General features: G+C 60.1%; 27 protein-coding genes. All 27 read left to right on the top strand.

Going from position 1 to position 42,940, the window contains the following annotated elements:
- Nucleotides 1–1,525, top strand: a 1,525-nt coding sequence (asnB, locus tag GXP39_11910) for an asparagine synthase (glutamine-hydrolyzing) (protein NOZ28740.1), incomplete at its 5' end; no start/stop codon positions are given.
- Nucleotides 1,526–1,595: 70 nt separating this feature from the next.
- Nucleotides 1,596–2,600, top strand: a complete 1,005-nt coding sequence (gene nadE, locus GXP39_11905; GenBank protein NOZ28739.1) for an NAD(+) synthase — start codon at nt 1,596–1,598, stop codon at nt 2,598–2,600.
- Nucleotides 2,601–2,667: 67 nt separating this feature from the next.
- A complete protein-coding gene (locus GXP39_11900) occupies nt 2,668–4,143 on the top strand; it encodes a DUF362 domain-containing protein (GenBank protein ID NOZ28738.1) in 1,476 nt (491 codons plus the stop codon).
- Between the two features lie 16 nt (nt 4,144–4,159).
- Nucleotides 4,160–5,269, top strand: coding sequence for an acyltransferase (locus tag GXP39_11895; GenBank protein NOZ28737.1), 1,110 nt, complete (start codon nt 4,160–4,162; stop codon nt 5,267–5,269).
- 224 nt (nt 5,270–5,493) lie between these two features.
- Entirely contained in the window at nt 5,494–6,519 is a 1,026-nt protein-coding gene (locus GXP39_11890) for a DUF4915 domain-containing protein (GenBank protein NOZ28736.1), read from the top strand.
- A 30-nt stretch (nt 6,520–6,549) separates the two neighbouring features.
- Nucleotides 6,550–7,968 carry a hypothetical protein gene (locus tag GXP39_11885; protein NOZ28735.1) on the top strand — a complete coding sequence of 473 codons (1,419 nt, stop codon included), beginning with the start codon at nt 6,550–6,552 and terminating at the stop codon, nt 7,966–7,968.
- A gap of 11 nt (nt 7,969–7,979) precedes the next feature.
- Entirely contained in the window at nt 7,980–8,762 is a 783-nt protein-coding gene (locus GXP39_11880) for an ABC transporter permease (protein NOZ28734.1), read from the top strand.
- 5 nt (nt 8,763–8,767) lie between these two features.
- A complete protein-coding gene (locus GXP39_11875) occupies nt 8,768–10,045 on the top strand; it encodes an ABC transporter ATP-binding protein (GenBank protein ID NOZ28733.1) in 1,278 nt (425 codons plus the stop codon).
- A 45-nt stretch (nt 10,046–10,090) separates the two neighbouring features.
- On the top strand, nt 10,091–11,752 hold the full coding sequence (locus tag GXP39_11870) for a hypothetical protein (protein NOZ28732.1): 1,662 nt from the start codon (nt 10,091–10,093) through the stop codon (nt 11,750–11,752).
- Nucleotides 11,753–11,754: 2 nt separating this feature from the next.
- Entirely contained in the window at nt 11,755–13,002 is a 1,248-nt protein-coding gene (locus GXP39_11865; GenBank protein ID NOZ28731.1) for a glycosyltransferase, read from the top strand.
- Nucleotides 12,989–14,212, top strand: a complete 1,224-nt coding sequence (locus GXP39_11860; protein ID NOZ28730.1) for a glycosyltransferase — start codon at nt 12,989–12,991, stop codon at nt 14,210–14,212. Before GXP39_11865 ends, GXP39_11860 begins: the two co-directional genes overlap by 14 nt.
- Nucleotides 14,209–15,585: a glycosyltransferase family 4 protein gene (locus GXP39_11855; protein NOZ28729.1), complete on the top strand. Its 1,377-nt coding sequence runs from the start codon at nt 14,209–14,211 to the stop codon at nt 15,583–15,585. Before GXP39_11860 ends, GXP39_11855 begins: the two co-directional genes overlap by 4 nt.
- Nucleotides 15,569–16,483 (top strand): glycosyltransferase family 2 protein, encoded by a 915-nt coding sequence (locus GXP39_11850; GenBank protein NOZ28728.1) that lies wholly within the window; start codon nt 15,569–15,571, stop codon nt 16,481–16,483. The genes GXP39_11855 and GXP39_11850 overlap by 17 nt, the downstream gene beginning before the upstream one ends.
- A gap of 52 nt (nt 16,484–16,535) precedes the next feature.
- Nucleotides 16,536–17,477, top strand: a complete 942-nt coding sequence (locus tag GXP39_11845) for a glycosyltransferase (GenBank protein ID NOZ28727.1) — start codon at nt 16,536–16,538, stop codon at nt 17,475–17,477.
- Nucleotides 17,478–17,534: 57 nt separating this feature from the next.
- The gene (locus GXP39_11840) at nt 17,535–18,938 is read left to right on the top strand and encodes a hypothetical protein (GenBank protein NOZ28726.1); all 1,404 of its coding nucleotides are present in this window, start codon (nt 17,535–17,537) and stop codon (nt 18,936–18,938) included.
- 52 nt (nt 18,939–18,990) lie between these two features.
- Complete coding sequence (locus GXP39_11835) at nt 18,991–19,902, top strand: glycosyltransferase family 2 protein (GenBank protein NOZ28725.1); 912 nt, start codon at nt 18,991–18,993, stop codon at nt 19,900–19,902.
- 233 nt (nt 19,903–20,135) lie between these two features.
- Entirely contained in the window at nt 20,136–21,311 is a 1,176-nt protein-coding gene (locus tag GXP39_11830) for a glycosyltransferase family 4 protein (protein NOZ28724.1), read from the top strand.
- A 101-nt stretch (nt 21,312–21,412) separates the two neighbouring features.
- The gene (locus GXP39_11825) at nt 21,413–22,882 is read left to right on the top strand and encodes a sugar transferase (GenBank protein NOZ28723.1); all 1,470 of its coding nucleotides are present in this window, start codon (nt 21,413–21,415) and stop codon (nt 22,880–22,882) included.
- A gap of 5 nt (nt 22,883–22,887) precedes the next feature.
- Entirely contained in the window at nt 22,888–24,126 is a 1,239-nt protein-coding gene (locus tag GXP39_11820) for a glycosyltransferase (protein NOZ28722.1), read from the top strand.
- An 86-nt stretch (nt 24,127–24,212) separates the two neighbouring features.
- The gene (locus GXP39_11815) at nt 24,213–25,538 is read left to right on the top strand and encodes a glycosyltransferase family 39 protein (protein ID NOZ28721.1); all 1,326 of its coding nucleotides are present in this window, start codon (nt 24,213–24,215) and stop codon (nt 25,536–25,538) included.
- Nucleotides 25,539–26,464: 926 nt separating this feature from the next.
- Nucleotides 26,465–27,967 carry a PQQ-like beta-propeller repeat protein gene (locus GXP39_11810; protein NOZ28720.1) on the top strand — a complete coding sequence of 501 codons (1,503 nt, stop codon included), beginning with the start codon at nt 26,465–26,467 and terminating at the stop codon, nt 27,965–27,967.
- An 8-nt stretch (nt 27,968–27,975) separates the two neighbouring features.
- On the top strand, nt 27,976–32,061 hold the full coding sequence (locus GXP39_11805) for a hypothetical protein (GenBank protein ID NOZ28719.1): 4,086 nt from the start codon (nt 27,976–27,978) through the stop codon (nt 32,059–32,061).
- 61 nt (nt 32,062–32,122) lie between these two features.
- Complete coding sequence (locus GXP39_11800) at nt 32,123–36,121, top strand: hypothetical protein (protein ID NOZ28718.1); 3,999 nt, start codon at nt 32,123–32,125, stop codon at nt 36,119–36,121.
- Nucleotides 36,122–37,047: 926 nt separating this feature from the next.
- Complete coding sequence (locus GXP39_11795; protein ID NOZ28717.1) at nt 37,048–39,399, top strand: hypothetical protein; 2,352 nt, start codon at nt 37,048–37,050, stop codon at nt 39,397–39,399.
- A 543-nt stretch (nt 39,400–39,942) separates the two neighbouring features.
- Nucleotides 39,943–41,511 (top strand): polysaccharide biosynthesis tyrosine autokinase, encoded by a 1,569-nt coding sequence (locus GXP39_11790; protein ID NOZ28716.1) that lies wholly within the window; start codon nt 39,943–39,945, stop codon nt 41,509–41,511.
- A gap of 115 nt (nt 41,512–41,626) precedes the next feature.
- On the top strand, nt 41,627–41,923 hold the full coding sequence (locus GXP39_11785) for a lasso peptide biosynthesis PqqD family chaperone (GenBank protein NOZ28715.1): 297 nt from the start codon (nt 41,627–41,629) through the stop codon (nt 41,921–41,923).
- A gap of 26 nt (nt 41,924–41,949) precedes the next feature.
- Complete coding sequence (locus GXP39_11780; GenBank protein NOZ28714.1) at nt 41,950–42,837, top strand: serine kinase; 888 nt, start codon at nt 41,950–41,952, stop codon at nt 42,835–42,837.
- Nucleotides 42,838–42,940 lie beyond the last annotated feature (103 nt).

The raw sequence follows: 42,940 nt of genomic DNA, 5'->3' as shown, positions 1-42,940 counted from the left end.
CTCCGAGATCAAGGCGCTGTTGGCCCATCCGGACACGAGCGCCGAGATCGCCCCCTCCTCTCTGGAGCAGGTGTTCACCTTCTGGAGCACGCTGTCCCCGTATACGGTGTTTCGGGATATCTATGAGGTCCCACCCGCCCATTACCTGCAGGTGCGAGACGGGCAATTTACCCTCCACCCATACTGGGAGCTCGATTTCGCGCCAGGGAACGCCCCCCAGCGCACCGATCAGGAGTACCTGGATGAATTCGAAGACCTGCTCATCGACGCCACCCGGATCCGACTGCGGGCTGATGTGCCCGTCGGCGCCTATCTGAGCGGCGGTTTGGACTCGTCGGTGACGGCGGCGCTGATCCGGAATTACACGGATAACCGGCTGGATACGTTCTCCATCGCCTTCGATGATCCGGCGTTTGACGAGAGCCCATATCAAGAGGCGATGGCCCGGTTCCTGGGCACTCACCACCGGATCACCCGCTGCTCGTATGCGGACATCGCGCGCGTATTTCCCGACGTGATCTGGCACACGGAAACCCCGATCCTCCGAACGTCGCCAGCCCCGATGTTCCTCCTCTCGCAGCTCGTGCGCGAACACGGGCTGAAGGTCGTGCTCACCGGGGAGGGCGCCGACGAATTCCTGGCGGGATACAACATCTTCAAGGAGATGAAGGTCCGTCGCTTCTGGGCCAAAGCTCCCGACTCCCGCATGCGCCCGCTGTTGCTGGATCGCCTCTATCCTTACGTGCCCGATCTCCACCGCGGGGGCCGCGCCTATCGGGCCGCCTTCTTCAGGAAGGGGCTGACAGATACCGACTCACCCTTCTACTCGCATGCCATCCGCTGGATGAACATGAGACGTGCGCGTCGATTTCTCTTACAACACCGACGGGACGCACACGCGGGCGACGGGGGCACATATCCCATCCCCCTTCCTCCATCTTTTTCATCCTGGTCTCACCTGGGGCAAGCGCAATACCTGGAGATCGTCACCTTCCTCTCCCCATATCTGCTCTCCTCACAGGGAGACCGAATGGCGATGGCCCACTCGGTCGAGGGACGCTTCCCCTTCCTCGATCATCGGGTGGTCGAATTCTGCAGCCGGTTGCCGCCCCGGCTGAAGCTGCGAGGGCTGACGGAGAAATGGCTATTAAAGCAGCTGGGGAGAAAGCTTCTGCCCGACGACATCTGGAAACGTCCCAAACAACCCTACCGGGCCCCTATCCACCCGAGCTTCTTCGCCCCTTCCACGCCCGAGTACGTGCGTGAGCTGCTCTCGGACCGGTCGTTGAAGGAGAGCCACCTCTTCCATCCCGCCGCAGTGGCTCAGCTGGTACGCAAGGCCGAACAAGGCCGGCCGCTCAGCGAGATCGAGGACATGGCCCTGGTGGGGATCCTATCGACCCAGCTGGTGTACGAACAGTTCGTCAAGAGATTCCGTCCGGCGAATTTCAACGATTGGGATCGGCTCAAGGTCGTCGATCACACGCAGCCCATCGCGGCGGCAAGCGAGCGCGCCGCCGGGTGATCCACAACGGCATCCCCGTCGAGATCGCCGGCGGGATCGCCCGCACTATCTGCCTCAACAGAGTGAAAAAATGAACGGTCACAGTCATAGCGCCCATCAGCCCATTGCAAACTTCGACAAAAGCGCTCTCGATCTGGATGTCGCAGCGGAGACGGAACGCATCACGACCTGGCTTCGGCAGGCCGTACATCAGAGGCTCCGCCGCAAAGGAGCCGTGGTAGGCATCAGCGGCGGGGTGGATTCCTCCGTGGTGCTGGCCCTATGTGTCAAAGCCTTCGGGACCGACCGCGTCGTCGGCATACTCCTCCCGGAGAGGGAGTCCAGCCCGGATAGCACCCAACTGGCGTTGAAGGTCGCGCAACACTACGGTGTGCAGACGGTCACGGAGGACATCACGGCGGCGCTGGAGGGATTCGGCTGCTACCGCCGTCGAGACGAGGCGATCCGGCGCGTGTTTCCCGAATACGGCCCCGGCTGGAAGGCCAGGATCGTCCTGCCGGGGAACCTGCTGGAACAGGAGACACTGAACTTTTTCCTATTGAAGGTGACCAGCCCAGACGGGCAGGAATACAGCAAGCGGCTCCCCCCGCGTGAATACTACGAGATCGTCGCCGCGTCCAACTTCAAGCAGCGCACCCGCATGGCGATGCTCTACTACCATGCGGAATTACGCAATTACGCCGTCGTCGGCACGGCCAACCGAGACGAACACGATCTGGGATTTTTCGTCAAACACGGCGACGGCGGCGTGGACGTCAGCCCGATCGCGCACTTGTTCAAGACACAGGTCTACCAGCTGGCACAGCACCTGGGCGTGCCGGAGGAGATCCGGGCACGAAAGCCCACCACGGATACGTACAGCGCCGGCGGGACCCAGGAGGAGTTCTTCTTCCGGGTGCCGTTTGAGGTGCTGGATGTGGTCTGGGCGGGACGCGAGGCAGGCGTCCCTATGGAAGTCATCGCCCAGGCGCTGGAGCTTACGCCAGAGCAAGTCGCTCGTATCGCCACCGATATCGGACGGAAACAGCGCACCACAGCGTATCTTCGTATGCCGGTCATGCGTCTCTCCAAATAGTACAGTGGCGATTCCTGGCCACTCCCGCATGGCCGACTCAAGGACCGAGGGCAAAAGGACGACATTCATGGATATGAACGCCCGGATCTCACGCAGGCGATTGCTAAAGCTGTTAGCTGGCGCCGCCGGGGTGGTCGGCATCCCCGGAACGATCGCCCGCGTGTTGTCCTTCCGTGCGGAGGAGACCCGGTATTTTCCAGACATCTGGCACCATACGGACGCATCCGTCACGCCCTCCATGACGCCTCTCCGTCCGACGGCCACGAGCACCCCTTCGGCCACATCCACCCCATCAGCGACACCTACGGCGACGGACACGCCCGCTCCGACCGATACGCCGACAGCCACGGATACACCTGCCGCGACGGACACGCCCACGGCAACCGACACACCGACGCCGACCGACACGCCCGCAGCCACGGACACGCCAACACCGACGGATACGCCCACGCCGACCGAGACGCCCACGGCTACGGACACGCCAACACCAACCGACACACCCAGCCCGACAGCCACATCGGCCGCACCGCCGACGACGGGCACGGTCGTCCATGTCCACAGCAACGACGCCACGTACTGGGATAGAACGGACAGCCAATACTGGAATTACGTGGATCAGGACGTCGTCGATGCGATGGTTGACCAAGGGCTTATGGCGTTGACCGGGACGTCTACCGTCGCCGACGCGTGGGCCGCCCTGCTGCCCTCCTACCGCCCAGGTCAGGGGATCGCCATCAAGGTGAATTTCAACAATGCCCAACGTGTGTGTGACAACACCAGCGGTAAGATCGACGCCTTGATCCAGCCCGTAAACGCCGTTATCCGGGGCTTAAAGAAGCGAGGCGTGGCGGAGTCCGATATCTGGGTCTACGACGCTATCCGGTGGATGCCCGATCGATTTGTGAACGGATGTCTATACAACGGCGTGCGATTCTTCGATGCCCACTGCCGGGAGACCGCGGGATTTAGCAGCAGCGACCCGGCGGCCTACATCACGTTCTCACCGCCCGCCGGAACGCCAGCTCCGCCGCCAACGAGGATCACAGACGTCCTGATTCGCGCCACCTACGTGATCAACATGCCCATCCTAAAGCGCCACAGCCTTGCCGGGATCTCTCTGGGCTTTAAGAATCACCTTGGGAGCGTGAACAAGCCCGGGAATTTTCACGCGTATATCGATCCGAAAGGGGACTACTTCTCATCCACCTACAACCCATTGGTTGATCTATTCCAGAACCCTCATATCCAAAACAAGACCATCCTAACCATCGGGGATGGACTGTTTGGAGCCAAGGAGTTCAATATCCCCCCCTCGCCGTGGTCGACGTTTGGGGGACAGATGCCCAACAGCCTGTTCTTCGCTGTTGACCCGGTAGCGATCGATTGCGTCATGTGCGATTTCCTGGCAGCCGAGATGTCGATCCCCTCGGAAGCCGATGACTACCTCCACCTGGCTTACCAGGCTGGGATCGGGATCTTTGAGCGTGGTGATCCATGGGGCAGTGGATATGACCAGATAAACTACCAGATCATCCAACTGTAACAATGAGGATCTCGTAGTGAAGAACCGGCTGTTGTTTCTCAATGGGCTGGCCATCCTGGCCGTCGTCATCAACCACGCGGCATCATGGGGATATACAGCCATGTTCTGGTGGGTGGATCGCTACCGGCATGTGCCTCCTCCCAACTTCGATCAGGTTGGCAGCCTGCCTTACTATGGATTACTAGCAGCCAAACAACTGACCGTGTTTAGCGTGCCCGCTTTCCTTTTTGTATCGGGTTTTTTTATTGCCTACGCCGCGCGCGGGACGCAGAATATGCTCAACTGGAGGATGATCAGGCGCCGAGTCTCCAACCTGCTGATTCCTTACTTTCTTTGGTCCATCGTCATATTCATAGGAGACGCGATCCAGGGGCAAACGTATCCCTTCACCGAATATCTCGTTCGCCTGATTCAGGGGCAAGCCACATCAGCGTATTTTTATGTCCCCCTGCTTTGCCAATTCTACCTCTTGTCCCCTTTCGTCGTACGCACCGTAAAAGCCCGATGGCAGCTTGCTCTGATCGGGGCGGCCATAGTCCAGATAGCCGTCATAGCCCTCAAGTATCTTCTCTTATTTTCGGATAAGATCTCTCACGCCACCCTTATCAGGCATATCACATCACCATGGCTGTTTCCCGGATGGATCTTCTTCTTCGTCTTCGGGGTCGTTTTCAGCTTCCATCGTGAACGCATCCTTCCACTGGTGCTTCCATCTAAAAGGAAGGCCCTGGCCCTCCTCGCCGTCCTTACGCTGCTCGTCATTGTAGAGCCCGAGTTTATCTACCGACTTACAGGACGCGATTGGCGGGGAACCCCCCTCGCCATCTCCGGGGGCTTATACGCCCTCTACTTTATCCTGTGCTTCGCAACGATGGGAAACGTCCTCGCCCCCTTTTCCAACCTGTTTCACCAGCTCGGGCGTAAATCCTTCGGCATATATCTCCTCCATCCCAAAGTGCTGGAGTTCTTCGCCCGGGTAATTCGGCAGGTTGCTCCCTGGTTGCTCGGACACCAGATCCTTTATCAGCCGATACTGATCATCCTGGGCGTGAGTGTTCCGTCGCTGTTCATGACGGCCGTTACCAAATCATCCCTGCGCCGTTTCTACCACCTTCTGTTCGGGTAGGAGATCTCTCCCCCACCTCCTTGTTTGTCCGGGCTCGGTCCAGGTGAGATCCGGGGCGAGCCCGGACAAACAAGCGGCAGCGAGGAAAGGAACCTTCTGGGGGATTCAACGCTCCCGATCCTCTCAAAGAGTGGATTGGGGCGGCAACAGAGCTCCTTTCCATTCTGCCCCGTGGACGTTACAGAATCGCTTCACGACCATCACAGAAGGAGAACCTTTCCAAAGTGAGATTGGTCATCTCATTCTGCAACCAGCCACCTCACACCACAGAATCGAATCTCGTAGTGTTGGACACAACGAACGGACAACAATCGTGGATACCCAGCCTCATCAGAAACAGGGGGTTTACAGGGATCACACAAGATGACGAGCATATATACGCAGCGAATCAACCGGAAGATGATCGTCAAGAGAAGCCGGCTATAACCGTGATCCGAAAGGACACAATGGAGCCTATATGGGTCGCCAGGCTGCCGGAAGCAAGCGATGTCCACTCCATATTTCTAGATGGACGCAACAACCTGTACGTCGCCTCCACAGGGACGGAGCAGATCATTCTGTATCACGTAGACACAAAATCCCGGAAGATCACTTTTGTAAAAAGCATATGGCAACCATATTCATATAAAGATAAGGCTGGGGTAATCATCACGACAACAGGAAGGCTCCTAGCACACAAAAGACCCAAAATACGAACCCTCATGCGCATGATCCTGGATCGTTCGATCTGCAGCCCTGTCGCCTGTAGAAACACAACCAGCAGCCATCACATCAATTCAATTGCCATACACAAAGGAGACATTTACATATCCGCATTCGGGCCACAAAAGGGCAAGCTCAAAAGCACGGCAACAAACGGATACGTCTATAACATTACGAAAGGGACAAAGATATTAAACGGAATATACCATCCACACTCGTTGATCGTGTCAGATCACGGGGTTTTCTACTGCGAGTCGGCTAGAAGAAAAATCAAAAACCACCAAACAGACGTGATTATCCTGAACAGCGGATATACGCGCGGCTTGTGCGTAGAGAATGGACACATTATAGTCGGGTCGAGTACGGGCAGGAGAAAGTCTAGGAGCACCCACATCGTGAATAACATAGCGGACCCAGGACTCCTGGAGCCCGTTTGCAAGGTCTCCATCTTTCAACATTCCAAGGAGACGGAAACGTACGAACTGGTCAAAGAATATGACTTCCTGCCTCATCGCACAGAGATCTACGACATCATGGTATTGAGATAAAACCTTCCATCGATGATGAGATACTTTCTCGTGCTGCTGTTGTGGGGAACCGCCTATATGCTCCAGGTCGCACCGAGGCCGTCACAAGCCCAACAAAGCACCTGGCGTACTCCCACCCGATTATATAGCTCCGATGGAGAGGTGGGATTGCGCCCGCTTCTGCTAAGCGACAGGATGGGACGCCTGCACCTGTTCTGGAACGAGATCGAGTCGGAGGACGCAGACCAGAGCCGTCCCGCCATCTTCTACATGGTCAAGGACGGAGACCAGTGGTCCAAGCCGATCGATGTGCTCACCCAACCTCAGGGTCGGATGGACTTTCCCCGAGGGGTCATCGATCCATACGGGCGCATTCACATCCTGTACGGCGGGCTCAGTGAATTTCTCACCTACAGTCACAGCCGAAGCACCGACCCTCGATCCGCCCAGGATTGGACGCCCCCCCTATCTCTGGCACAACCACCACAGGTGGGTGGCGATATCACATTAGGGGTGGAGGACGAGCTTCACGTCGCGTACGGTATGCCCTCCGGCTTGATCTACCATCTGACCTCCACCGACTGGGGGCGAACCTGGAGCGCTCCTGATCTGGCCATCTCATCCTCCTTTCCGGATGCGACGATCGCCCCCGGCGGGGTCTTCCTGAGGAGCTCCCCAGACGGCACCTTACACCTGGTCTGGAACGTGGTGGCGCAGCCGGGTGGATATCCTCCGCTCGGAGCCTTCTACGCGCGATCCACGGACGACGGCCAGAGCTGGTCGGAGCCCGTGGAGATCGCCCCTCCCGACCACATGGTTACCGCCATCCTGACCGACGGAAACGGACAGGTACATATCCTGTATACCGGGCGCGTTGGAGTGGGCGGTAGATACCATCGCTGGTCCTCAGATGCCGGGCGAACCTGGTCCAGCCCTCTGCCACTCTCATCCCCCGCGGAAGGATCCGGATTAAGCGGCGGTGACCTGGCGATGGATTCATCCGGCAGGGTGCACGCCGTCTTTGGATTGGGGACGAACCGCATCATCGCCTACAGCCAATGGGACGGCGGTCCCTGGAGCCGATGGCGGAACATCGCCCAGGGGGTTCCTGGCGGCCTGGAGGGGATGACCCTGGAGATCACGCGAGGAGCCGAGTTACACGCGGTATGGGAGGCCGATCATCGTGACATCTGGTATGCGGAGGGACAAACCTCCGCCCCGATGATCCCTGTACAAACGTTCGTCCCCCTTCCGACAATGAAACCCACACCCACTCCCATAATCATGCCGACGGAGGTCGCCCCAACGCCCGTTCAACCGACCATCACACCTGCCGGCTCTTGGGAGACCACCCGGCCACAAGCGAACGAGATCCCCCCCTCGCTCACACTGCTCATCGGGGCGACATCCAGCCTGTTAGTCATCGGATGTGCAGTCATATGGCAACTATCAAGGCGGAAAAGGGGTTAGTTTCCTTCACAATGAGGCAACACCTGACCACGCTATGGACACACCGCGAGTTGCTCTGGTTCTGGATTCAACGCGAGGTACGAGTGCGTTACAAGCAATCCATCCTCGGCATCGCCTGGGCCATCCTGCAGCCGGCCGCGCTGGCCGCTATATTTTCGTTGGTATTTTCCGTCCTCGTTCGGGTTCCCTCCGACGGGATCCCATACCCGTTATTCGCTTACGCGGCTTTAGTCCCCTGGAGCTTCTTTGCCACATCGCTCAACCAGGGAATTCCCAGCCTGGTGAATCAGATGAACCTGATCACGAAGGCGGCCTTTCCCAAGGAAATTCTCCCCTTGGGGGCGATCGGGGCCAGTCTGGTGGATTTCTGCTTCGCCTTCGGGGTTTTCATCGGCATGCTATTGGTCTATCGCTACCCTTTGAGCGCCACTATGCTCTGGCTCCCCCTCCTCGTCCTGTTGCAAACGGGACTGGCCGTCGGGGTCACGCTCATCGGATCCGCCTTGAACGTGTTCTTCCGGGACATCCGGTTCGTCATCCCGCTGGCGGTCCAGATCTGGATGTACGCGACCCCCATCGTATACCCCTCCAGCCTGGTGCCCGCACACCTGCGCACGCTCTACGCGTTGAACCCAATGGTGGGGATCATCGAATCTTATCGCAATATCTTTCTACACGGACGCCCCCCCGATTGGACCCTGCTGGCCACGGGGGCGCTCTCGACCACGATCCTGCTTCTCGCCGGTTACGCGTTCTTTAAACGCGTTGAACCGATCTTTGCCGATATTATCTGAGGACCATGAGCCACGCAATCCGATTTCACCATGTCCACAAACGTTACCGTCTGGGCGTCTACACAGGTTCCCTACGATCCACGTTAGCAAGCTTGCTTTCGCGAAACAGAGAGGAGGGAACCACCAACATCTGGGCGCTCAAGGACGTATCCTTTGAGATCGCTCCGGGAGAGTCCGTGGGCCTGGTGGGCCCCAACGGAGCCGGCAAATCCACCACGCTCAGGCTGATTGCGGGGATCACTCGGCCCACCTCTGGCGAGATCTCCGTGAACGGGCGCGTATCCACGCTGCTCGAGCTGGGCGCTGGATTCCATCCGGAGCTGACAGGTCGAGAGAATATCTTCCTGTACGGGTCGATCCTAGGGCTCAGCCGTCGGGAGGTCCAAAAGGCCTTCGATAGCATTGTGGCTTTCTCGGAGCTCGAGCGCTTCCTGGACACGCCGCTGAAACGGTACTCCTCCGGGATGTACGTGCGCTTAGCGTTCGCCGTGGCCGCCCATGTGTATCCCGACATCCTGCTGGTCGATGAGGTCCTGGCCGTGGGCGACGCGGGCTTCCGCCAAAAATGCATGGATCGGATGGCCGAGCTGCTCCAGGCGGGGACGACCCTGCTGTTCGTCTCCCACAGCTCGCACATGGTGCAGACCGTGTGCCAAAGGGCCATCTATCTGCGCGGGGGAAAACTGATTAAGGATGGAGAATCCAGCGCCGTATTGCGCATGTATGAGCACGATCTTCGCCGAGCCCGGACGATCGCTGCCCAGACGACGCATGAGGCAGATGACGTCTCATCGGAAGCCTTAGAGATCACGGACATCTCCGTTCTCGACCTACAAGGACGCCATCGAGAGGCCTTTGAATACTTCGATGGCGCCAAAATCCAGGTGCGCTATCGGGCGCATACCCCTGTCGAAAGGCCTATACTCCACATACGCCTCTTTCGCGATGATGGGGTAGCATGTTTTACGGTTCGATCGAATCAGCCTAACGCACAGCTCACCGACATCACGCTCGCAGGAGAGGGGGAGTTCGCCTTGCGGATCGAACCACTGCAGCTATACGGTGGGGCATACCGGGCACAGGTGGCCATCACCGATCGATCGAATGCCTCCGTAATGGCGAGAGGACATTCCCCCTGGTTTCAGGTGGATGGCCCTGGGAACATCGACATCGCCAACGAGCGGCTTGGAATCTACGTCCCTTATACCGCATGGGAGGTGAACGGCCGCATTTGGGAGCCCCCATCCCCGATGCCTACCCCCCTCGCGAGCAGGCATAAGTGAAGTCGTCATCCCGGGAAGTGAAGAGAGCGTTGAGAGGTGGATGAGATGAGTTTCGGTCAAGCGAGAGCTTTGGTGATTGGATTGGATGCGGCGACGTTCGACGTGATCACCCCCTTGTTGCAGGCGGGGCAATTGCCCACGCTCGCGCGGCTGATGGAAGAGGGCTCGCATGGGGTGCTGCAATCGACCATCCCGCCCCTGTCGCCGGCCGCGTGGGTATCGGCGATCACGGGCAAGAATCCAGGAAAGCACGGCATCTTCGATTTTCGCCATCTCGACCTGAACGCCCCTCACGGACGCAAGGAAACGCTGGCCAGCGCGACGGAATACGCGGGGATGACGATCTTCGACTATCTGGGGAAGCGAGGGATGCGAGTGGGAGCCTTCCATATCCCGTTGACCTACCCCGCCTGGCCGATCAACGGCATCATGATATCCGGCCCCGTCACCCCCGATCATCGACGCGCCTACACGTACCCGCCGGATCTATCCGAGGAGATCGGCCCCCTCGCACGTCACCAAGGCCCGGAACAATTGGAGGGCTTTGACGACGAGGCATATTTAGAGGAGCTGATCTGGAATACGGAGACCCATTTCCGTATCGGGGCGCGGCTCCTGGAGCAGAAAGGGCCGTTCGACCTGTTTTGGTTCCATCTGCACAGCCTGGACAGCGTTCAACATCGCTTTTGGCGCTACGCGGAGGCGACGACGCAAGGCGCAAAAGATAAGCCAACGTGGCTCGCCGACGCGATCAATCATTTATATCGCTTGGCGGATGAAGGAGTCCGGTTGTTGCTAGACCGGGTAGGGCCAGACACCCTGGTATACGTAATCTCAGATCACGGCGCCATGCCACGACCATCCACGGAACTGTGCGTGAACGTGTGGCTCCAGATGCGAGGATACCAGACCACGTGGGGGCAATCCGACGGCGAAGGCCTGCTCCGCACCATGTATCGTCGCGCCAAGTCCCTTCTTCCCTCTCCGCTGCGCCAGAGGCTCATCGGTGAGCTACCTACCCAGGCCCGACAGACGATCGCCCAGTTCTCCTCTGGAGGCATCAAGTGGTCCCACACGATCGCCTCCTTTTTTCCCTTGGCCGACCCAATCGGCGGCATCGTCATCAATCTGACGGGACGGAACCCCAAGGGAATCGTGAGGCCAGAGGAGTATGAGGCGGTGCGCCAGCAGATCATCCACGATCTGAGCACGCTGGTGGACCCCACCACGGGGCAGGCGGTCGTAGAGCAGATATGGCGTCGCGAGGAGATCTACACGGGTCCTCACATGGAATCAGCCCCCGACATCCTGTTCCGGGTGGCAAGGCGATACCATCTGTCCAACGCTTTGGAGGGATCCATCATCTATCCCACCCTGCCGATCGACACCAAAAGCTGGAGCGGGATACATACCATGGAGGGGATCCTCATCGCCAAGGCCCCCTTTATCCGATCGAGATATCGGGTTGAGTCAGCCCGCCTCATCGACATCGCCCCCACGCTCCTGTACGCGCTCGGCCTTCCCATCCCCGCGGATCTGGACGGGCGGGTCCTTACCGAGATCTTCCTTCCTGAATTCGTGGAAGATCATCCTATCCTGAACGAGGAGCCGATCAGCAGCCCTGATCCGCACGATCCCCACGCCCTCTCAAAAGAGGAAGCCGCCGCCATGGTCGATCGGCTCCGCATGCTGGGGTATATCGAGTGATCATGTCGCACACACCTTCCGCCCCTCTGGTCAGCGTCGTGATTCCCGTGTACAATCGGATCGCCTATCTCGACGATACGATCCAGAGCGTCTTGGGCCAGACGTACCCCCATTGGGAGATCACGATCGTTGACGATGGATCGGAGGAGGAAACCTCCCAAGCATTGCAGCGCTACGCCAGCGAGCGAATCACGATCATCCGGCAGCCCAACCAAGGAAATGCGGTAGCTCGAAACACGGGGATCCGGGAGGCCAGAGGGCGATACATCATCTGCCTGGACTCGGACGACCTCTGGCATCCGGACATGCTACGGGAGTGCGTGGCCGTTCTGGAATCACACCCGGACGCCGATGTGGTGTACACGCAATTCCGGATTATGGATGCGGAGGGACAGGTGGTCCCCATCCCGCCCGCCCCCGAGCCCAAGGAAGGGGATCTCCTGGAATCACTGCTTATGGGGTTCCCGATCCTTCCCTCCTCCGCCCTGATCCGACGCAGGTGCTTTGAGCGATGGGGGATGTTCACGCCAGGGTTGGACGATTGGGAGATGTGGCTGCGATGGGCGGCCCACGGATGCCGGTTCAAGTGCATCGCGCGCCCTCGCGTCCTCTACCGGATCCACGATCGGAACTTTCACCTGGATTGGGCCAAGAGACGAAAGATCCACTTCGCCACGTTGGACACGTTCTATCGCCAGCCGAACCTCCCAGCTACGGCGATCCGGAGGCGCGACGAAGCCTACGCCAACCAACACTTCTACTTCGCCGTGCTTGCCTGGCGCGTGAACCGTCCCGATGACGCGCTGGCGGAGTTCGTGCGCGCGATCCGGGCAAATCCGAGATATCTGCGGGATCTGGACTTCTACACCCGGATCGCCTGTGCACATCAGAGCCGGATAGACGAGGGAAGCGCCCGGAATCTGAACCTCGACGTGGCCGAGCGGACGGTCATCCGATCCCTGGATGCTCTGTTCTCGGCCGGGGATCTCCCGGTCGCTGTACGGGATCAGCGAGCCAGCGCCTATGGATGGGCCTACCTGGCCCTCGCCCGATTGGCTTACTCCGTGCTCCAGGACATGGCGTCCACACGTCGATTCCTGCTGAGCGGCCTCGCCGCGTGGCCCCCTGTCCTGTGGCACACGGACTGGGTCCTGTGGCTTGTGCGCGCCATCCTGGGACGCAGACATATCCAACGGCTGAAGCGACTGGCACGCATTTATCCGACCGAGACGCGATATGCCGAAAGTTAGCGTGATCATCCCCACATACAACCACGCCCGCTACCTGGGGGAGGCCATTCAAAGCGCCCTGGATCAGACCTACCAGGATCTCGAAATCATCGTGATCGATGACGGGTCGACGGATTCCACCCCCCAGGTTGTGAGCACCTTCGGGGATCGGGTGCGCTACGTCTGGCAGGAGAACCGTGGGCTCTCCGCGGCGCGCAATACAGGTATCCGCATCGCCGAGGGCGAGATCATCGCCCTGCTGGATGCCGATGATAAGTGGGCGCCTGAATACCTGGCCACGATGGTCCCGGCCCTGCAAAGCGACGAATCGATCGGAGCCGCCTATTGCGGATGGCGCTACGTGGACGCCCACGGGAAGGAACTCCCCCAGATCGCCATCAAGACCGTGCCGCCGGATCAACTGTATGCCACACTCGCCTATTCGAACTTTCTGAACGTTTGCGGCGTGATCGTGCGCCGGGCTTGCTTCGACCATGTCGGGCTCTTCGATGAAAGCCTGCGTGCCTGCGAGGACTGGGATATGTGGCTGCGGATCCTGCCCCGATACCAGATGGTCGGCGTGCCCCAGGCATTGGTTCGATATCGGATCCACGGGCGCAACATGACGGCGGACCTGGAGCGTATGGCGACGGCCAGGCGCGCCGTGGTCCAAAAGCACTTCGGCCCAGAAGAGGGGGATCCCGCCACCTGGCCTCCAATTCGGCGCCGCGCTTACGGGGGACTCTATCTGAACATGGCGTTGGCCCACCTGCAACAGGGACACAGGCTTCAGGCACAGGAATACCTGAGGCGAGCCTTCACCGTATATCCACAGCTCGCGAGCAAGCTGGATGCTTTCTATGAGATCGGCTGCGCCCATCAACCGCCCGGATTCCACGGGGTCTTCAGCCATCTGGACCTGAATCGAAGCGTCCAAGACATGCTGGGAAGCCTGCAGGCGGTGTTCGAGGACGACGTTCTGCCTACAGAGCTTCAGAGGATACGCTCCGAGGCCTACGGACATGCCTATCTGGCCCTGGGGCTTCTGGCCTATGGATGTCGGCACATGGGGCAAACCCGAGGCTTCCTGTTACGGGCCATCATGGCCTATCCTCCCGTGGCGCTCCGGCATCGACAGGTCGTCTCCAAGTTCCTCAAATCACTCCTGGGGCGTCGCCTTCTGGATGCCTTAAAGGAGCAGCGCGCTGCATTGAGACTGAAACACTCATGAAAATCCTCTTCATATCGAATTTCTTCCCGCCCACACACACGGCGGGAACCGAGAATTACACGTATGGCATTGCACACGCCCTTCTGCAAGCGGGACACGCCGTTCGCGTCCTGTGTGCCGGACAGTGGGACGAGGGTCCACAACATTGGAACGGGTACAGCGAGGACATGTACAACGATGTCCCCATACGCAGGTTACATCTGAACTGGACCAAGGCCCCCGACCCGAACCGATACCTCTACGACAATCCAGTCGTCGCGCAACACCTGCGCGACTACCTGAAGCGATTCCGGCCGCACATCGTACACATCACATCGTGTTACACGCTTTCCGCGAGCGCCATACATGTTGTAAAAGAAGCGAATATCCCGCTGGTTATCACGCTGACGGACTTCTGGTTTCTCTGTCCCCGCCTGAATCTATTGCGAAGCGATGGCGAGTTATGCGATGGGCGCACGACGGATCAGGAGTGCCTGCGCTGCATGCTGCGAAATGCCAAGGTGTACTCCTTCCCCTCGAAGGTGTTGCCACAGCCAGTGGTGACCCGCTTTCTATCCATGCTCAGCCGCTATCCCAGCCTGACGCGATGGCGAGGGCTGCGCGGTATGGGGATCAACATAACGCACCGGAAAGCCTTCTTGCGCTCCACATTGGCGCTGGCCGACCACGTGATCGCTCCCTCTTCCTTCTTGAAAGACATCTTCCACCTGAATGGGTTCTCCTTCCCCATCCAGGTTCTTCCATATGGCCATGATCTGTCATGGCTCCAGGGTTATCCGGGAAAGACGCCCTCAGGGAAGATCCGGTTCGGGTATATTGGGCAGATCTCGTTCATCAAAGGGGTTCACGTTCTCGTTCAGGCGTTCAGGGAGGCGGTCTCAGGTGAGGAGGCCAGCTTGAGCATCTTCGGTGCCCTGGGGAAATCGCCCGCTTACTCCCTTCAGCTCCAGGAGATGGCCGCCCATCATCCGGGTATCCAATTCATGGGAGCATTTGACCATGACCGGCTGGGGGAGGTCCTGTCTCAGATCGACGTACTGGTCGTGCCGTCACTCTGGTATGAAAACAACCCCTTGGTTATCCAGGAAGCTTTTGCCACCCAAACCCCGGTCATCGCGACGAATCTGGGCGGGATGAGCGAATTCGTTCGTCACGAGGTCAACGGATTGCTCTTTGAGCGCGCCAGTGTGCCAGACCTGGCCCGCCAAATCCGCAGGATCCTGCAAACTCCCGCTTTGCTAGACAGGCTACGGGAGGGCATCCCACCGGTCAGGCGGATCGAGGAGGAGGTACGCGAGCTAACGGCCATCTATGAACAGCTCATCACTCCCCGGGTCCCGGTCGGGGAAATCGCCTATGAGCAGCCCCGATAGGCTCCCCCCGGTCTGCGTCGTCATCCTGAACTGGAACAACGCCGCTTATACCTTAAGGTGCCTGCGCTCAGTGACGGAGGCGCAGTATCCGGACCTCACGATCATCGTCGTGGACAATGGATCCACAGACAGCTCGGTGGCGGCCATCCGGGAACGATATCCGCAAGTCCATCTGCTGGCGCTGGAGAGGAATCTGGGATACGCAGGAGGCAACAACGCGGGTATCCAACATGCGCTGGGCCTGTCTCCTCGGTACATCTTCTTGCTCAACAACGACGTGACCATCGCGCCGGACGCGCTGCGACATCTCGTCACCGCCGCAGAGCAACACCCGGAAGCAGCCTTTCTGGGCCCCAAGATCTATCATTTGGACCATCCCGACCGAATTCAGTCGGCTGGCGCCACCCTCGACCTTTTATGGCGCTCTCACCAACGGGGCCTGGACGAGCCGGACGAGGGACAGTTCGACAAGCTAGAGGAGGTCGACTACGTGATCGGGGCCGCGGTGCTGATCCGAGCCGCGGCGCTGAGCCAGGTTGGGCTTCTGGATGATCGATTCTTCCTATACCGCGAGGACGTCGATTGGTGTCTCCGGGCGAGACGCCTGGGATATAAGATCCTCTACGTTCCGCAAGCTCGCGTATGGCACCGCAGTCATCACGTTCGCGCCGACGAATTGCCCCGCACGACGTATTACATGACCCGGAACTCGCTGATGCTCATCGCCAAGCACCGCGGCGGGATCGCGCGCCTCAGCGCGGTCCTGCTACGTCATCTACTGACCGCATTGACCTGGACGCTGAGGCCGAAATGGCGAGGGAAAAAGGCGGAGCGAGATGCCCTGATTCGAGGCATCATCGACTTTTTCCGCGGGAGAACGGGACAAGGATATGAGTAGGGCACCGTCACCTCGGCCGACCAGGGGCGATCGGCGCCCAGAGGAGAGCCCCTTGCCCCCCCTGGTTAGCGTCGTCACATTGACTTACAATCGCTGCCAGAGCGTATTGGAGCTCCTGGAGGCGCTTTCCGCTCAGGATTACGCTCATTATGAAGTCATTCTGGTGGACAACAACTCCGCGGATAACACCGTAGAGATCGTCCGCTCCAGATACCCGGATGTCAAAGTGCTCCGATGCCCCCAGAACTTCGGCATGGTGTCCTACAACTTCGGCCTGGCGAACGCCAATGGAGAGTACGTGATCGTCATCGACGACGATGGTTTGCCCGCCAGCCCGGACTGGATCTCGCAGATCGTCGATCGGTTCGAGTCCGATCCATCCCTGGGGGCCGTGGCATGCACCATCCGCATGAAGGACACCGGGCGCATCGCGTACGATAGCCCCCAATTCATTCCGGAGGGGGATCCGGCCAGAGGATTTCCTACCGCCGCATATAACGGGACCGGGGCCGGCCTCCGGATGGAGGCCCTACGTCAGGTGGGATACTACCCGTTTCACTTCTTCCGCTCCTGGCTAGAGCTTCATCTATGCACGCGCCTGATCGAGGCCGGATGGCAGGTCCGATACTTCCCCTCGTTGGAGGTATGGCATTGCCGTCCCACGGGATCCGTCTACCGCCCGGTCACTTATTATGGCTTGCGTAACTACCTCTGGTATGTATGGACGTTCTATCCCTGGCCGTATTGGATTCAGGAGACACTGCATTTCCTCGGCAGCCGGCTCAAGCTCACGTGGAGGCGCCCGGCCTCACTGCGGTTGCTGGCCAAAGCCACGATCGACGCCTTCCTCGGCTGGCCGCGATTCGCTTCCACGCGCCAGCCCATTTCGTCACAGACATTGAACTACCTGAGGCGTATCCGGCGGCATCGAAATGACTATGGCCTCGTGCCCGAATACCGGCGCTTTCCTGCTCCCTCCCCCAGCAACGCGTGAAACACGCAAGCAAGCGTCCAGACGTCCCACAAGTATTCGAGAGGTGATTGGATAACAGTGAGAGCGATCGCGGAGCGTCCCGTCGCTATCCGGCGGCTCAAGATCTGGGGAACCCTCCTCACCCTCTTGGGAGCCTTCTACATCGGCGCGCATCCCTCCCCCTTCGTGTTCATCTTACTCGTCGGGGCTCTCGGTGCTCTCGTCCTGCTGCGGCATCCTGTCGTCGGCCTCGCCGCCGTGATCCCCAGCGCCCTGCTCGCCCGCTACGCCCTGGGAACCGGCACCGATGTGGTCCTGAACCCGACCGTTTTATTGGTGCCAGCGCTGCTGGGCGTGTGGCTGCTCAGGATGATCCGCGAGCGGACATTGCATCTGTTCCCATCGCGCACGACCAAACCCCTGGCTCTCTTTCTGGCAACCGGGTTGCTCTCGCTAGGAATAGGCGTCGCGCTGTGGGATCCCCTAGTGCCCTACTCCTTTCACTTCACTATCGTGCAGTTGGCACAATGGGCCCTCTTCGCGTTCTCAGCCGGGATCTTCTGGCTGACGGGGAACTGGGTACGTGATGAGGCGACGTTGCGACGCTTGACCTTCACCTTCCTGGCCATTGGAGGCATGCTAGCCATTCTGCGGGTCATCCCGGAAGGGGCTCGAATTGTGCACCGGACCACCACGATCGCCCTGACCCGAGCCCCCTTCTGGATGCTATTGAGCGCTCTGGCTGGCGGACAGCTCCTCTTCAATCGGAACCTTTCCCTGGGATGGCGGCTCTTCCTGATCGCAACGCTGGCATCCGTGCTGGTGTACTCCTTCCAGCTCCAGCGCGAGACGATCTCCAACTGGGCGGGGGTGACGGCGGCGCTCTGTGTCCTGGCCTGGCTGCGCTGGACACGCTGGCGGTGGCTCCTGGTGGGACTCGCGCTGATCCTTCTGGTCATCTTCTTTCCAGCGATCTACAACTTCGCGGGGGGAAGCGCGGAGTGGGAAGAGAGTGGGGGCTCTCGCCTGGCCCTGATCAGCCGGGTCGTCCAGGTCACCTTGCGTAATCCGATCACCGGGCTGGGCCCCGCCGCGTACCGCCGATACGCCCGGATGGAGCCGCTGGCATACGGGGGTGCCTACTGGCTGGAGCCGAACGTCTCCTCCCACAACAACTACGTGGACCTCTTCTCACACGTCGGGCTGCTGGGATTGGGGTTGTTCCTCTGGTTCGCCGTCGAGGTCATCCGGCTGGCATTACATCTGCGCTCTCAGGCCACCAGCGGGTTTATCCAGGGATTCACGAACGGGATGCTGGCCGCCTGGGCGGGAGCACTGACTTTGATGATGTTCGCCGACTGGATCCTTCCCTTCGTATACAACATCGGCTTCCCAGGCTTTCAGGCCAGCGTGCTGGTATGGCTGTTCCTCGGGGGCCTCGTGTCGATCGAACAGATGGTATCTCGCGGGCAGAAGATATGACCCTCGCCTCTGTATAGCCAGGCGCGCCTATTCCCCCTTCGTGATGCCGCTTATGCCACCCGTAGATCTATCCATCATCATCGTCAACTGGAACACTCGTGATCTGCTGGCGAAGTGCCTGGAGTCCATAGCTGCCCATCCACCCGAGAGCGCCTTCGAGGTGCTCGTGGTGGATAATGCCTCAGACGACGGCAGCGCTCAGATGGTCCGAGAACGCTTCGCCTGGGTTCATCTCATCGAGAACCAGGAGAATGTGGGCTTCGCCCGCGCCAATAACCAGGCCATCCGACAATGCCAGGGACAGTACATCCTCCTCTTGAACAGCGACACGGAAGTGCTCCCTGGAGCCCTGGAGGAACTGGTGGCCTTTATGGAGTCCCATCCAAGGGCCGGGGCGGCTGGGGCTCGGCTGTTGAACTCTGATGGGAGTCTGCAGCCCTCCTGCCACCCGATGTTAACCCCCGGCCGTGAGCTGTGGCGGCTGTTATTCCTGGAGCGTGTTCGGGCGAGGGCGACCTATCCCATGCACCGGTGGGACGACACGACCCCCAGGCGGGTCGAGGTCATCAAGGGCGCCTGCTTACTACTCAGACGGGAAGCGCTGAATCAGATTGGGTTGCTCGATGAGTCCTATTTCATGTACACGGAGGAAGTGGATCTGTGCTACCGTCTGGCCCGGGCAGGATGGGAGCTATGGTGGGTGCCGACAGCAGTGGTGATTCATCACGGAGAGGCCAGCTCCTCTCAGATTGCCCAAGCCATGTATATCCAGCTATACCGCAGCAAGATCCAATTCTATCGTAAATTTGGCGGGGATCGCCGGGCCAGCCGATTCAAGTGGTTCCTACGGCTGGCCTACTGGCCACGATGGTTGGCGGCCACCATAGGCTCCGCGTTCTCCCCGAAGCTGGCCACTCGAGCCCAAACGTACCGGGCTCTACTGAAAGCACTCCCCGACATGTGACACACTGCCGGCCAAAAGCCCACTCGCTCGCGCCGTGCATTGTAAGCCACCCGTAAGCCATCACCCATTGACAGAGCGCACACAATACAATACCTTATACTCAGCCACACAAAATAGCTTGCCTTTATCGCGTCGACGTCGAAACATGACACGGGGTTCATTTGTGTCAGGGAACTCTGCTCTCCCCAGGATTCCATAAAGATAGAACACAAACTATCGTTACGGACGAAACTATGCGCATCTGTTACATCTTGCTATCTCCAACATTTGGAATGCACCAATATACGGCTGATTTGGCCAATCGGGCGGCCGACGCGGGTCACGAGGTCCACCTCGTGACCACAAAGCGCGTGCCGCGCGATCGCTATGCCCCTCAGGTGATCATTCACACGCCTGTGCTGACAACGAACACAGGACTCTCCCGAGAGGGGTTAAATGGCCGTGGATTGACGGCCGTCCATCGCACGGTCCGCCATATCCACCCAGATCTGGTACACTTCACCGGGCCCCATCTGTGGAATACCCTGTTGGCCCGCGCGTTGACCGACCAGAACATCCCTACGATCCACACGTTACACGATCTAGATCCACACTCCGGCACCTCTTACGCGCGCTACGGATTCCTGCTCAAGTTCTGGAACTGGCTGACCATCCGGGCCGTCGACCACGTTCTCGTACATAATCGGAGTTATCGGAACCGGCTGCTGGATTGGGGGGTGCCCTGGTCTCGCATCACGTTCACACCGCTTTTGCACCTCTTCCTCAGCCACACACACCTCACCGCCTTATCCCATCAGGCCGACGCGGTGAGATACGAGCCGTGGGCTCTCTTCTTCGGACGCCTGGAGCGATATAAAGGCATAGACGATCTACTCACCGCCTGCGAGATGATGGAAAATATCTCCCCGAATGGCCCTAAGGTCGTCCTGGCCGGGCCGGGGAATATCTCAAACCTGTGGGCCGGGCCATTGCCGGAACAACTCGAGGTCCGGAACCGTCTCATCGATGATGAGGAGGCAATCGACCTGTTCCGCCGGTGTGGGCTTGTGGTGCTCCCTTACACGGACGCCACTCAGTCCGCTTTGATCTCGGCAGCCTACTATTTCCACAAGCCCGTTCTCGTTACCCGCGTGGGGGCTCTGCCGGAATACGTAGAGGACAGGGTGACAGGGCAGATCGTGGAGCCGAGACATCCGGCCATGCTGGCCCGGTCATTGGAGGAAATGCTGCGAGACCCCGATCGTCTGAAGGCGATGGGGGAAGCTGGACGGGCCTGGTACGACACGCGCCGGATCGTCGAGACCCGGATGCTCTTCCAGATGTACGACTTCGTGGCTACAACGAATATTCATCACACCCCTTCTTCGTTCACGGTCGCGCCGGGAGCATACCGAACTCACGCTTCGTGAGCTAGAGTCCATATAAGGATTAAGGATGATATCTCACATAGAGCGATCAGCTCATCTCCCAGGTGTGGGTCGGGGAAGCGAGATGTAGGAGGAGCGATAACATGGAATTAGTTTCCCCAGCAATCCGTCGCCAGAGGCTGTGGCGAATCAAACTGGGATTACGGCTAACCGTCGCAGAACGCAGGCTCCTGTTGATCTTCATGGATTTGCTTCTCATCAACGGGGCACTGATCGCCGCGGTGACGCTCTGGAGCGGGTTCCCGCTATCCATCCCTGTGGTATGGGCTCACATCAAATGGTTTGCCACGCTATCTAGCTTGTGGTTCGGCTTCGGACTGGTCCTCGACATTTACAATCTGGCGCGCGCGGCCAGCACGACCACGATCCTGGCCAGCGCAGGGACCACCACGCTGCTTACGTGGTTTACGTATCTGTCTATCCCATGGCTGACCCCGCCCATTTCCACCCGCAGCTATGCGTTTGGGTTCCTGTTGCTCAGCATGGGGGCCGTCTTGAGCTGGCGCGTTTTCTACGCCCGGGCGCTCAACCAGCCGGCCTTCCGAGAACGCGCCATCATCTTGGGCGCATCGGAATCGGCGCGAGCGCTCATACCGGCCCTCTACCAGGCCAGCCGTGCCGACAACGCGAACCCCTTCCGCGGGACCGGATACCAGATCGTGGGGCTGGTCACGGCGGAATCTACGCCGCAGGGCCTCGATGATAACCAGATCCCCATCCTGGGTGAGGTCCAGAAACTCGTGCAGCTGGCCCGCCAGCATGACGCGAACGAGATCATCGTAGCCCTGGATGGGGCGCAAAAGCTGCCCCCACATGTGTATGAAGCCCTGCTGGACTGCCGAGAGGTCGGCCTACGGGTTCGCACGCTAGAGGACATATACGAACGACTCACGGCCCGTCTGCCGGTGGAATACGCCCGCCGGGACTTGCAGATCTTGCTGGGGCCGCTCGACGGGCCATCAACACGATTGTACTTTGCCGTCAAACGATTCATGGACCTGGTCATCGCGCTGGCAGCGTTGCCCACTCTGGCCTTGGTCGCTGCCATCGTGGCTGTGTGCAACGCGATCTGGTCACCGGGCCCCCTGTTTTATCGACAGCAGCGAGTGGGGCAGGGAGGCAAGCCCTTCGTGCTCATCAAGTTCCGATCCATGGTTCCGAGCGCTGAGCAGGATACCGGCCCCGTGTGGAGCGGAGAGGACGACGATCGCGTGACACCCGTGGGGCGATGGCTGCGCAAGACACGGCTGGACGAACTGCCGCAGATCTGGAACGTCCTACGCGGCGAGATGAGCATCGTGGGCCCACGACCCGAGCGACCGCACTTCGTCGGCCGGCTGGCTCGCGAGCTGCCCATCTATCGCGCGCGTCACGCGGTCAAGCCGGGCATCACCGGCTGGGCTCAGATCCGCTACCGGTATGGGAACTCCGTTGAGGACAGCCGCATCAAGCTGGAGTACGACCTGTACTACGTCAAGCATGCCTCCCTGTACCTGGACATACTCATCATGCTTCAGACGTTGCCCGTGATGCTCCAGCTCAAGGGGCAGTGACCTGCATGGCGAGGGTGCTTTTCCTGACCCAGGTGCTGCCATACCCACTGAACGCCGGCCCCAAAGTGCGGGCCTATTACATGCTACGTTACCTGGCAGAGCAGCACCAGGTCACGCTGGTCTCCTTTATACGCCCAGATGACAGCCGGGAGGCCATTGAACACCTGGAGGGAATCTGTCACAGAGTATATACCGTCCTGATGCGTCGCTCCCTGTGGCGTAACATCCGGGCAGGGGTAAAAGGGCTTCTCACCGGGCTTCCCATGGTCGTGGCCCGGGATGAGATCGGGGAGATGAGAGCCACACTGCGTCAGGTGACGCAGATGGATACATATGACATCATTCACGCTGATCAGCTATCCATGGCAGCATATGGGCGGATCGCGGCGCGCAATGGGGCGCCGCGCACCCTTTTGGACGAGCATAACGCGGTCTATCTGCTCGCGCGCCGTATGGCGGATACGGAAACGAACGCGCTGCGACGCGTGATCGTGCATCGAGAGGCCGAGGCGTTCGCCCGCTATGAGGCCGCGATGTGCCGGGCGTACGATGCCGTGCTTACGGTGACGGAAGAGGACAAAGAGCACCTGCTCGCCCTTTATCCCCCCGAGCAACGGAGCGCCCTGGCGCAAAAGTTCACTGTCGTCCCGATTTGCATCGAACCGCGCCAAGTGCCCTTGATTGAACGCATCCCGGGCTCCGCGCCCACGATCGTACACATCGGCACCATGTTCTGGCCTCCAAATGTGCACGGCGTGCTCTGGTTCGCCCGTGAGGTGCTCCCACTTATCCACCAACAGATACCGGAGGCCAGGCTCGTGATCATCGGCAAGAAGCCTCCTCCCGAGGTCCAATCCCTGGCTACGGACCCTCGCATCGAGGTCACCGGCTACGTGGCCGATTTGACCCCCTTCCTAGCCCAAGCCGATGTCTTCATCGTGCCTGTTCACGCGGGCGGCGGCATGCGCGTGAAGATCCTGGATGCGTGGCTATGGGGCATTCCCATCGTCTCCACCACTGTGGGGGTTGAGGGGATTCGCGTGCGCACCGAAGAGAACATCCTGATCGCCGACCAAGCGGAGACCTTTGCCGCGGCCGTGACGCGTCTGATCACCGATGAGGAGCTCAATCGCAGACTACGCCGCAATGGCCGCGAGTGGGTAGAGCAGCATTACCACTGGCGATCCGTTTATCGGCAGGTCGATCGTATCTATAATCGTTTGATGAACACAATCCCATCGTGAACGCTATCCCATCTCGACCCGACTCACTTCCTCCATCTGGGGCAAGGCATGCCCCGCGCTCCTGGATTCCCCGCCTCCAGGCCCTCGTGGATCAGCACGAGAGCGCTCTGTTGATCGGCATCCTCCTGCTGTCGATATCTTTGCGCGTCCTCGTGGCATTTCTCCTCGGCAATGAAGTGGTGGTTCCACCGCTCTTAAAGGACCAGATCTCGTATCACTCCCTGGCGGTCCGGCTGATCACAGGACACGGCTTCAGCTTCGACCGCGGTTGGTATCCATTCACTCCTCCGGACACCCCCACGGCTCATTGGTCCTTCCTCTACTCCCTTTTCATCGCCGCCGTCTATTCCGTCTTTGGCGTCCACCCTCTGGCTGTCCGTCTGACGCAGGCGGTGCTGGCAGGAGCGCTGCTCCCCTGGATGCTATACCGCCTGGCAAAATGGATATTCGAAGGGGCATCCCCTGCGCTATCCCTCGTCACCGCCCTGTTGGCGGCCGTCTATGCCTATTTCGTCCTCTACGCCGCCACATTGATGACCGAGAGCCTCTACCTGATCGCCGTGGTCTGGTCGCTTGAGCGGACGCTGGCCCTGCGAGCGACGCTAGTTCAGAAAGGGCGTCTGCGAGCCCCCCGCCAGGGTCTCTATCTCGGCCTCAGCCTGGGCATCGCGACTTTGTTGCGCCAGTCCTTCTTGCCCTGGGTTCCCGTGCTATTCATCTGGCTACTCTGGCTGGGATGGCGCATGAAACGGCTACGGACGGTCGCTGTCACCCTCGCCATCGCTGCCCTGGTCTTGGCCCTATGCATCTTGCCCTTCACGATCCGAAATTATCGTGTCTACGGGCAATTCCTGCTGCTTAACTCCAACGCCGGGTACGCCATGTACTCCGCGCAACACCCTATGCACGGAACGCATTTCCAGGAGTTCGCTGCGGCTCCCATCCCGGAGGATCTGCGAGGACGGGGACTGAATGAGGCGCAACTCGATCGCGAGCTTATGCGTCGGGGCATCGGCTTTATACTCGCAGATCCCCGACGCTACGTGCTGCTCTGTCTGAGCCGGGTGGGCGATTACTTCAAGTTCTGGCCCGCGCCAGACACCACCCTGCTCCACAATATTGGGAGAGTTGGCTCCTTTGGCCTCCTCCTCCCCTTCATGCTTTATGGGCTCTGGCTGGGCCTGAGGCGAAACGGTCTATCCCGCGAGCCCAAAACATGGGTACAGTTCGCGACCACTCCCCCGGCCCTGATTCTGATCTTCGCCATATACTATTCCACGCTTCACATCCTCACCTGGGCTATGATCCGCTATCGGCTGCCGGTCGATGCGGTCCTGCTCCCCTTTGCAGCGTTGGCCTTGATCCACCTCGCTCAAAAAGGGCTCCAACGCTGGAGCCCATCCCAACCGTAGTTCCCCGCTCCGCCACATCCCCCATAGCGCGTCCTAAGAGTGTGCCTGAGAAATGTCATTGCTTCTGCTATGGGGAGGCCCAAGGGACAAAACCCCTTCGGAAAAAAGCCCTTCTCCCGCCTTCGACCTGCCCGGCCTCGCCCCAGCCCCTCGCGGAAAGGCCTGAGAAAGACAGGTAGGGGCCGGAAAAGTGGGGTTTTCGTGGAGGAGAGGTTCCCTCCACACCTCCCACTGTGGAGCTGATAGCTGGCGGTTATAAGATTCTCTCCCATACCCCACGCTCCAGCACGATGCGACCGCGACGGAAAGAGGCGTAGCCCAATCGGCTACGCCTCTTTCTGTAAGCACAGTGATCCATTGCAAAGAATCGAGAGAGGGAATGCGATCGCCATACCCCCGCCGTCCTAGAGAAGGCAGTGGCGGGATTATGAGATCCCCTCCGGCGGTAGCCGCCCTCACGAGTCAGGGCGTCAAAGCCCAGCTCCATCACCCTCCACAGGTCCCCCCGATCGCCCCCGCAACATGGAACTTCCACGCGCCTCCTCCCCTTTGACTCCTCCAAGAAAAGACCGTATGCTAGAGACCCATCTGCTAACATCCAACCGAATAGTGATCGGCGGGTTCCCGTAAGGCGACGGATCGCTTCCTTCCGCATCTTACCTGTGTACCCGGCCGTTTCTAAATCGAGGTGTGCAAGCCACCCTATTCGTCCCGCGAGGCCCCATCGGCAGCGAATCAAACGTCTCTGACGCCATTCTGGGTGTTCAGTACTAGCGACTAATCCACTCACTAGGACAAGAGAACCAGTCCCAATCACCACTAGTCGCTATTATCATTGCGTTGCATGGATGGCCTCGTCCACACATAAGTCTCGCGTAAAAAATCGGACGCCGGCCGAGAACTTTGTGGTACGAGGAGCACCGAAAATGAAACGATCCAAACGATCCGTTCTCCTGATCGTCCTGATTCTGACCTTGCTGACGATCACGCTCACGCAAGCGATCGCCAGCACAAGCACCACACAGGCCGTCGTCACCGCTCACGCAGAAGCCACCCCGACCGCCTCCGACGTCCCGGATACAAGCATCACCCAGATCGCGGCCCCGGGCGAGTGGCCCCAACTGCAACATGATCCACAACGCACGGGATACACACCGGAGACGGTAAATCCCCCCTTCCAGCTGGCCTGGTACCGTAACTTCCAGCCGGAACGGGTTAGCCCCAACGTGCAGGCCATCGTCTGTGACGGCAAGGTCTTCGTCCCGACGGAGGCTGGTAACCTCTACGCGCTCGACGCGACAAACGGACAGGAGCTCTGGCGATACAACGCCGGTAGCGCGGTTCTCCATACCGCTGCCTGTGAGGCCGGGAAAGTGATCATCGCGACCCTGGACGGGAGCGTGCATGCGGTCGCCACGGCAACGGGGGCCCTGGTATGGCGATTCCAGGCGGGAGGGCACACCGGATTCTCAAGCGCCCCTCTGATCGCCGAGAGCACCGTCTTCATAGGCGAACGAGCAGGCATCTTCTACGCATTGGACCTGGAGACGGGAAGTCAGAAATGGAGCTTCGACGCGGGAGCGCCTATCCTGAACACGGCCGCCTATAACAACGGCCGGGTCTACTTCTGCGACGAGGCGATGTACGTACACGCTTTGAACTCCCAGACGGGCGCGGAGGTGTGGAGAAGCGAGAAGCTGTATGGCCAAAGCTGCCGACAATATCACCCGGTCGTCTATCAGGGATATGTGATGATCCGTCCGATGATGACGCATACGACGAACATCATCGAGGGCATCGCCCCCTTCAACAGGACCTGGAACGCTGGGGAATACAGCTCTCGTATCCAGCAGTACAACGATTTCCTGTATGGCGGATCTCCCATGCCACAAGAGCTCCGTGACGCCCAGAGTAACGTGGTCCAATACTTCACGGACCATCCGTACGAGCAAAGTCTATTTATCCTCAATGAATCCGACGGGCGGCAAGCCTTTATCCCGCCGCACTTCCACGCGATGACCCTTCCCGGGCCACCGCCGCCTCCCGTGGCGGACGGGAAGGGAGGCGTGGTGATCCCCTGGATTTTCATCGGCTATGGATGGGGACGGCTGAACCTGCAGACACAGCTCATCGATGACATCATCCTGCCGCCGCCACCTTTCAGCGGTGGGAACGCCACGGAAAACGTGAATGCCAGCGTGGGAGGGGATCTCCTGTATCTCTTCCACACCCAGGAGGCAAACGCCCAGTGGACCGGCGTATTCGACTGGAGAACCAGACAGTTCTATCCGTTCTCCTCCAATGATGTACCTAGACGGTGGTGGCAGTTGACAGATAACGTGAACAACGCGAACAACAGCGTGTCGATCGCAAATGGATATTTCTACCATATCGTGTTTCATCAAATCGCGGCCTGGACGTCACAGTGAGGTGGACCATGATGGGAAAAACGAAGAAGGGGACCATCTGGCTCTTCTTGCTGGCGTTCATGGCGGGCTCCATTTTCTGGTATTTTCCGACAGGAAACGCCGTAACGCACGCGCAAGGATGGCCGGACTTCCAGGCGGACGGACAGGGGAAAGGCATCTTTAACGATCAGGCCGCAGGCCTGGGATTCCAAGTGCTCTTGCAGGATTGGCCCAGGTTGCAGAAGAACGCGCGCATATACGACACCATCGTTCCCTTCGGCACTACAGGAGCGCAGATTCCACCCCAAAATCCGCCGTTGGATTTTGGCACCATATACACGGGAGCCTCCTCATCCGGTTATACCGTGGTGGAAAACGACTGGTCACATGTCACTGTCGATTTCGCCTCCACATTGAGGCTCTACATCAGCCGTCTGACCCCCGCCCTGGTCGCGGAGACCACCTCACAGACGATCACGTTCTTCGGCGGAGGGGCTCCACAGCCCCGCTACTTCGCCACTCCGGATCGCGTGGTATCGCAATCTGAGATCGCGAATCTGCCGCTTGACGGTCTGAACAGTTCCTGGCTTCTCGTCTGGTTCGGCTCGGGCGCAGGATTCGAGTCAACGAACTTCCCTTGGAACTCACAGTTCGGCCTGCCCGTGCCCGTGTATGCTGTGGACTCACCAATTCTGTTCATCTTTGAGCGGTCTCCTGTAAGCATCACACCGCAATCGAGCGGGCTTGAAGTGCGATTCTCCTCACAGGCGGGCCGAATCGCCATCCTTCCCCTCTTTGGGGACAAATATCCGCTGGTCGGCGAGACGGATCAGTGGACTTCGGGGCTTCCTCAAAGCGTCATCGCGAGGGCAAACTGGTGGGCCGGGCACCTCGCAGAGGTCCCCGTCTCCGCTACGGAGACCTACGCCTACGACGAGACCACGGACACGATCACCGTCACGGGGCGTTTGAACTACGTCACGATCCGAAGCGGGGGTACAAGGCTGGCCCCCCTGCCCCCCATGCTCGCCCTGGCCAGGGAGGAAGGCTTCCCCATCCAGACCCCCACAGAGCCGGTCTCTACAAACCTGTTCACCGCGATCGGACCCTACGTGGGATTTGAGGGAGCCGACCAATACACGTACTCCGTGACAGGGCTCGGGAAATACGTCAAAGAGGCCAGAGTCACCAGCTCAGGGACGGGAGAGCCTTCCTGGATCGCGCAAAGGCTCCGCAACGAGACGCAGAAGGTGCTAGACGCGGGGCACCTCGCCCCCTGGTATCCAGCGACCAACGGCTTCGCGCTGTACTGGTTCCACAAGGGCCGACTCACGTGGGGTCACCCGGGCGAGACGCTGTTCTTCCTCAGCGAGGCCCTGCCCGTACTGGACAGCCAACAGAAAACGGCCCTCATCAATTACCTGACCCAAGAGCGCACGAACTATCCACCCGAATCGATCGCCGTCTTGAGGAGCGACGAGGGGAGCAGGCGAGAGCGCTGGAAAATCGATCAGGAGGAGATGCAGCAGGTCGTCCAGGCTCATAACACCTGCGTTGATCGGATCAATCATTACAAAGTCAACAACCTTATCCCAGAGGAGACCCTTTACTACCTCTCGGAATACGCGAGGGAGACCGGAGATACCTCCGTCGCACAGAATTGGTCTACCATCAGGACGATCCTCTACCCCTATCTCTATCAACAAGACTGGGCCACGCTTGGATGGTATCAATGGCCCAATGGCGATCTGAGAACATGCCCGGGGAATCGCACCGGCCTGTTCGATGGATGGGGAGGGATCATCGACGCGAACAAACACTTCGCGGGGCTCGTAGGCGCCCTCAGGCTGGCCTATCAGGCCAACGATGTCGAAGGGATCCCTCTGCTATGGGGCACATTTGCAAAAGCTGCCATCTTCCGATATGCCCTGGAGAGATACTCCTTCTATCTCCACAATCGCGACTTCATCGTTTTGCCCACGGAAAGCGGATGGCTTGATCAGTACGGCCGGGTCATGTATCGAAGATACGCGAACGGCCGCACCGTGCCCTTCGACCAGTACGGCAGAGCCGACTACATCGCGGGTCGCGCCGACTGGATGGTGCGATATCTCGAAAGAAGTTGGATCGGGCGCCTGTACACCTACAACTGGACGGGGCCGGAACACGACGTCCGCAGCGTGGCCAATCTGAACCAGTTCGGGGTCCGCTTCGATGACATCATCCATCCGGGGTACGGCCAGGGGGTGCTCCCCTATATCGGCCTGGTGCCGGAACTGGCCCGATTCCTCTCCGACCGGCCGGAGAGCCGCCTTTGGGCCCGCACATTCGTGGATCGGGTGGCCGAGAACATGCCCGACTGGTATCTCGCGTTCGGCCGACAAACGCTCGGGCAGGAGAACAATTACGCCATCCCTGAGATGTCCTATCAGATCTTCCTCGCCCGGGCCTGGATCCTCCACGAGTCTCCCGATGCGCTGGCCTCCTACCTGGATATCCCATGGATGGAGCGTGGCGACCTGTACTACATCCACAAGCTCGCGGAGACCATTAAAGCATATCGAGGCTACAGTTGGGTCACACTTCCCATCTTCAATGGCGTCAGCCTGCCCACGCCCACACCCACGCCTGTGCCGACGAATACGCCGACGCCCACGGCCACACCGACACCGCCGCCTACGCCCACACCAACGCCTACGCCAACACCTACGGACGTCCCGGTAACGCTTGCCATCGTACCGGCTTCCCTCACCGTTGCCACCGGCGAGGTATTCACCCTCACCGTGCAGATCCAGGCAGGCCCACAGCCCGTGGACGGCGCAGCGGCATTTCTGGACTTCGACCCTTCCATCCTGCGCGTGGTATCGATTACGCCCGGCACAACCCTGAGCACCATCATCCAGAACGACTTCGATAACGCGACCGGCCAGGTGAACTACGCCGCTGGGCTGCTGGGCAACACAGCCTCGGGCACCTTTACACTGGCACAGGTGGCCTTCCAGGCGATCCAGGAGGCGGCTTCTACAACCATCTCCTTCGCTACCCAGGCCCCGCGCCGCAGCGACATCACGCTGCAAGGGACCTCGGTTCTCCAGGCCGCCGAAGGGGCCACCATCACCGTCGCCACGGCCACCCTCCAGGGGCAGATCCAACTGCAAGGACGCCCGCCCGCCCCTCACGAGCGCTGGCGCGTCAACCTGTCCGTAAAGCTGACGATCCCTGGTGAAACCACACCGCGTTACACCTTCACGACCACCACCTCGGATCAGGGAGGCCTCACGATCGGCAGCATCTCGCCGGGAACCTACGAGATACGGGTCAAGAACACCCATACGTTGCAGAACCTGCTCACGGCCACCTTGAATCCGGGGGTAAACGTCTTGCATCTGGGCGAGCTGTCAGAAGGGGATGCCAACAACGACAACGCTGTGAACATCCTGGACTTCTCGCTCCTCGCAGGAGCCTTTGCCCAATGCCAGGGTGACACAGGATACAACAGCCAGGTCGACTTTAACGAGGATGGATGCACCAACCTGCTCGATTTCTCGCTGCTGGCCATGAACTTCGGAAAGACCGGTGATATCGTGGTGCAAAACTCCGGCAGTGGCCAGTCCGGTGCGACAGGGCAAGGCCGCTCGGCCGATCGGATGGATCTCCCGTCGCGAACGGCTCGCCTGTCCATCGTGCCGGACGCGCCATTCGCCTGGGTGGGGCAGACCATCGGGGCCACGATCGCTGTGGAGGCGAACGAGCAGCCGATCGATGGGGCAACGGCCTACATCCAGTTCGACCCCGACGTGCTCCAGGTGGAGTCTATCACACCCGGGGAAACGCTGAGCACGGTGATCCAGAGCGAGTTCGACAACACAGCCGGATGGGCGCGCTACGCGGCCGGCCTGCTAGGCGAACAGACATCCGGCCGGTTCGCTCTGGCGCATATCACATTCCGAGTGGTCGGTGAGGCCGCCGATACCGCCATCCGGCTCACAGCCACGGATTCCCACGAGACCGATGTAAGCTCGATGGGATGGTCCGTGCTGGCACAAGCCCAGGATGGCACCCTGACGACGGCTCAAATCCGATACCGATCCTACCTGCCCGCCATCGGGCGGTAACACGCAAAGCAACACCTTCAGGACAACCCAACGGAAGATCCTGAGGCGAGAGGTTCTTGAAATGAGACGAATACAGGTACTCACACTAGGAGTACTGATCATAGGTATCATCACCATGGGGCTGGTTGAGGCCGCTCCGGCGGCCCCTGCGCAGGACACGCCAACGAACGCCATCGCCGCAGGCCCCACCATCAGCACGGTCACCATTCAAACACCTGGCCCGATCGAGAAGTACGCCAAGTTCGAGATCTCTTTTGATATCACCAATACGACCGCCACGAACATGTACTTCCCGTATGACGAAAACACGCCTCCCGGGGTCGAGAGCGGGACCGGCATCACCGTGGACGCGCTATTCCTCGCCCCGGGGGAAACGAACTGGGCAAACGCCAGGGTCCTACCGTGCTTCTACTACCAACCGGTTGAAGAAGTGGGCAGCGGATCCAATATCGCCCTGCTGCCCGTAGGCGAACCGGAGTGGCGATGCCGATTCACACCGGACATCGTCGGCACCTGGCAATATAAGATCCGCGCCACCGACGCCGGCGGCACGACCGAGACGCCCACCTATGAGTTCACCTGCGTGGACTCCAACCGCAAGGGCTTCGTCCGTGTGAGCGCCACGGAGCCGCAATCCTTCGAGTTCTCCGACGGGTCGCCATTCCCCTATCCCCTGATCAACATCGAACAGGGAAACCCTTTCAACAGCCTGTATCGCATCCGGACGAACATCCGGAAGATGGGGGAGAACGGGATCAAATTCGTCCGTTGGTTCCCCACCGGCGAGGGGGCGAATTACTTCGTCATCCCCTTTGGCGATACCCTCCGCGTGTCCTGGAAGTTCGGAGCGTCGAACATCTTTACCGACGACGTGGATACGGCATCCGGCAAACGATTCAGTTTCCGCCCTTACTACTATAGCGGGCAAACCATCCCCGCCGTGCCGGGGGCGACGTACAGGCTGACCTTCCGGGCGAAAGTCACCGGAGAACGAGTGCTGCGCGCGGAGATCAACGGGACGAGGATCGACATCTGCTCCAGCACGAGCACCTATCACGAGTCGAACGGCAACAACGACTCCTGCGATTATAAGCAAGACGGATGGCACGACTATACGCTGACGTACACCAACACCGTGAACGCCCCTACGATCTCGGTCTACCTGCGAGGCCTATACGTCAGCACGGACGCCAAGAGCCCCTACAACAACGTGCAGCCCGGCAGCATCCGGATGCACTCCATCCGACTCCAACGGGACGAGACGGGGAACGGCGGATGGGGGCCCAACCTCCTCAGCCGGTCCGATCCCGACACCTACAATTATGTAGATCAGGTAGACGCGGCGAAGCTCGACGAGATCTTCCGACTCTCCGAGCAATATGGCGTCTACCATAAGCTTCCGCTCTTCCATAAGAACGATGCGGTGCTCAATCGCTTCCAGCCGGACGGGACGATCGGAGATCCCGCCTCGTACAGCAGGAACTTCTACTCGGCCGATGGGCAGGCATCTCGTTGGTATCAGCGGGCATATACGCGTTACTTCATCGCCCGATGGTCTTACTCAACAGCCCTACACTCCGTGGAGCTGGCCAACGAGAACCACTTGACCACGGAGAGCTACGAGGCGGGGTTTGCCTTCGCCGAATTCGTCCACCAGATATCCCCTCGCCCCCTCCTGGTGTCCAACTCCTTCTGGGGCTGGTTCGTCGAGAGCTTCTGGACCGATCCACAGCGAGGGCACCTGCTGGACTATGCGGATAAACATTGGTACGCCAATGAGACCGGGGCGTCCTGCAACGATAGCGGATCATCCTGTGAGCTGATCAGCAACGTATGGACGGATTCCGCCGCATACGTACGGGAATGCTGGCAGAGATTCCGAGAATACAAGCAACAGTTCAACTACAACAAGCCGATCCTGCGCGGGGAGGGAGGGGTCGCACAATCCAGCACCCAACCCCAGCATCCCGATCTCTCCTCCGACACGCCGCAGGGGAGCTATGAGCATAAGGTCGTTTATTACCACAAGAAGCTATGGGCCCATGTGGGATCGCTCGGATATACATGCGACGGCGAGTGGTACCCGCGGCTCTTCCTGTCCACGAACACCGGCGAGAATGAGGCACTTTGGGCCATCTACGGCACCTATGAGCGCTTCATGCAAGGGGAGCCGCTGAACAACGGGAGCTACGAAGAGATCGGCACGGACCTGCAAGGAAGCGCCCAGGTACTGGTGACGGGGGATCCCACGGGCAGGCTGCGCGCATGGGGCGTGCGAGACGCCCAGACGGGTCGCGTGCTGCTCTGGATCGACAATGCCAATCACACATGGCGGAACGTGGCAAACGGGGCCTCGATCTCCCCTGTGAGCGGCGATCTGACGATCCAGGGGTTGCCGCAGGGCACTTACACGGCCGAGTGGTGGGACACATACACCGGCACAGTGACGGGCACAAGCACCTACACCGTGGGCGCCGATGGAACGCTCTCCTTCACCGTCAACGCCCTGGGGACAGACATGGCGGTGAAGATCTACCGATCGACCTCGGCGATCTCCACCCCTACTCCTACACCGACGGCGACCCCGACGTCAACGCCGACGCCCACGCCTACCTCCACGCCCACTTCGCCCCCCACCCCAACGCCTGTTCCTACATCCACGCCTACACCCACGCCCACGCCTACGATCGACGGCTCCCAGGTCGCCCTTATCGTCACACCGACGAGCCTCACCGTGACCGCGGGGGAGACGTTCACCCTCACCGTGCAGGTCCGAGCCAACGCCCAACTCGTGGACGGCGCCGCCGCTTACCTGGATTTCGATCCCGCCGTGCTCCAGGTGGTATCCATCACTCCTGGATCCACCCTCAACACCACCATTCAGAATGACTTCGACAACGCCAACGGCCGGATCAACTACGCCGCCGGGCTCCTGGGCAGCACCACATCCGGTACCTTCACCCTGGCACAGATCGCCTTCCAGGCCACCAGCGGGACAACGGGGACATCCATCACCTTCTCCACCCAAGACCCCCGCCGCAGCGACATCACACTGCACGGCAGTTCCGTCCTCCAGCGCACGGCGGGCGCAACCATCGCCATCGGCGATGCCACCCTCCAGGGGCAGATACAGCTGCAAGGCCGCCCACCCGCCCCTCATGAGCGCTGGCGTGCCCATCTCTCCATCAGCCTCACCGTCCCAGGGGAGTCCAGCCCTCGTTACACCTTCGCTTCCACCGCCTCCGATCGAGGCCAGCTCACCCTGACGGGTTTGCTTCCGGGCACCTACGACATACGGGTGAAGAATCGCCACACCCTGCGGAACCGGCGTGTGGTCACGCTCACCAGCGGGGTGAACCTCGTATACCTGGGTGAGCTACAAGAGGGAGATATCAACGATGACAACGCGATCGACATCCTGGACTTCTCCCTCCTGGCCGCCGCCTTCGCAAAATGTCAGAACGTGTCCGGGTTCGACGATCGAGCGGATCTCAACGAGGACGCTTGCGTGGACTTGCTGGACTTCTCGCTTTTGGCGATGAACTTCGGCGAATCCGGCGATCAGCTCGTGGAGGATGTGGGCAGCGGACAGACGAGCATTCCCGAACCCAGCGTAACCCTGGCGGCGATCCCCACGGTCCGCCATCTGGTGGCCGGGCAGGTCTTCGACCTCATCCTCCAGGTGCAGGCTGGCGCCCAGCCGGTGGATGCGGCAGCAGCCTATCTCGTCTTCGACCCCAGCGCTCTACGCGTCCTGTCGGTCACGCCGGGCACCGCCCTCGGCACGATCCTCCAGAACGAGTTCGACAACGCCGATGGGCGCGTACACTACGCCGCCGGGCTCCTGGACAGCACCGCCTCCGGCACCTTCACCCTGGCGCGTATCACCTTCCAGGTGATTCAGGCCACGCCGGATATGAGGATCACCCTGAGCTCCTTCAAACCATATCGCAGCGACGTGACCTATCAGGGACGCTCCGTACTGGCACGGGCCCAAGAGATCCGCCTGACGGCCATGCGGGCCCGATACCGGTCCTATCTCCCGGCGGTCCAAAACTGACCGTCCTTGTCAGGTGCTTTCGGGGAGTTGTCTGAGAACGTCCACCAGACAACTCCCCTTCCCCCACTCCCCACATCACTTTTACCAAGGTGGACTTGACATAGTGCCGCACTGTAAGCGAATTGAAAGCTGGCGGATACCAGCAGGCCAGAGTCCGTCTCGCGAAATGCGTATAATGACATAATGGGCGAGGAAAGAGCGGCGCCACGCGTGCGCGTGGCGCCGGTGAAACAAGACATCGCCATAAGCGGGGCATGCTCGCGCTTCCTAAGCGCAACCCAGGGCGAAGCCGTTCTCAAAAGGGCCAGGCCCGGATCGCCCCGGAGATGGCAAATCGCATCTTTCTCGATCTTCTGACGTCTACTTTTATGGAACAGGCCCGATCCCCGGCAGGGAGGCTACTGCAATGGCTCTGGGCCTGGATATAGAAGTATAAAACGAGAGGGATCGGCCTGAGCACCGATCCCTCTCGTCTCTCTCAAGACACAGCCATGAACACTGCGTTGTGTTCCTATCAGGGCTGAAGTTGATGAGCATGCATCGTTATGTGAAGGTTTAGAATACCCGGTAACGAGCGATATCGCTCAATTTGCGCCGCGGACTTGCTACGGCACAGCATCATCGCTATTCAACGACCACCGTGGGAGTCGATGGCACGACAGGCAGGCCAGCCGGCGCAGCCGCGGGCTGAACGTCGCAGCCAGATGCGGCTTCTGCCCGGCTGATGTCGGATGACAACATGCAAGCCGAGACTGCAAATGATGCCAGAAACAGGGTGGGAAGCGTGAACAAGAGGATCCATAAGATCATGACGAAGCTCCTTCATTCTTTCAACTCTCACTACCAAGATAACGCTTTCTCACCGATTATGGACTAGGCCAGGAGTACTACAGTCCAGACAGGCGCTGTCGTGGAGATATATAGATATGCCTCGAATCGCTCCATCCACCTGTCCCCATTTGGGGCTGGTATCTGATCGAACGCTGGCGTGGGCCGCACCGGATGCGGCGCATCGCTGCTATGCACAGACACCTCCCGGGACACCGGATGAATCGCACCAGCAGGCTTACTGTCTGGCGCGAGCTCATACCGATTGCCCGTACTATGTTTCGCCAGAGGAGATCAACCCGCAGACGCCTCCTACCCGACGCCGTCCCCAGGCGTTCACCTTCCTCGCCGCCCTTCTGGCGGTTTTCATAGCTGCCGCTGTCCTGGTCTACGGACAAGGATGGGCGACGCCCGGGCTGACCGCCCTTCTACCAACGGCAACGCCCGCCATCACCACGGTTCCCATCACACCTATGGGGCCATCCTCCTCCAATCCAGCTCAGGCCGCTACGCCAACGCCGGTTGAAGTCCCGCCCACTCCTACATTCACGCCAACATCCACGCCCACCTTCACTTCCACAGCCACCCGGCCCACCACACCTACACCCGAACCCGGCGGCCAGATCCTGAGCATCACCCCCCGGTCGGGAGACGTGGGTTGGTGGGCCAGCAACGATCGTCGGCACAACCACCTGGGCGACTCCTTCCTTTATGCCGGATACTTCGACGGCCAGGTCTTCGTCTCCGCGATTCGCTTCGACTTGAGTCGCGTGCCGCGCGGGGCGCCCATTCACGGCGGGATCCTGCAATTGACCGGGTTGCAAGCGGACAGGCTGGACAGGGGAGCTCCCGGCACATGGTCCGTGCAGATGCTGGCCGTTGATGCCCTGGCGGACTTCGCCCGCGCGGACTTCCAGGAGTTATTCAACGCTCCCGCCGCCGTTACGCTATTTCCTTCTCTCGAACCCAAGGACCTGAAGGTCGGGAAAATCAATAGCTGGTCGCTTGACCGCTCGACCGTTCAGTGGCTGGAACAGCAAATTGCAGATGGCGCCACCGAGGTGATCGTCAGGATCATCGGGCCAACCGGTGGACAGGACACCCTTTTCGCCTGGGACAGCGGCGCGGGACCGGCCAGTCTGGGTGAGGCACCACGGCTCATACTCAACCTGGGACCCGCACCGGCCACTCCACCGCCGCTTCCCACCCTACCCGTGATCGTGGCCACGCTTACTCCCACACCAGCCAACGTGCTGACGGCGGCCGCGCGAGCGCTAACGGCCACCGCTGTCGCCGTGACCACAGGAACCTATACGCCTGTCCCGGGGAACATCGTCACACCCACCCCGATCCCGGCCAACCTGGCCACAGCCCAGGCCCTGGCCTGGATCCAGGGATTACCTCCCATCGTGCCCAGCACGCCCACGCCCGCCAATGCCGCCACGGCGACCGCCTACGCGGCTCGCGCTACCGCCATCGCGATCACAACGGGCACCTTCACGCCGACGCCGGAGGGGGCGGTCACGCCGGTGATCATTCTGCCCACGCCCGTGCCACAGAACGCGCTTACAGCGGCAGCCCAGCTGGTGACAGCCACGGCCAGGGCCAAGCGATTTGGCACGCCGACGCCGCTGCCCTACAACGCGGTGATCGCGACGCCCACACCGACGCTCTTCGTCATCACCAGCACGCCCACGCCCGCCAACGCCGCCACAGCCCGGGCGATCGCGGCCTACGCCACGGCGGTCGCCATGACCACGGGCACGTTCACCCCCCTGCCGCCCAACGCGGCGACGGCGACTCCCCTGCCCCTGCTGTTATACCTGGACAGGTTGACGCCGACCCCGCCACCGACGCCGACGGCCACGATTCCGGCCACCATGCCACGCGAATTGGTCGGCAAGATTCTGTTCTTCAGCGACCGCGCCGGCGAACCTCGGATCTTCGCCCTGGATCCCGCCACGGGGAGACTAGCCTATCTCACCCAGGGATGGCTTTACCAAGCCGCCCGGGCCCAAGAGTTCCGATCACCGGACGGTCGCTTCACGCTCCTGGTGCAGGAGCGCCTGGTGGAGGACAGCCGCGTGCCGCAGGTGTACATACGGGACAACCAGTTCAACACGACGCGCCAGCTGACTTTTACCACTGGATGGAGCTACGACCCCGTATGGTCACCGCTCGGCGACCGCATCGCCTTCGTCTCCACGGAGCCCGGCAACGACGAGATTTACACCATCCGCCCGGATGGAAGCGACTTGCGCCGTCTAACGGTGAACAGCTGGGAGTGGGACAAGCACCCCTCCTGGTCACCCGACGGCACCCAAATCGTCTTCTGGTCCAACCGGGAAACGGGGCGGCGCCAACTATGGATAATGAACGCGGACGGAAGCAACCAGCGCCGGCTGCTTGACTCCCCCTACAACGATTGGGACCCGGTCTGGGTCAAATAAGCCCCCTTGGGGCCAAGCCAAGAAGGAGCGAGAGCAGAGCAATTTGCCCACTACCCTTCAAACCGGTATACTTTCAAGCGATATATGCATATTTCGAGGCCTATATCCGGAATCCATGCTCGCCTTGCCATGAAGTCTCGTCACCAGAACGGAAAGTTAGGCGACCATATGATACTTGTCGGCAACATCACACGGAAACGTGAGGTATAGAAGAGGATACTCATCCCTAAGAGCGTGTCTGAGAAATGCCATTGCTTCTGCTATGGGGATCCCCTCCGGAAAAGCCTTTCTTCCGCCTTCGACCTATCCGGCCTCGACCCAGGCCTCTGTGGAAAGAGCCGGGAAGGGCAGTGCAGGCCGGAAAAGCGGGGTTTCCGTGGAGGGGAGATCCCCTTCCACACCTCCCCCTGTGGAGCTGATAGCTGAGGGAGCCCCTCAGACACCTGACCGGTAAATTCTCAGGCATATGCGCCGATCCTTATGTCTTATTCGTGATAGATAAAAACGATGACCAATGCTCACGCCCCCTCGACGGGTGATTCTATGGAATTGAAAGAGTATATTGCCCCCCTGCTCAAATGGTGGTGGCTGATCGTAGCGGCTACCCTTGTGGCCACGATCTCCAGCTATATGGCCACAAAACAACAGCCGCCGGTTTACCGTGCGCGCACCACCCTGATGGTGGGGCGTCCTATCCAGGATCCCAACCCGAGCAGCAACGAGCTGTATCTGACCCGACAACTGGCGGCAGCCTACGCAGATATCGCCCAGCGCGAGCCGATCCGCAACGCGACCATGAAGGCGTTGGGGCTGCCCTGGCTGCCGGAGTATCACGTGCGAGCCATTCCCAACACGAACCTGCTGGAGATTACCGTCATCGACATCAGCCCGGAACGGGCCCAGGCGGTGGCCAGCGAACTGGCCAACCAGCTGGTTCGGATGAGCCCGACCAACTCCAACGGGGTTATCGAGGAACATCGCGAGTTCATCAATCAACAACTCACCAAGATCGAAGCGGCTATCGCCGAGACTGAAGCGGAGCTCACCAAACGGCAGGACGAGCTGGCCCAGGCGTTCAGCGCTCGCCAGATCGCTGACCTTGAAGGACAGATCACGGCCCTGCAGAACAAGCTCAACACGCTGCGCCGCACGTACGCGGACTTGCTGGCACAGCTTCCCAGCGGCGCCACAAACGCCATCAGCATCCTGGAGCCGGCCTCGCTACCCACACGACCTATCGGCCCTAACAAGAAGGCGACCATCCTGATGGCAGCGGCCCTCGGCTTCGTTCTGGCCGCGGGAGCCGCCTATCTGCTCGAATACCTGGATGACACGCTGAAGAACGCCGAGGATGTGAAGAAGACCCTCGGGCTCGCGACGCTGGCCATGGTCCCCAAGATGAAGCATAACGCCTCACTTGAGGATCAGCTGCCCCTGCTATCCAACGGGCAATCGGCCATCGCGGAATCCTATCGCGTGCTGCGCACGAACCTGCAATTCATGGCTGTGAGCCAGCCACTGCGCTCGCTATTGATCACGAGCCCTCTCCCCACGGAGGGCAAATCCCTCACCGTAGCCAACCTGGGCATCGCGCTGGCCCAATCTGGCCGGAGGGTCATCCTCATCGACGCGGATCTGCACCGACCGCAACTGCATCGCCTCTTCGGATTGCGGAATAACGTCGGGGTGACCAGCATGTTGCTCGATGACCAGCCGCGTCTGGACGACGCTCTGAGGGAGACCGCCGTGCCCGGGCTGTGGGTTCTTACGTCGGGGCCGCTTCCCCCCAATCCCGCCGAGCTACTCGACTCGGAGCGCATGCAACGCTTACTGGAACAGCTCCGTGATCAAGCGGACATCCTGCTGCTGGACAGCCCGCCTGTCACGGCTCTATCGGATGCGATCATCCTGGCCACCCGTGTCGACGGCGTGCTGCTGGTGTTGGACGCAGGCGTGACCCGCCGGGATGCGGCGAGAAAGGCGACGGAGAGCTTGAGCCAGGTCAACGCCCGGGTGATCGGGGCGCTGTTGAACCGCGTGCCGCCGCGCGAGATCGGATATGGCTACTACTATTACAGCCACGATGGAACCAAGAGGCACGACACGGAATAGCAGCAAGAGGTCCTCGGAAATATGAGGCAGGCCTTCCTGGTGCGAGCCACAGAACACACCAGAACCGGCTGAAAAACCAGACATCCCCAGCATATATAGAGAGAGCACGACAACTATGAGCCCGATGATCACAGAACGATCTATCATCACGGCAGCCCAGGATCAAGTCTCCGTCGATCTGGACGGGGAGGTCGTCATCCTGAACCTTAAGGATGGGGTGTACTATGGCCTGGAGACCGTGGGAGCTCGCGTCTGGGAGCTGATTCAAGAGCCCAAGACGCTGAAGGAAATCCTGGAGACCCTTCTCCAAGAGTACGACGTTGAACCAGATCGCTGTGCTCGCGAACTGCAAGCGCTGCTCGAGGACCTCGCGGCGAAGGAGCTGATAGAGGTCCGAGAGGATACCCTCTAGCTGACACCAGAAAGGTCTTAATCCCCATGTTCTCCTACTTTGCGTACGGCCTGGGCATCCAGTCCGATCTGCCATTGCCTGAGTTGATACCCGCCCAGGCCGGCGATGATGTCGTGATTCGGCTACAAGGCGATGATGGGATCCCCTCCGAGGTAGCCGGCCAGGAGTGGTATTGGAGGATCTCCAGCGACGACGCCGTCCTCTCCCTCAAAGATGTGGGAGTTTTCCTGATCCGGGAGGGACGGGAGATCATCGTGATCCCGGCGCCCGGGGCGGAGGAAAGCCTGCTCCGGCTTTATCTGGTAGGGAACATCATGGCCATCCTGCTCTACCAAAGGGGGCTGCTGGTGCTGCACGCCAGCGCGGTGGAGGTGGACGGGCACGCCGTGGCCTTCCTGGGAGGATCGGGGGCGGGCAAATCATCCATGGCAGCCGCACTTTGCGCTCGTGGGCACGCCATCATCGCTGACGATGTAACCGCGGTGAAGGTGGAACCCAAGGCTTCTCTGGTATTCCCCGGATTCCCTCAACTCAAGCTCAGCGAGGAGGCGGCAGCAGCGTTGGGATACGATGCCAACTCGTTATTCCTGCTCCATCCAGAGGAGGAGAAGCTGGGCTGTCGCGTGGCGGAGCGATTCTCCCAGGTCACACGACCGCTCGAGCGGATCTACGTGCTCGCTCAAGATGCCCCCCAGACGATTGAGCCGATCCGCCCTCAGGAAGCCGTCATCGAGCTGATCCGCCACACCTACCCCACCCGGTTGCTCCAGGATGGAGGAGCATCCCATTTCCTGCAGTGCGGCCATCTGGCAAAGCAGGTGCCCTTCTACCGGATCACGCGGCCTCTCTCCCTCCCCTCGTTGCCTGAACTCGCCACCCAGGTGGAGGAGCACATCCTCCAAGGCACGCGATAAGCGGCCCGCATGAACGGCATGGGCGCATGAGCGGCATCGTCGGCGTGTGGTTCCTGGACGGACAACCCGTCAACCCTGATCTCCTAAACCGCCTGACCTCTTC

This window comes from Chloroflexota bacterium (assembly GCA_013152435.1).
Taxonomy (GTDB): domain Bacteria; phylum Chloroflexota; class Anaerolineae; order DUEN01; family DUEN01; genus DUEN01.
This window is presented reverse-complemented; position numbering and strand designations above follow the sequence as displayed.

What these genes read in the sequence shown, in the direction of transcription:
- GXP39_11855 (NOZ28729.1), top strand. Translation starts at nt 14,209, where the DNA reads ATGAAAATCCTCTTCATATCGAATTTCTTCCCGCCCACACACACGGCG.
- GXP39_11790 (NOZ28716.1), top strand. Translation starts at nt 39,943, where the DNA reads ATGGAATTGAAAGAGTATATTGCCCCCCTGCTCAAATGGTGGTGGCTG.
- GXP39_11865 (NOZ28731.1), top strand. Translation starts at nt 11,755, where the DNA reads ATGTCGCACACACCTTCCGCCCCTCTGGTCAGCGTCGTGATTCCCGTG.
- GXP39_11830 (NOZ28724.1), top strand. Translation starts at nt 20,136, where the DNA reads ATGCGCATCTGTTACATCTTGCTATCTCCAACATTTGGAATGCACCAA.
- GXP39_11880 (NOZ28734.1), top strand. Translation starts at nt 7,980, where the DNA reads ATGAGGCAACACCTGACCACGCTATGGACACACCGCGAGTTGCTCTGG.
- GXP39_11805 (NOZ28719.1), top strand. Translation starts at nt 27,976, where the DNA reads ATGATGGGAAAAACGAAGAAGGGGACCATCTGGCTCTTCTTGCTGGCG.
- GXP39_11820 (NOZ28722.1), top strand. Translation starts at nt 22,888, where the DNA reads ATGGCGAGGGTGCTTTTCCTGACCCAGGTGCTGCCATACCCACTGAAC.
- GXP39_11795 (NOZ28717.1), top strand. Translation starts at nt 37,048, where the DNA reads ATGCCTCGAATCGCTCCATCCACCTGTCCCCATTTGGGGCTGGTATCT.
- GXP39_11860 (NOZ28730.1), top strand. Translation starts at nt 12,989, where the DNA reads ATGCCGAAAGTTAGCGTGATCATCCCCACATACAACCACGCCCGCTAC.
- GXP39_11835 (NOZ28725.1), top strand. Translation starts at nt 18,991, where the DNA reads ATGCCACCCGTAGATCTATCCATCATCATCGTCAACTGGAACACTCGT.
- GXP39_11810 (NOZ28720.1), top strand. Translation starts at nt 26,465, where the DNA reads ATGAAACGATCCAAACGATCCGTTCTCCTGATCGTCCTGATTCTGACC.
- nadE (NOZ28739.1), top strand. Translation starts at nt 1,596, where the DNA reads ATGAACGGTCACAGTCATAGCGCCCATCAGCCCATTGCAAACTTCGAC.
- GXP39_11900 (NOZ28738.1), top strand. Translation starts at nt 2,668, where the DNA reads ATGGATATGAACGCCCGGATCTCACGCAGGCGATTGCTAAAGCTGTTA.
- GXP39_11850 (NOZ28728.1), top strand. Translation starts at nt 15,569, where the DNA reads ATGAGCAGCCCCGATAGGCTCCCCCCGGTCTGCGTCGTCATCCTGAAC.
- GXP39_11800 (NOZ28718.1), top strand. Translation starts at nt 32,123, where the DNA reads ATGAGACGAATACAGGTACTCACACTAGGAGTACTGATCATAGGTATC.
- GXP39_11870 (NOZ28732.1), top strand. Translation starts at nt 10,091, where the DNA reads ATGAGTTTCGGTCAAGCGAGAGCTTTGGTGATTGGATTGGATGCGGCG.
- GXP39_11875 (NOZ28733.1), top strand. Translation starts at nt 8,768, where the DNA reads ATGAGCCACGCAATCCGATTTCACCATGTCCACAAACGTTACCGTCTG.
- GXP39_11825 (NOZ28723.1), top strand. Translation starts at nt 21,413, where the DNA reads ATGGAATTAGTTTCCCCAGCAATCCGTCGCCAGAGGCTGTGGCGAATC.
- GXP39_11780 (NOZ28714.1), top strand. Translation starts at nt 41,950, where the DNA reads ATGTTCTCCTACTTTGCGTACGGCCTGGGCATCCAGTCCGATCTGCCA.
- GXP39_11785 (NOZ28715.1), top strand. Translation starts at nt 41,627, where the DNA reads ATGAGCCCGATGATCACAGAACGATCTATCATCACGGCAGCCCAGGAT.